We start from the raw sequence: 55,696 nt of genomic DNA, 5'->3' as shown, positions 1-55,696 counted from the left end.
GCTGAGTGAGTCGGCTCTGGCATTGCGCCCTGGCGTTGGCTGGTGCGCTGTACATGGACGTGGCGCTGGCCGCGGCTACGGTGCAGCCGGTTGGCGTTGCGGCGCCCGCGCCAAGCAGTGGTGGCAGCGCTGTAGGGCAATTGACCCAGTTGGTGTTGGGGTTGTTGCTGGTACTGGGGCTGATTTTCCTGCTGGCCTGGCTGCTGCGCCGGGTGCAGAACGCCGCGCCAACGGGCGGCCAGGTCATCGAGATTCTCGGTAGTCGTACCTTGGGTCCTCGGGACCGGCTGTTGCTCATTCAGGTGGGCAAGGAGCAGATCCTGATTGGGCACTCACCCGGCAGCATCGAGGCGTTACATGTCATGGCCGAACCAGTCGAAGTGCCTGCCAGTGCACGTCAGGCAACACCAGAATTCGCCCAGCGCCTGTTGGAGTTGATGGGCAAGGATCAGAAGGGTAAGTCGTAATGGGCGCATTGCGCATGATGTTGACGCTGCTGTTGCTGTTGGCAGCGCCACTGGCCCTGGCCGCCGATCCGTTGTCGATCCCGGCCATCACCTTGTCCAGTGGGGCGGACGGGCAGCAGGAGTATTCGGTCAGTCTGCAGATCCTGCTGATCATGACGGCGCTGAGTTTCATCCCGGCGTTCGTCATTCTGATGACCAGTTTCACCCGCATCATCATTGTCTTCTCCATTCTGCGTCAGGCCCTTGGCCTGCAGCAGACGCCGTCGAACCAGATCCTCACCGGCATGGCGCTGTTTCTGACCATGTTCATCATGGCGCCGGTGTTTGATCGGGTGAACAAAGATGCCCTGCAGCCGTACCTGAACGAGCAGATGGTGGCGCAGGAAGCAATTGCCAAGGCCCAGGTGCCGCTCAAGGACTTCATGCTGGCGCAGACCCGCCAGAGTGACCTGGACCTGTTCATGCGTCTATCCAAGCGGACTGATATCGCCAGCCCCGATCAGGCGCCGTTGACCATTCTGGTGCCGGCGTTTGTGACCTCCGAGCTGAAAACCGCGTTCCAGATCGGCTTCATGATATTCATCCCGTTCCTGATCATCGACCTGGTAGTGGCCAGTGTGTTGATGGCCATGGGTATGATGATGCTCTCGCCGCTGATCATCTCGCTGCCGTTCAAGATCATGCTGTTCGTGTTGGTCGATGGCTGGGCGCTGATCATGGGCACCCTGGCTGGCAGTTTCGGCGGCGTTTGAAGCCGCGAGGAGAAGATCATGACCCCTGAAGTTGCCGTCGATCTGTTTCGTGATGCGCTGTGGCTGACCACGCTGATGGTTGCGGTGCTGGTGGTGCCAAGCCTGCTGGTGGGGTTGATGGTGGCGATGTTCCAGGCTGCTACGCAGATCAACGAACAAACATTGAGCTTCCTGCCGCGCCTATTGGTGATGTTGGTAACGCTGATCGTGGTCGGGCCTTGGCTGGTGCAGAAATTCATGGAATACATGCTGTCGCTGTACGGCAGTATCCCGCAGCTCATCGGCTGACGTGTCGATGCTCGAGCTGACCGATACGCAGATAGGCACCTGGGTCGCCAGTTTCATCCTGCCGCTGTTTCGTGTGGCGGCGGTGCTGATGACGATGCCGGTGATCGGTACCACCCTGGTATCAACGCGTATTCGTCTGTACATGGCTGTGGCCATCACCGTGGTGATCGTACCGGGCTTGCCGCCTATGCCTGAAGTGCACGCGCTGGATCTGAGTGCGCTGCTGCTGATCGCCGAGCAGATCATCATTGGCGCGCTATTTGGCATGTCGCTGCAGCTGTTTTTCCAGATATTCGTTATTGCCGGACAGATCGTCGCAATTCAGATGGGCATGGCGTTCGCTTCCATGGTCGACCCCGCCAACGGGGTCAACGTCGCGGTCATCAGCCAGTTCCTGACCATGTTGGTGACCTTGCTGTTCCTGGGTATCAATGGCCACCTGGTGGTGTTCGAGGTGCTGACCGAAAGCTTCACCACCTTGCCGGTGGGCGGCGGATTGCTGGTCAACCACTTCTGGGACCTGGCCCTGCGCCTGAGTTGGGTGCTGGGGGCTGCGTTGCTGCTGGTGCTGCCGGCGATCACCGCGTTGCTGGTGGTCAACATTGCTTTTGGCGTGATGACTCGGGCAGCCCCACAGCTGAACATCTTCTCGATCGGTTTCCCCCTGACGCTGGTGCTTGGATTGGGCATCTTCTGGGTCACCCTGGCTGACATTCTTCCGCATTATCAGGCACTGGCTTCCGAGGCCTTGCAGTGGATGCGTGAACTGGCAAGGGCGCGCTGAGCATGGCAGAAAGTGAAAGCGGGCAAGATAAAACAGAAGACCCCACCGACAAGCGCAAAAAAGACGCACGAGAAAAGGGTGAGATCGCGCGTTCCAAGGAGCTCAATACGGTAGCGGTAACCCTTGCTGGTGCCGGGGCGTTGCTGGCTTTCGGTGGAGGCATGGCGCAGGCCTTGATGGAGCTGATGCGTAGCAACTTCATCCTGCCTCGCGAGGTAATTACCGATGAACGATTCATGGGGATTTTCCTCATGGCTGCTGGCAAGACCGCCTTGCTCACCATCCAGCCCGTGCTGCTGGTGTTGCTGGTGGCATCGATCATTGGTCCGGTAGCGTTGGGTGGGTTCCTGTTCTCCGGCAGTCTGCTGCAGCCCAAATTCAGCCGGATGAATCCGCTCGCCGGTATCAAGCGGATGTTCTCGGTCAACGCCTTGTCCGAGCTGCTCAAGGCACTGGCCAAATTCTTCATGATTCTGATCGTCGCGTTGGTAGTGCTATCGGCAGACCGTGACGACCTGCTGGCGATTGCCAATGAGCCGTTGGAACAGGCGATCATTCATGGTGTGCAGGTTGTGGGGTGGAGTGCGTTATGGATGGCTGCGGGGTTGCTGCTGATTGCTGCGGCGGACGTTCCGATTCAGCTTTGGCAGACGCACAAGAAAATGCTCATGACCAAGCAAGAGATTCGCGACGAATACAAGGACAGCGAAGGTAAACCCGAGGTCAAGCAGCGTATACGCCAGCTCCAGCGCGATGCATCGCAGCGGCGGATGATGGCTGCAGTTCCCGATGCCGATGTCATCATCACCAACCCGACGCACTATGCCGTGGCACTCAAGTACGACCCCGAGCAGGGCGCCGCGCCAGTGTTGCTGGCCAAGGGTGCTGACTTCATTGCCTTGAAAATTCGCGAAATCGCCAACGAACACAAAATCCAGGTGCTCGAGTCTCCGGCCCTGGCGCGTTCGATCTACTACTCCACCGAGCTTGAGCAGGAAATCCCGGCGGGCTTGTACCTTGCTGTGGCTCAGGTACTGGCCTATGTGTTTCAGATTCGTCAGTACCGCGCCGGCAAAGGCAAACCGCCGGAGCCGCTCAAGGACCTGCCTATTCCACCGGACCTGCAGCACGACTAAGTGTCTGCACAGGCCGAAAATCCGGTCGCTTTCGGTCGGTTCGGGCATGCCCCGGGGGTGCGACGCATCTGACCGCCACGCTTTGCCGAGCATGCTCGGCGCTCACAAAGCCCCCTGACACCTCAAAGTTGGAAGGCTTCTTGCAAAGGCAGCGCTGCGCGCGACATTCGCGTCAAAGTTTTGCTTGAGCTAGACGAGGAATACAGGTGGACCGCTCTCAGTTAATCAGCAATGCCCGTAACAACCTGGCCGGGTTAGGCCGGGGGAATCTGGGTGTGCCGCTGTTGCTGCTGGTGATGCTGGCAATGATGATGTTGCCGATTCCGCCGTTCTTGCTCGACGTGTTCTTCACCTTCAACATCGCCTTGTCGATCGTGGTCCTGCTGGTCTGTGTCTACGCCCTGCGCCCGCTCGATTTTGCAGCCTTTCCGACCATTCTGCTGGTAGCGACGTTGCTGCGCCTGGCCCTGAACGTGGCGTCCACGCGGGTGGTCATGCTTCATGGTCAAGATGGTCATGCCGCCGCCGGTAAGGTGATCCAGGCCTTCGGTGAGGTGGTGATCGGCGGTAACTACGTGGTCGGTATCGTGGTGTTCGCGATTCTGATGATCATCAACTTTGTGGTGGTAACCAAAGGTGCCGGGCGGATTTCCGAGGTGAGCGCACGTTTCACCCTCGATGCCATGCCGGGCAAGCAGATGGCCATCGATGCCGACCTCAATGCCGGCCTGATCGATCAGGCGCAGGCCAAGGCGCGACGCTCCGAGGTGGCCCAGGAGGCCGAGTTCTACGGTTCCATGGATGGCGCCAGCAAGTTCGTTCGCGGTGACGCCATCGCCGGGTTGCTGATCCTCTTCATCAACCTGATCGGCGGCATGCTGGTCGGTATGTTCCAGCACGGCATGACCTTCGGCGATGCCGGTAAGGTCTACGCCTTGCTGACCATCGGTGACGGTTTGGTGGCGCAATTGCCATCACTGTTGTTGTCCACGGCTGCGGCGATCATGGTGACGCGAGCTTCCGGTTCCGAGGAAATGGGGCAGCAGATCAACCGGCAGATGTTCACGTCGCCCAAGGCGCTGGGCGTATCGGCAGGCATCATGATCGTCATGGGCCTGGTGCCCGGCATGCCGCATTTCGCCTTTCTCAGTTTGGGGCTTGTGGCCGCCGGTGGTGCCTATTGGCTGTGGCGCAAGCAGAACCAGGCCAAGGTAAAGGCCCTGGAGGAAGTTCAGCGCCAGCAGGACCTGCTGCCATCGCCGCAACGCGCCATCGACACCAAGGAGCTGGGTTGGGACGATGTGACGCCTATCGATATGATTGGCCTCGAAGTGGGTTACCGGCTGATTCCCCTGGTGGACCGTAACCAGGGTGGGCAGTTGCTGGCGCGGATCAAGGGTGTGCGCAAGAAGCTCTCCCAGGACCTGGGCTTTCTCATGCCCACGGTGCATATTCGCGACAACCTCGATCTGGCGCCCAGCGCCTACCGCCTGACCCTGATGGGGGTGATCCTGGCCGAAGCCGAGATCTATCCGGATCGCGAGCTGGCCATCAACCCCGGGCAAGTATTCGGTACCCTCAACGGGATTGCCGCCCGCGATCCGGCGTTTGGCCTGGAAGCGGTGTGGATCGACGTCAGTCAGCGCAGCCAGGCGCAGTCGCTGGGCTACACGGTGGTGGACGCCAGCACCGTAGTTGCCACGCATTTGAATCAGATTCTGCACAAGCATTGCCACGAACTGATCGGCCACGAAGAAGTCCAGCAGTTGCTGCAAGTGCTGGCCAAGGCATCGCCCAAGCTTGCTGAAGAGCTGGTACCGGGTGTCATTACTTTGTCGGGGTTGCTCAAAGTCCTGCAGGCACTGCTTGCCGAGCAAGTGCCGGTGCGTGATATTCGTAGTATTGCCGAGGCTATCGCCAACAACCCGGCCAAGAGTCAAGATACCGCCGCGCTGGTGGCTGTGGTCCGCGTCGGATTGTGTCGCGCCATCGTCCAAAGCATTGTCGGCGTTGAGTCCGAGCTGCCTGTGATTACCTTGGAACCAAGGTTGGAACAGATTTTGCTGAATAGTCTGCAAAGGGCCGGGCAAGGTCAGGAAGACGGTGTTCTTCTTGAACCGAGCATGGCTGAAAAGCTTCAGCGTTCGTTGATCGAGGCTGCCCAGCGTCAAGAGATGCAGGGGCAACCGGCGATCCTGCTGGTCGCAGGACCGGTACGAGCGATGCTGTCGCGATTTGGCCGTCTGGCTGTACCGAATTTGCATGTTTTGGCGTATCAGGAAATACCTGACAACAAGCAAGTTACCATCGTTGCCACAGTAGGCCCCAACGGCTGAGGTAGTGGGTTATGCAAGTTAAGCGTTTTTTCGCCGCCGATATGCGTCAGGCCATGAAGCTGGTTCGAGATGAGCTGGGGGCTGAAGCCGCCATCATCGGCAACCGACGGATTGCTGGCGGTGTCGAGCTGACGGCTGCGCTGGACTACAAGCTGTCCGCCCTGGCGCCGCGGGTTCCGAATGTGGAGCTCGAAGATGAACTGCGCAAGACCCAGTCGCGCATCGTCACTGCCCAGGCCGAGCTTAGTAGCCGTAGCGAAAGCGAAGAGGGTAACCGCCAGTTGTTTGCCGGCTTGCCGCTGACCGCGTCCGAGCCGTTGGTCGAACCGCAGGTCGATGAGCCAGTCGCGCCGGTTGCAGCCGCTGCTGCGCCGGTTGACCCACGCCTGTTCGACGCCATGCGTTCGGAGCTCACTGGCCTGCGTGAGCTGCTTGAAGTTCAGCTCGGCTCGCTGGCCTGGAGCCAGTTGCAGGGCAACCAACCACAACAGGCCAATCTCTGGCGTCGCCTGCAGCGTATCGGTCTGTCCGGGCCGCTGGCGCGTGAGCTGCTGGATCAGATCAGCAGCATCGATGAGCCGCGCCGCGCCTGGCGCATGTTGCTGGCGCACCTGGCACGCCGTATCGATGTGCCCGAAATCGAACCGATCGAAGAAGGTGGTGTGATTGCCATGGTCGGGCCGGCCGGAATGGGCAAGACCACTACACTGGCCAAATTGGCAGCGCGCTATGTGCTCAAGTACGGCGCGCAGAACCTGGCCCTGGTGAGCATGGACAGTTTTCGAATTGGCGCCCAGGAGCAGCTCAAGACATTGGGTCGCATCCTCAACGTGTCAGTGACCCACGTCGATCCGGGGCAGTCCCTGGCCCAGGCGCTTGAGCCACTGCTGCGCAAGCGCGTGGTGCTGATCGATACCGCAGGCCTGCAAGCCAGTGATCCTGCCTTGCGCATGCAACTGGAAACGCTTGCCGGGCGCGGTATTGCGTCAAAAAATTATCTGGTGTTGGCAACGACCAGCCAGAAGCAGGTGCTGACTGCCGCTTATCACAGCTACAAGCGCTGTGGGCTGGCAGGCTGCATCCTGACCAAGCTTGATGAAACAGCCAGCCTCGGGGAAGTTCTGAGCCTGGCCATCAGTCATGAATTGCCAGTGGCCTATCTAACCGATGGTCCACGCATTCCTGACGATCTGCACCTGCCGCGCAGACACCAGTTGGTCAGCCGCGCGGTGAGTGTGCAGATGCAGGAGGAGCCCAGCGAAGAGGCGATGGCCGATATGTTCGCTGATCTCTACCACAGCCCCGGCAAGCGTGTTGGCTGAGGTGATTGTGAAGACGTTGCAAAGTATCTGCATTGATGGACTGCCAGGCATTTTTCAGGTGTTGAAAGCGCAGCCGGTCATGTGGCCTCAGTCTAAGCAAGACAAGGTAATGAACAAACATGGGTAGCATGCATCCCGTACAGGTGATCGCCGTAACTGGCGGCAAAGGTGGCGTCGGCAAGACTAACGTGTCAGTGAACCTTTCATTGGCATTGGCAGAGCTTGGCCGTCGGGTCATGCTGCTCGATGCCGACCTCGGCCTGGCCAACGTCGACGTATTGCTCGGCCTTGCGCCCAAGCGCACTTTGGCCGATGTGATCGAAGGTCGTTGTGAGCTGCGCGATGTGCTGTTGCAAGGGCCGGGGGGCGTGCGCATTGTGCCGGCCGCTTCCGGCACGCAGAGCATGGTGCACCTGGCGCCTGCCCAGCACGCAGGCCTGATCCAGGCATTCAGCGAGATCGGCGACAATCTCGATGTACTGGTGATCGATACCGCTGCGGGTATTGGTGACTCGGTAGTCAGTTTCGTGCGCGCGGCGCAAGAAGTGTTGCTGGTGGTGTGCGACGAGCCCACTTCCATCACCGACGCCTATGCCTTGATCAAATTGCTCAACCGCGATTACGGCATGAATCGCTTCCGCGTCCTGGCCAACATGGCACAAAGCCCTCAAGAGGGCCGCAACCTGTTCGCCAAGTTGACCAAGGTCACAGATCGCTTCCTTGACGTAGCCCTACAATACGTCGGCGCGGTGCCTTACGACGAGTGCGTGCGCAAGGCTGTGCAGAAGCAGCGAGCGGTCTATGAAGCCTTCCCGCGTTCCAAGTGCGCGCTGGCATTCAAGGCCATTGCTCAGAAGGTCGATACCTGGCCGCTGCCGGCAAACCCGCGTGGACACCTGGAGTTTTTTGTCGAGCGCCTGGTGCAACCGACGAGTGCGGGACCTGTGCTATGAACGCCAGCGGTTATCGGATGTACAGCAAGGCTTCTCGCGATGGACAGTACGAGTTGATCGAGCGCTATGCGCCGCTGGTCAAGCGTATCGCCTATCACTTGCTGGCACGTTTGCCAGCCAGTGTGCAGGTGGAGGATTTGATCCAGGCCGGCATGATCGGCCTGCTTGAAGTCTCCAACAAGTACGACGCGAGCAAGGGTGCCAGTTTCGAGACCTACGCCGGTATCCGTATCCGCGGGGCAATGCTTGACGAAGTACGTAAAGGTGATTGGGCGCCGCGCTCGGTCCACCGCAATACCCGCATGGTCAGTGACGCGATACGTGCAATTGAAGCAAAAACCGGCCGTGACGCTAAAGATCACGAGGTTGCTGCCGAACTTCAATTGAGTCTCGATGATTATTACGGGATTTTGAATGACACCCTGGGCAGTCGCCTGTTCAGTTTCGACGACCTGTTGCAGGACGGCGAACATGAAGGCCTGCACGAGGACGGCGCCACCGCCCAGCTCGAGCCTTCGCGCGATCTGGAAGACGAGCGCTTCCAGGCAGCCTTGGCCGACGCGATCGCCAATCTGCCGGAACGCGAGCGTCTGGTGCTGGCGCTGTACTACGACGAGGAACTGAACCTCAAGGAAATCGGTGAGGTCCTGGGTGTCAGTGAGTCGCGCGTCAGCCAGTTGCACAGCCAGTGTGCGGCGCGTTTGCGTAGTCGCCTGGGAGAATGGCGGGCGCGTTGAACGCAGGTTCAATGCAGTCGTGAAACGAAGTACCCGAATTGATTGAATGCGCGTTCAGCGCTGAGCGCGTTAAAGACTGCTTGGAGGTCTAATTGAACAAAGACATGAAAATCCTCATCGTCGACGACTTTTCGACGATGCGGCGGATCATCAAGAACCTGTTGCGTGACCTGGGCTTTACCAACACCCAGGAAGCCGACGACGGCAACACGGCGCTGCCGATGCTCGAAAGCGGTCACTTCGATTTTCTCGTAACCGACTGGAACATGCCTGGCATGTCCGGCATCGACCTGCTGCGCAAAGTGCGCGCCGATGAGCGTCTCAAGCACCTGCCGGTGCTGATGGTCACCGCCGAAGCCAAGCGCGAGCAGATCATCGAAGCGGCACAGGCCGGCGTCAACGGTTATGTGGTCAAGCCGTTCACTGCCCAGGTGCTGAAAGAAAAGATCGAGAAGATCTTCGAGCGCGTCAATAGCTGAGACACGCCACGGGGGCGCTATGGAGCAAACACAATCATCGTTGGACGGCTTTGAGTCGACACTCAAAAAGCACGCCCACGAACTGGTCGACAGCCTCGAACGAGGGAAATTTGGCGACGCGGTGCAACTCATCCATCAGCTGAACCAGACCCGTGACCTCGGCTTGTACCAGGAAGTGGGCAAGCTCACTCGTGAGTTGCACAGCGCGATCGTCAGTTTCCAGATCGATCCGCACATGCCTCAGGCCGAGGAAGTTTCGCAGATTACCGATGCCACCGAGCGCTTGTCCTATGTGGTCAAGCTGACCGAGGGTGCCGCGAATCGCACCATGGACCTGGTCGAGGAGAGCACCCCGGTACTGCACGAACTCAGTGATGAAGCACGTGACCTGCGTGCCGATTGGCAGCGCTTCTTGCGCCGCGAAGTGGCTGCGCCGGAGTTTCGCGAGCTGATGCACCGCGTCGATCGGTTTCTGGAGCGCAGCGAGGAAGGCAGTCGCAAGGTCGCCGGCCACCTCAACGATATTTTGCTGGCTCAGGACTATCAGGACCTGACCGGTCAGGTGATCAAACGTGTTACGGCACTGGTCACCGAAGTAGAAAGCAATCTGCTCAAGCTCGTGCTGATGGCCAGTCAGGTCGACCGTTTTGCCGGTATCGAACATGACCACCAGCAGTTGCGTGCTGAAAAAGATCAAGAAAAACATCCGACTCGGGGTGAAGGTCCGCAGATTCATGCCGATAAGCGTGAAGACGTTGTGTCCGGTCAGGACGATGTCGACGATCTGCTGTCCAGTCTGGGTTTTTAGGGAGCACGTTTAATGAGCTTCGGCGCCGATGAAGAAATCCTCCAGGATTTTCTGGTAGAAGCCGGCGAGATTCTTGAGCAACTGTCCGAGCAATTGGTCGAGCTGGAAAGCCGTCCCGATGATGCCGACCTGCTCAATGCAATCTTTCGCGGTTTTCACACTGTAAAAGGGGGCGCCGGCTTCCTCCAGCTCAACGAGCTGGTGGAGTGCTGCCACATCGCCGAAAACGTCTTCGACATCCTGCGCAAGGGTGAGCGACGCGTCGATTCCGAGCTGATGGACGTGGTCCTGGAAGCGCTGGATACGGTCAACCGCATGTTCGGCCAGGTGCGTGAACGCAGTGATGTCACTGCCGCTACACCTGAGTTGTTGGCGGCACTGGCTCGCCTGGCCGAGCCTGCAGGGGCCGAGCCGGTAGCGGAGCCCGAGCCGGCACCGGTGCTTGAGCAAGCGCCTGAGCCCGTGGCCGAAGCAGACATCACCGATACCGAATTCGAGCAACTGCTTGATTCGCTTAATGCCGTCAAGGCTGAGGCACAAGCGCAAGAACAGGCACCTGTCGCAGCCAGCGACGAGATTACCGACGCCGAGTTCGAATCGCTGCTCGACCAGTTGCATGGCAAGGGGCAGTTCGCACCCGACAGCGTCAGCACGTCTGCACCTGTGGAGCCATCGGCCCAGGGTGCAAGCGATGAAATCACCGATGACGAGTTCGAAGCGCTGCTTGACCAGTTGCATGGCAAGGGCAGCTTTGCCGTCGAGGCCCTGACCGCCACGTCTGCACCGGCACCGCAAGCAGATGCGGCAGCAGCCGGCGATCATATTTCCGAGCATGAGTTCGAAGCCCTGCTCGATGAGTTGCATGGCAAAGGCAAGTTTGCACCCGACAGCGTTGCGACCGCCGCTGCTCCCGCTGCCGCCGTGGCCGCCAAACCTGCAACCGCTCCAGCCCAGGCGCCTGCGCCGGCACCGGTAGCCAAAGCTGCTGCCGCACCGGCCAAGGCCGCGGCACCTGCGTCTGCACGTCAAGCTGCACCGGCTGCAGAGAAACACCCCGCCAGCGAGACGGAAACAACCGTACGCGTCGATACCGCACGCCTGGACGAGATCATGAACATGGTCGGCGAACTGGTGCTGGTACGTAATCGGCTGGTACGCCTGGGCCTGAACAGTGGTGATGAAGCCATGTCCAAGGCGGTGTCGAACCTGGACGTGGTGACGGCCGACCTGCAGACCGCCGTCATGAAGACGCGCATGCAGCCGATCAAGAAAGTCTTCGGGCGTTTCCCACGCCTGGTTCGCGACCTTGCCCGGCAGTTGAAGAAAGAAATCAACCTGGAGTTGGTTGGCGAAGAAACCGACCTCGACAAGAACCTTGTCGAGGCCCTGGCCGACCCGTTGGTGCACTTGGTGCGCAACGCCGTGGACCACGGCGTCGAAACGCCCGAAGAACGCGAAGCGGCGGGCAAGTCCCGCGGTGGCAAGGTGGTGCTCTCGGCCGAGCAGGAAGGCGATCACATCCTGCTGTCGATCTCCGATGATGGCAAGGGTATGGATGCCAATGTCCTGCGCGCCATTGCGGTAAAACGCGGCGTGATGGACAAGGATGCCGCCGACCGCCTGAGCGACACCGAATGCTACAACCTGATTTTCGCCCCGGGCTTCTCGACCAAGACCGAGATCTCCGACGTGTCGGGGCGCGGCGTGGGCATGGACGTGGTGAAAACCAAGATCGCTCAGCTCAATGGCTCGATCAACATCTACTCGACCAAGGGCCTGGGCTCGAAGATCGTCATCAAGGTGCCGCTGACCCTGGCGATCATGCCGACCCTGATGGTCATGCTCGGCAATCAGGCGTTTGCCTTCCCGCTGGTCAACGTCAACGAGATTTTCCACCTCGACTTGTCACGCACCAACGTGGTCGATGGACAGGAAGTGGTCATTGTTCGTGACAAAGCCTTGCCGCTGTTCTACCTCAAGCGCTGGCTGGTCAGTTCCGCCGCTCATGAAGAGCAACGCGAAGGGCACGTGGTGATCCTTTCGGTAGGCACTCAGCGAATCGGCTTTGTCGTCGATCAGCTCGTGGGCCAGGAAGAAGTGGTCATCAAACCGCTGGGCAAGATGCTCCAGGGTACGCCAGGCATGTCGGGCGCCACCATTACCGGTGACGGGCGCATTGCGCTGATCCTCGACGTTCCGAGCATGCTCAAGCGTTACGCCGCCCGGCGTATTTGATTCTGGTGGCGCGGCCTGCACGCCGCGCCACCTAATGGAGTGTTTATGGCAGTCAAGGTCCTGGTGGTGGATGATTCCGGTTTCTTCCGCCGCCGAGTCTCGGAAATTCTTTCAGCGGACCCGACTATCCAGGTCGTCGGTACCGCGACCAACGGCAAAGAAGCGATCGACCAGGCGCTGTCGCTCAAGCCCGATGTCATCACCATGGACTACGAAATGCCCATGATGGATGGCATCACCGCTGTGCGTCACATCATGCAGCGTTGCCCAACTCCGGTATTGATGTTCTCTTCCCTGACCCACGAAGGCGCGCGAGTGACCCTCGACGCCCTGGATGCCGGTGCGGTCGATTATCTACCGAAGAACTTCGAAGACATCTCGCGCAACCCGGAGAAGGTCAAGCAAATGCTGTGCGAAAAGGTCCATACCCTTTCTCGCAGCAATCGCAGGCTGGGCAGCTACGCCAGTCCTGCGCCAGCCCCGCTGCCAGCCGCTCACAGCCAGCCTGTCAGCAGCCTGGGGGCAAGCCCGGCATCGCGTCCTGCGCCAGCGGCCCGCGCGCCGGCAGCGCCTGCTGCGCCTGCGCCAAAGCGCAAGCCGTACAAATTGGTTGCCATTGGTACCTCCACGGGTGGGCCGGTGGCGTTGCAGCGGGTGCTGACGCAGTTGCCCGGCAACTTCCCGGCACCGATCGTGCTGGTGCAACACATGCCTGCAGCCTTTACCAAGGCGTTTGCCGAACGCCTGGACAAACTGTGCAAGATCAGTGTCAAGGAAGCAGAAGATGGCGACATCCTGCGCCCTGGCCTGGCGCTGCTGGCGCCGGGTGGCAAGCAGATGATGGTCGATGCTCGCGGCGCAGTGAAAATCCTGCCGGGCGATGAGCGCCTCAACTACAAACCCTGTGTCGATATCACCTTCGGTTCAGCAGCCAAGTCGTATGGCGACAAAGTGCTGTCGGTCGTGCTTACTGGCATGGGCGCCGATGGCCGTGAGGGGGCACGCTTACTCAAGCAATGCGGCAGCACCGTGTGGGCTCAGGATGAAGCCAGTTGCGTGATTTATGGTATGCCCATGGCCATCGTCAAGGCCAACCTGGCTGATGCCGTCTACAGCCTGGACGAGATTGGCAGGCACCTGGTCGAGGCCTGCGTCTGATGGATGTCTTGAGCCTGATCGGGATCATTCTGGCATTCGTTGCGATCATTGGTGGCAACTACCTGGAAGGCGGTCATCTGTCGGCACTGATCAACGGTCCTGCGGCCCTGATCGTGCTTGGCGGTACGTTGGCTGCGGCATTGCTGCAATCGCCCATGAGCGCGTTCAAACGTGCGTTACAGATTGTGCGCTGGATTCTCTTCCCGCCGCGCGTGGACCTGGCCGGTGGCATTGACCGGGTCGTCAACTGGAGCCTGACTGCGCGCAAGGAGGGGCTGCTGGGCCTGGAAGGCGTGGCCGACGCGGAGCCCGACCCCTATGCGCGCAAAGGCTTGCAATTGCTCGTCGATGGCGCCGAGCCCGAAGCTATTCGCAGCGTCCTGGAGGTGGATTTCTATACCCAGGAGAGCCGTGATATCCAGGCGGCGAAGGTATTCGAGTGCATGGGCGGCTATGCGCCAACCATCGGTATCATCGGTGCGGTGATGGGGCTGATTCATGTCATGGGCAATCTGGCCGATCCTTCGCAGTTGGGCAACGGGATTGCCGTGGCGTTCGTTGCCACCATCTACGGTGTGGCGAGCGCCAACCTGATTCTGTTGCCGATTGCCAACAAGCTCAAGGCTTTGGCCCTGCGCCAGTCGCGCTACCGGGAAATGCTCCTCGAAGGTTTGCTGTCGATTGCCGAAGGTGAAAACCCACGCTCGATCGAGCTGAAGCTTCAGGGCTTCATGGAGTAATACATGGCGCGCCGTCGACAAACTGAGGAACATGAAAATCACGAACGCTGGCTGGTGTCCTACGCCGATTTCATTACCTTGCTGTTCGCGTTTTTCGTGGTCATGTATTCAATTTCCTCGATCAACGAGGGTAAGTACAAGATCCTCTCCCAGGCGCTGATCGGGGTGTTCAACGACCCGGACAAAAGCATGCGGCCGATCCCCATCGGCGAGGAGCGGCCGCTGTCGGTGAGGCCCGCAGAGCCCTTGATCAAGGACAGTGAGCAGGTCGATGCCGGGCTTGCCCAAGCCAGTAGCGATCCGCTGAAAACCATCACCGATGATGTGCGCGATGCCTTTGGCGATCTGATCAAGTCCGACCAGATGACGGTGCGCGGCAATGAGCTTTGGGTCGAGATCGAACTCAACTCCGCCTTGCTGTTCGGCAGCGGCGATGCCATGCCCAGCGACGTTGCCTTCAGCATCATCGAGAAGGTGGCGAACATCCTCAAGCCGTTCGCCAACCCGGTGCATGTCGAAGGCTTCACCGATGATCTGCCGATCCGCACCGCACAGTACCCCACCAACTGGGAGCTGTCGTCGGCACGTGCTGCCAGCATTGTCCGCTTGCTGGCGATGGAAGGGGTCAACCCTGCGCGCATGGCCTCGGTGGGTTATGGCGAGTTCCAGCCTATAGCAGGCAACGACACCGCCGAGGGGCGCGCGCGTAATCGTCGGGTGGTGTTGGTTATTTCGCGCAACCTTGAAGTGCGCCGCAGCCTGACCGGCACTGGCAGCGCCAATGCAACACCGGATGCAGCAATGAAGCGGGCTGGCACACAAACTGCACCGCCAGCGGTATCACCGACGGCGGGGGGCAATCGCGTCAATCCACCGTCACCGACCCTATAACCATTCCCGGTCAGGCCTTTTGCCGGTCGGGAGGAAGCAACGCAATGAGAGTCTGGGCAGTAGCCAATCAAAAAGGTGGCGTCGGTAAGACCACCACGTCCATCGCCCTTGCCGGCTTGCTGGCCGAGGCGGGCAAGCGCGTGGTTGTAGTCGACCTTGATCCACACGGGTCCATGACCAGCTACTTCGGACACAACCCGGACCTGCTGGAGCACAGTTGCTACGACCTGTTCCTGCACAAGGGCACGGTCCCGGAGGGCCTGCCAGGTCAATTGCTGCTGCCGACCAGTGACGAGAAAATATCGCTGCTGCCTTCGAGCACTGCGCTGGCTGTACTTGAGCGTCAGTCGCCAGGGCAGAGCGGCCTGGGCCTAGTGATCGCCAAGTCTCTGGCGCAGTTATGGCAGGATTTCGACTACGCCATCATCGACAGCCCACCGCTGCTCGGGGTGCTGATGGTCAACGCGCTGGCAGCCAGCCAGCAGTTGGTGATCCCGGTTCAAACCGAGTACCTGGCGGTCAAGGGCCTGGAGCGTATGGTCAGTACCCTGGCCATGGTCAATCGCTCACGCAAGCAGGCCTTGCCCTATCACATCATTCCAACGCTGTTCGACCGGCGCACCCAGGCCTCGATGGGCACCTTGCGTGTGCTGCGCGATGCCTATCCACAGAACATCTGGCAAGGGTATATCCCGGTCGATACGCGCCTGCGTGATGCCAGCCGGGCAGGGCTCACGCCGTCGCAGTTCGATGGCAAGAGCCGCGGCGTGGTGGCTTACCGCGCCCTGCTCAAACATTTGTTGACGCATAACGTCGCCCAGCAGGTGGCCTGATGAATCGTCCGCAAAAACTTGCTACTGGCCCACAACTGGCGCTGCAGTCCTACCTCGATGGCTTGCTCCACGAAGCCACCGAAGTGCTCGAGTCATTGGAACCTTCGGTGGCGAACGATGATTTCGAGCTGGCCGTGCGTGAAGAGCAGGCACGTGACGCACTGGTCGCGCAGCGGCCCAAGCCGGTAGCGGTGCAATTGGCGCCGTTGCCATACGCCGATCCTGCTGACGTGCTCCTGCCGACGGTGATGCCAGCAGTAGCACCAGCACCTGTGATCAAACCTGAACCGCTGGAAGCTGCGTGTGAGCAGCTTGCCCCGGTCGAGCCGCTGGTTGAGGTCCATCTGCCTCCAGCGTCTGATCAACCCGTGCCGCCAGCAAGCGTTGACGGGCGTCCGGCGTGGGCAGCCGAGCCGTTCGAATGCCTGTTATTCGACGTGGCCGGGTTGACCCTTGCAGTGCCATTGGTGTGCCTGGGCTCGATCTATTCGCTGGCCGGTCATGAGCTGACGCCGTTGTTTGGCCAGCCCGACTGGTTTCTCGGCATTCTGCCGAGCCAGAGTGGCAACCTCAAAGTGCTGGACACCGCTCGCTGGGTCATGCCGGATCGCTACCGCGAGGACTTTCGTCAGGGCCTGCAGTATGTGATTTCGGTCCAGGGCTATGAGTGGGGATTGGCTGTGCATCAGGTCAGCCGCTCGCTGCGCCTTGACCCCAACGAGATCAAATGGCGAAGCCAGCGCGGCCAGCGACCCTGGTTGGCTGGAACCGTAATCGAACATATGTGTGCACTGCTGGATGTTGCTGAACTGGCCGAGCTGATCGCCAGTGGCGCCGTCAAGCAGATGCACGCCGCGCATAAATAATTGGTCGCGCCTGCGACCGCACTGAGCACACCGTCGATGGCGGATTTTGAGGGATAGGGGAATGAAAAAATCGTCTGCACAAGGTTCCGAAGATCCGATCCTGCAGTGGGTGACCTTCAAGCTGGACAACGAGTCCTACGGCATCAATGTCATGCAGGTGCAGGAGGTTCTGCGCTACACCGAGATCGCCCCGGTCCCGGGCGCTCCAAGTTATGTGCTGGGCATTATCAACCTGCGCGGCAACGTGGTCACGGTGATCGATACCCGTCAGCGCTTCGGCCTGATGTCGAGCGAGATCACCGACAATAGCCGCATCGTGATCATCGAGGCCGACAAGCAAGTGGTCGGTATTCTGGTCGACAGCGTTGCCGAAGTGGTTTACCTGCGTCAGTCGGAAATCGAAACCGCGCCGAATGTTGGTAACGAGGAATCGGCCAAGTTCATTCAGGGTGTGTGCAACAAGAACAACGAACTGCTGATCCTGGTCGAGCTGGACAAGATGATGACCGAGGAAGAGTGGTCCGAGCTGGAGAACATCTGAGTTGATCCTTGAGGCTGCAGTCATATTTCTGGCGCTACTCTGGGCGCTCAGCCTGTGGTTCTTCCTGAGCTACAGCAAGCGCCAGCGTGAGCTGGCAGCCCAGCAGGCACAGGGTGATGCGTTGCGTGACCAGCGCATCAAGGACCTGGCCAAGCGCCTGGACGATTACCAGAACGGCAGCGTGCGCATGGGTGAAGCGTTGCATGAGCTGCGCGCAACCGTCGCGCCCTTGCCAGACAAACTTCTGCAACTGGAGCAGCGTGACCCCAATAGCCTGTCCTTCGCGCAAGCTGCGCGCTTGGTGGGAATGGGGGCCAGTGTCGATGAGCTGACGCAGTCCTGCGGCTTGACTCAGGCCGAGGCGGAGTTGATGAGCAAGGTGCATCGCAGCGAGTGAGGAAAAAGGCGACCTACACAGGTCGCCTTTTTTATCGCTCAGGTATGTGCCCACGAATGCTGGCCACCCACTTTGGCGAAACGGTCCAGAGGCAGTAGTTGATTTTCGGCCAGTTTCCAGGCCTCCAGGTCCATGTACAACCAGCTTTTGGTGCGCGGTATCATGTACAGATTCCGAAACTGGCGTAGTCGACCCAGGTCCGGCAGCAGGCGATCGACCATGTCGGTCAGCATGCCCGGGCCGGTCAGCCAGCTCAAACGATGGGCGTATTCGGCAAAGCCCTTCGGGTCGTCAACCGGGTTCGGTTTATGGTGGTAGAAATCCATTTTGCTCTGGTAGCGCCCATGCATTTCATCGCAGATGGCGAGTAACGTGGGGTTGCCGGGATGGCTGCCGATCATGCTGTTGTTGAACAGTTGGTTCATGCCAAGTCGTTCATTGGACATGGGTGGGTGTAACAGTAATCCCGTCTTGGTTGTGGTCAGCGCCACCTCGTCTATGGCCTCGGTCAAGCAAGCGGGCTGCGAACCTGCACAAGCCGGATCGGCTGCGCCAGCTTCGAGCAACAGGTCGTCGACGTCCATGTACAGGCCACCCTCGTGATGCAACATCGAAAAACGCAGGACGTCTGAAGCAGAGGCGTAGTTGCTGGCTACCCCACCATTGCCATCGAGCGCCGCCTGATACTGGTCGAAATTCTTACTTTGTTCGAAAGCACTGAAAAACGGCTGCTCCTCCAACGGCAGCACGGTCAGGCCTGGTACCTGGGCGCTTAGCTGACGTACATTTTCGGCGTAGGCGCTCGGGTTTAACTTGGACAGGTATAGACGGTATTGATATGCGCTGTTTTTCAACCGATCCACGTTTTGCGCAAGATTGGCCAGCAGCTCGGAATTGATCACTTTGTCACCCACCCACAGCGAGGTGATGGTTTTTGGAATCGGACGGATGTCTTGTGTAAGTACCGGAAGTTGCGCCGGTAATGGCATATCAATGCCCAGGGCGCGGAGGGTGGCGGTGCGCATCTGATTGGTCACTGCACGTGTTTGCGGATTCGCACATTGCAACGTGTGGCTTTCGGTATTGACGGTGAAGTAGGACGGTTGCACCTCATTCTCGGTTGTTGCATCGAGAAACAAGTCGAACTCCATGTCATAAACTAGCTCCAGATTTATTCCATACCCGGGTTGTGGCTCGTAAACCCCGCTTAGCCTGTCGAGGCTACGGCTGTATCGGGGGCGCCTTTTCACTGCATTGGCGACCGCGATATCACTATTTTCCAACGGCAGGATGCGGTTGGGGGAATGGAAGTAAGGAGCGATATCCAATTGTGGCAGGCGCGGTGGATCAATGGGGCCTAGCGGATAGCCCCATTGTTCGTTGATGCGCAGCGGTGGAACGAAGCCTTCGCTTTGAACGTGGAACAATGCTCCACGTTTGGCCAGTCCTTCCACGGCCAGAGGCGTAGCGTTGAACAGGCCGTAGATGACATTGCCAACGCCATCGGTCTGTTCGTCTGCGTTTTTGCCATTGATCGTCTGGTCCAGACCCAGGCCCATTTGCGCAATACCGCCTAGCGCAAGCAGTACCCCCAGTTCTGGCATTACGAAGGCCAGCGGCGTCAGCAGGTTGAGCGTCGAGGTGAGGTATCCGCGCCATCTGGCCTTGGTCACTTCGCTGTTGCTGGTGATGATGAAATCGGCATCGGCATAGCTCCGCGCACGCTGGCGCTCTGCCAGGGCCTGGAATACATCGCCGGTGAGTTTCGGGTTGTATTTCCTGGGCCGGTAATTGACATAGTCGCGCGGCGCCCAGCGCCCATCGGTGGTGAAGCCAGGGCGTTCAGGTGGCAGGCGGTGCACAGCAGGGTATTCGCCCAGCCCTGCCAGGGCGGTATCAAGGCCGCTGAAATCCAACCCGTCAGGGCCATCGGCCATGTTGAAGTGTTGTTTCAGTGCCTGGCGTTTGCGGGGGTCCTGGCATTGCTGTCCAAACCAATCTTTGAGCTGCGCTTGGCTGGCGAATTCGAGCAAGGGCGAGCTGTTGCCAGGCATGTACAGCACGGTCAGATCGCTACTGGCGTCGTTGATGTACAACAGGTCCGTGGCTGCATAGCCATAGACGCTCAGGGTGCTCAGACGCAGCTTGCGATCGCGCGGGGCCAGTCCTGCCGTGCGCCAGACAAGCTTCCTGGCCGCGTCACTCAATGTGCCCTCGACAACCTGCTTGTTGCAGGCGGCCACAAAGTTGAGTTTGGCCGACACACGATGGCCTTCCAGATGATCGCGCCAATAGCTATCCAAGGTGGCTTTGTAATGTTTTTGAAAGTCCAGCGTTTCGATGAACAGCTGGAAACCTTCGGCCGGAAACTGCACGTGTGTCGAAGCGTCATAGCGCGCGGGTTCAGTACGCCTGAACAGCCCATTGAACACTTGGAAAGAGGCGCCGTAGTGATTCAGTCCCGGGTCGGACAGACGCTCGACGATCCTGGCCGAACCATTCGGAAATGCGCCTGCCCAGGGTGTTGAAAACAGCGTGCCGAACACGTCGTTATTGGATTCACCTTGCCAGTTGGACAGCACTGCTTGAGTCAGGCTCATGCGCTGGGTGATGACGGCTCGATATCCGTTTGGGCCATCAGGTTGGTAGTGCAGAGTTACGATATCGACCTGATCGGCGTCGAGCGTCAGGTTATTGCCAACCAGCCAGCGCTGAATGGCGCGCGCGGCTTCGCGGTCCGGCCGAGGAACGTGTGCCAGGTGGTCGCGGATGTATTGAACGCCAGCGGAGTTGATGCAGGTTGTGGGCATGTCGGTCACCTTCATGTGCGGGACCTACAGCCTCACCCCCGGTATGGGGCTCAAGGTGTTAAATAGTGCTATTGCTCTGGCGGGCTCAATCGCGGCTGGGAGATATCCCGTTCCGACGCGGGGCTGGCGTTGAAGCCCTCCGGCACTTTGCCGCGAAGCTGCCAGGCAAAGGCGATGATTTCGGCGATGGTCAGATACAGTGCTTCCGGAATTTGCTCACCTAATTCCATGCGCGCGAGCAAGCGCACCAACTCGGCATTTTCATAGATGGGAACCTCGTGCTTGCGCGCGATTGCCAGAATCGCCTCGGCCAGTTCGTCATCGCCTTTGGCGGTCAATGTCGGCGCTTGTTGGCCGTCGTAGTTCAGGGCAATGGCCTGGCGCGGATTCTGATTATTCATGCTGTTTCGTCTACCCAGCGTTGCTCCAGGCGCGTACGCGGTCCCTGTGGTGGTGTTCCCTGATGGCAATGCAGCTCGCCGACGCTCAGGCCGCGCGCAAGCAAGCGTTCGCGCAGGCTGCCAAGCTGACTCTCAATCAGTCGAGCGGTATTTGGCAGTTCTGCCCACAGCTGGCTTGAAAGGCTGCCTTGGCTTATCTGCGCTTGAACCTGCAAGGGGCCCAGCGGATGTAAATCGAATGACAATTCCACGCGCCAGAGCATTTCCAGCGGATCGCGGAGTTCACGCTCCGGATCGCTTTGCTGCTCGGGGGTTTCTTCGCGCTGTAATTTCATTTGCACGGGCATGAAGTCTTGCCCGGTGCGTAGCGGAATCTCTAACTGCCAAGTGGTTTGCAGGTTGCCATCGGCGGTGGTGCCGGTCTGCTCCAGGCTTGTCAACTGATGACTCTGCAGCCTGGAGATGGCGGAGGCTGCCAGGCGCAACAAATGTTCCAGGTCTGCTTCACCCTCCTGGCTCTTGAGTAATCGCGAGGGTAGGGGAAAGCCGCCAGGATGTGGGCGGGGGCTGACCTGACCGAGCATGCCGAGGGCAGTACGCACCATGCCAGGCATTACCTGGGCAAGGGTGCTGGCTGCAACGCCTGGGTTGAACGGCATGTTCCCCGGCGAACCCGGCAGCAATTGGGCTACCAGGCGTACCACCTGAGCCTTGAGATCGGGGGCAAGGTTGGAAGGCAGGCCAGCCAGCAACTTGGCCTCGAGGAAAACGCCGCTGTTGTTTATGGCCTGCGCCACGCCTTTGGGGTCGCTAAGTTGGCGTACGTCAGGCAGGCTGGCCAGCAGCTTGTCCACCGTGGCGCGCAGTTCTTCGGGCGCTTCAGTGCTTTGGCGTAGCTGCTGCAGCGCGCCAAGCAAACCTTGCAGCGACGCCTGGCGCGTTTGCTGGGTACTTAGCTGCTGCGAGATTGCCAGTTGGTCCTTGCGCCCGCTCAACGGGATGAAACTCAACGATTGGTTGCCATCGACCCTAGCACTGAGCAGGCTGCCTACCGCCAATGGACGAGGGCTGTCGATGGTCAAGGTGGCGCCGGCCTGGGGGCCGCTGAGCAAGGTTACCAACGAGCGGAACTGCGTCAGTTGCCCGTTGGCCGTGGGAAGCGCCTGACTGGTCAGGACTTTGCCTTGAAGCAGCGTGCCAACAGGCAGTTCCCGGGTGTCGATGCGGGTCAGGCTGGCGATGCTGTTGGCGAGCGCTTGCTGCACGGTAATGGTCAGGTTCGATGCGCTGCTTTGGCTTACCGCCAACAGGCTGCCTTGGGCCAGTGGTTGATTGCTGCTGGTCTGGACGTTGATTTGCTTGCCGTTGTCTTGAGTCAACTTGAGCAACATCTGGAAGTCCTGGCCGACCTGACGCAACGCCAGTACTTCGGCCTTGGCGGTTTCGCCCGGGGCAAGCAGGGCTTGTTGCGGTTGCAACAGGCGTAGTAGTTCGCCGGTCATTGCCGGGCGCAACTGGGTGGACGCTGGAATCTGCGTGCCAAGGTTGTTGATTTCGCCTGTCATCAGCTCGCAACCTATTGAAATAGCCCTCTTTGCAGTAGGACATCGCATGTATAATGCCGCCCGATCTTTCGCGATCCGAGCGGCCGGGCTGTATCTCCACTGCCAGTATAACGGCAGGGCCGGGACCGACTTGAGACAGGCATCCCTAGCATAAGGCGAAACTGTGACCCCTCATCTCCAAGCCGTGGGCCTGGCCTGCGAGCGCGACTGGCGAATGCTGTTCGAAAACCTCGAAGTGCACCTGAGCGCAGGCGACATGCTGCAGATCAGCGGCCCTAATGGCAGCGGCAAAACCAGCCTGTTGCGCCTGCTGGCCGGGCTCATGAGCCCCACTGCCGGAGAGATTCGCCTCGACGGCAAGCCTCTGGCCGAACAACGCAGCGAACTGGCGCGGATTCTGATCTGGATTGGTCACGCAGCAGGGATCAAGGATCTGCTCAGCCCGGAAGAAAATCTTGCCTGGCTCTGCGCCCTGCACACGCCTGCCGAGCCTGCGGCCATCTGGAAGGCGCTTGAGACCGTCGGCCTGCGCGGCTTTGAAGACGTGCCGTGCCATACCTTGTCGGCGGGTCAGCAGCGTCGTGTGGCCTTGGCGCGTCTGTACCTGAACAGTCCGCCTTTGTGGATTCTCGATGAACCTTTCACTGCCCTCGACAAGCAGGGCGTGGCCCAGCTCGAGGCACACCTGGCCGCCCATTGCGAGCAGGGCGGAATGGTCGTGCTGACCACCCACCACACCCTGGCGCGCAAGCCGTCCGGTTACCGTGAACTCAATTTGGGGCAGTGGGCCGCATGAGTGTCTTCGTCTTGTTGTTGCGCCGTGAAGCGCGACTGTTGTTCCGGCGTCCGGCAGAACTTGCCAACCCCTTGGTATTTTTCTCAATTGTTGTCGCATTGTTTCCATTGGCGGTCGGTCCTGAGACTCAATTGTTGCAAACCTTGTCTCCAGGACTGGTCTGGGTAGCGGCACTTTTGTCGGTTTTACTCTCGCTGGACGGGCTTTTTCGCAGTGATTTCGAGGATGGATCACTGGAGCAGTGGGTCCTTTCGTCGCACCCCCTCCCTCTTCTGGTACTGGCGAAAGTACTGGCACACTGGGCCTTTTCCGGGCTGGCACTGGTATTGTTGGCACCCTTGCTGGCGCTGATGCTAGGTTTGCCTTCGGCGTGCCTGCCGGTCCTGTTGGCATCGTTGTTGCTCGGTACTCCGGTGCTGAGCCTGTTGGGCGCTGTAGGTGCGGCCCTGACAGTCGGTTTGAAACGTGGCGGTTTGCTCCTGGCGCTGCTGATTTTGCCGCTATACATCCCGGTATTGATCCTGGGCAGTGGCGCTTTGCAGGCGGCACTGCAAGCTATGCCGGCGACCGGTTATCTGCTCTGGCTTGGCAGCCTGACCGCCTTGGCAGTAACTCTGGCACCCTTTGCAATAGCCGCTGGCCTGAAGATCAGCGTCGGCGAATAATGAGGTCTGGGCCCCGCCCAGCAAAGACCCTGGATGTACCGTGATGAAAAGCAGCGTAATCAGCTGGACGTGGTTTCATAAACTGGGTTCGCCCAAGTGGTTCTATTCCATCAGCGGCCGCATGCTGCCCTGGCTGGCGGTCGCCGCGATCCTGTTGATCGGCATTGGCGCCATCTGGGGATTGGCTTTTGCCCCTCAGGATTATCAGCAGGGCAACAGCTTTCGCATCATCTACATTCACGTACCGGCTGCCATGCTGGCGCAGTCCTGCTACGTGATGCTTGCGGTGGCCGGTGTGGTCGGGCTGGTATGGAAGATGAAGATTGCCGACGTTGCCTTGCAGTGTGCAGCGCCGATTGGCGCTTGGATGACTGCGGTGGCGCTGGTTACCGGTGCCATCTGGGGCAAGCCGACCTGGGGCAGTTGGTGGGTTTGGGATGCCCGACTGACCTCTATGCTGATTTTGCTGTTCCTGTACTTCGGTCTCATCGCCCTGGGGCATGCCATCACCAATCGTGAAAGCGCGGCCAAGGCCTGTGCGGTCTTGGCGATTGTCGGGGTGATCAATATCCCGATCATCAAGTACTCGGTGGAGTGGTGGAACACCTTGCACCAGGGGGCCACCTTCACCCTTACCGAGAAACCGGCCATGCCAGCCGAGATGTGGCTGCCATTGTTGCTGACGGTGGTGGGTTTCTACTGTTTCTTTGGCGCGGTGCTGTTGCTGCGCATGCGCCTTGAAGTACTCAAGCGCGAGGCGCGCACCAGTTGGGTCAGGGAGGAGGTATTGAACAGCCTGGGTCGGGAGATGGCACGATGAGTTTTGCCTCTTTCAGTGATTTTCTCGCCATGGGCCATCACGGCCTGTACGTCTGGTCGGCCTACGGCATTTGCCTGCTGGTACTGGCCTTGAACGTTGCCATGCCTTTGCAGGCCCGGCGCCGTTACCTGCAAGAAGAGGCGCGTCGCTTGCGCCGGGAGAACAAACAGTGAATCCGCAACGCAAGAAGCGCCTGTTCATCATCCTCGGCCTGCTGGCCGGGGTAGGCATCGCTGTAGGCCTGGCCTTGAGCGCCCTGCAGCAGAACATCAACCTGTTCTACACCCCGACCCAGATCGCCAATGGCGAGGCGCCGCTCGATACCCGCATTCGGGCGGGCGGTATGGTCGAGAAAGGCTCGCTGCAACGTTCGGGCGACTCGCTCGACGTACGCTTTGTAGTGACCGACTTCAGCAAGTCGGTACCGATTACCTACCGCGGCATTCTTCCGGACTTGTTCCGTGAAGGGCAGGGCATTGTTGCCTTGGGCAAACTCAATGCCGAAGGCGTAGTGGTGGCCGACGAAGTGCTGGCCAAGCACGATGAAAAGTACATGCCACCGGAAGTGACCAAGGCGCTGCAGGAAAGCGGCCAGGTTGCCAACGATGCCGGAGCCAAACCATGAACGCGGCGCTGATCATTCCCGAACTCGGCCAACTGGCGATGATTCTGGCCATCTGCTTTGCGTGTGTGCAAGCCACCGTGCCGCTGCTCGGCGCCTGGCGTGGCGACAGCTTGTGGATGAGCCTGGGACGGCCGGCGGCCTGGGGGCAATTCGCTTTCCTGGCGTTTGCCTTTGGCTGTTTGACTCATGCGTTCATGACCGACAACTTCTCGGTTGCCTATGTTGCCAATAACTCCAACAGCGCCTTGCCGTGGTATTTCAAGTTCAGCGCGGTATGGGGGGCTCATGAAGGTTCGCTGCTGCTCTGGGCAATGATCCTCGGTGGCTGGACGTTCGCCGTGTCGATCTTTTCCCGGCAGTTGCCACAGGTCATGCTGGCACGGGTGCTGGCGGTAATGGGCATGATCAGCGTCGGCTTCCTGTCGTTTCTGATTGTCACCTCCAACCCGTTTCAGCGCCTGCTGCCGCAGGTGCCGACAGACGGTGCCGACCTCAACCCACTGCTGCAGGACATTGGCCTGATCGTTCACCCGCCGATGCTGTACATGGGCTATGTAGGTTTCTCAGTCGCCTTCGCCTTTGCCATCGCCGCCTTGCTCGGCGGCCGTCTGGACGCCGCCTGGGCCCGCTGGTCACGACCGTGGACGCTGGTCGCCTGGGCCTTCCTGGGTATTGGTATCACCCTGGGCTCGTGGTGGGCCTATTACGAGCTGGGCTGGGGCGGCTGGTGGTTCTGGGACCCGGTGGAAAACGCCTCGTTCATGCCCTGGCTGGTGGGCACGGCACTGATTCATTCCCTGGCCGTCACTGAAAAGCGTGGGGTGTTCAAAAGCTGGACTGTGTTGCTGGCCATCGCGGCGTTCTCGTTGAGCCTGCTTGGCACCTTCCTGGTTCGTTCCGGTGTTCTGACCTCGGTGCATGCTTTCGCCTCCGACCCGGAGCGCGGCGTGTTCATCTTGATCTTCCTGCTGTTTGTCGTCGGCGGTTCGCTGACGCTGTTCGCCATGCGCGCGCCGGTGGTCAAGAGCCAGGTTGGCTTTGCCTTGTGGTCGCGAGAAACATTGCTGCTGGCCAACAACATTGTGTTGGTTGTCGCGGCGTCGATGATTCTGCTTGGCACGCTGTATCCGTTGATTCTTGATGCGCTCACCGGCGCCAAGCTCTCCGTCGGCCCGCCGTACTTCGATGCGTTGTTCATTCCGCTCATGGCGTTGCTCATGGTGGTCATGGCAATCGGTGTGCTGGTGCGCTGGAAAGACACCCCGAGCAAATGGCTGCTGGGCATGCTGACCCCCGTGCTGATTGGCAGCGCCGTACTGGCGCCGGTTGGTGGCCTGCTGGTCGATGACTTTGATTGGCAAGTACTGACCACCTTCGCCCTGGCGGCGTGGATCGTGCTCGCAGGTGCTCGGGACATCCTCGACAAGACCCGTCACAAAGGGTTGTTCAAGGGACTGCGGGGTCTCAATCGCAGCTATTGGGGCATGCACGTTGCGCATCTGGGCCTGGCGGTTTGTGCGCTGGGTGTGGTGTTGTCGAGCAACAACAGTGCCGAGCGCGACCTGCGCCTGGCGCCGGGCGAGTCGGTTGAGTTGGCGGGTTATCAGTTCGTCTTCGAGGGCGCCAAGCACTTTGAAGGGCCGAACTTCACCTCCGACAAGGGCACCGTGCGGGTGATCGAGGATGGCCGCGAGATCAGCGTGCTGCATCCGGAAAAACGCCTGTATACCGTGCAGCAATCGATGATGACTGAAGCGGGCATCGACGCCGGCTTCACTCGTGACCTTTATGTGGCCCTTGGCGAGCCGCTGGACAACGGTGCGTGGGCGGTGCGTGTACACGTCAAGCCATTCGTGCGCTGGATCTGGCTGGGCGGTCTGCTGACCGGCCTCGGTGGCCTGCTGGCGGCCATGGACGGACGTTATCGAGTCAAGGTCAAAGCCCGCGTACGTGAAGTACTGGGCATGTCTGGAGCAACTGCATGAAGCGTTGGATCATGGTGCTGCCGCTGGCAGTGTTTCTGCTGGTGGCGGTGTTCCTCTACCGGGGCTTGTTCCTCGACCCCACCGAGCTGCCATCGGCAATGATCGGCAAGCCATTCCCGGCCTTTGCGCTCAAGTCAGTGCAGGACGGTAAGGCGCTTACCCAGGCAGACCTGATCGGCAAGCCGGCACTGGTCAACGTCTGGGCTACCTGGTGCCCATCGTGCAAGGTCGAGCATCCGTACCTGAATAAACTGGCCGAGCAGGGCGTGGTGATCCATGGGGTCAACTACAAGGACGACAATGCCGCTGCGATCAAGTGGCTGGCCGAGTTCCACAACCCTTATCAGCTCAATATCGAGGATGATCAAGGTTCGCTGGGCTTGAACCTGGGCGTGTACGGTGCGCCGGAAACCTTTCTGATCGACGCCAAGGGCATCATCCGTTACAAACACGTCGGTGTTGTCGACGCGACGGTCTGGCGCGAGCAACTGGCGCCTATGTACCAGGGCCTGGTCGATGAGGCCAAACCATGAAGCGCTGGCTAGCCACAGCAGTGCTGGGCCTGAGCCTGGCTGGAGTGACCCAGGCTGCCATCGACACCTATCAGTTCGCCGATGATGCCGAGCGCGCGCGTTATCACGACCTGACCAAGGAGTTACGTTGCCCCAAGTGTCAGAACCAGGACATCGCTGACTCCAATGCACCGATTGCCGCCGACTTGCGCCGGGAGATTTTCCGCATGCTGGGCGAGGGCAAGAGCAATCAGCAGATCATCGACTTCATGGTCGATCGCTATGGTGATTTCGTACGCTACAAGCCCGAGTTGACCGCGCGTACCTGGCTGCTCTGGTTTGGCCCCGGCGTATTGCTGATTGGCGGCTTTGGTTTGCTGGCACTGATCGTGCGCAAGCGTCGGGCGCAGAGCGCTGGTGGCCCTGTCGACCTTTCCCCCGAGGAGCGTGAGCGCCTCGCCAAATTGCTGGACAAAGAACAGACCCATGACTGATTTCTGGCTTGCTGCAGGCCTGCTGTTGCTGGTGGCCCTGAGCTTTTTGCTGATCCCGGTGTTGCGTGGCCGTCGTGCGCAACTGGAAGAAGACCGCACCGCACTCAACGTTGCGCTGTACCAGGAGCGGGTCGCTGAACTGACCGCGCAACAGGCCGCCGGCGTGCTTGATGACGCACAGTTGGCCAAAGGGCGCGACGAAGCTGCTCGGGAGCTGTTGAGCGATACCGAAAATGCCGAGCCTCAGCGTCTTGGGCGGTTAGGCAAACCGCTGCCCTTGCTGGCCGCAGTGCTGGTGCCCTTGATGGGCCTGGGCCTGTACCTGCATTTTGGCGCCAGCGAGCAGGTCGAACTGACCCAGCAATTTGCCAAAGCGCCGCAGTCGATGGAAGAAATCACCGCACGTCTTGAGCGGGCGGTCGAGATGCAACCCGATTCGGCTGAAGGTCTGTACTTCCTCGGTCGTGCCTATATGGCCCAGGAGCGTCCCGCCGATGCCGCGAAAGTCTTCGAGCGTGCTGCCAACCTTGCAGGTCGCCAGCCGGAGTTGCTCGGGCAGTGGGCCCAGGCGTTGTACTTCGCCAACGGCAAACAGTGGAACGAGCAACTGCAAGCGCTTACCGATGAGGCACTGAAGGCCGATCCAAACGAGGTCACCAGCCTTGGCCTGCTCGGTATCGCAGCATTCGAGAGTGAGCACTTCCAGCAGGCTATCGATTACTGGAACCGGTTGCTGGCGCAGTTGCCCGAAGGCGATGCATCACGTGCCGCCTTGCAAGGCGGTATAGAACGCGCCCAGGACAAGCTCAAGGCGGGTGAAGGCAAAGTTGCCCAAGCACCGGCAACGACTCCGGCAGTAGCGTCTACTGGGGCCCGGCTCAAGGTGCGTGTGGAGCTTGCCGCTGCGCTAAAGGACAAGGTCAAGCCTGACGATACGGTGTTTATCTTTGCCCGCGCCAGCTCCGGCCCACCCATGCCACTGGCGGCCAAGCGTGTGACCGTTGCCCAACTGCCCATCGAGGTGGAACTGGGTGACAGTGACGCAATGATGCCGAGCATGAAACTGTCGAGCTTCCCTGAAGTCCAACTGGTTGCGCGCGTATCTCGCGCTGGCCAGCCGACCCAGGGTGAATGGATCGGTCAAAGCAGCCCGCTGGCCAGCAGCACTACCGCGGCGCAGCACCTGACCATCGACAGCCCGGACCAGTAAGAGAACCACTATGAACAGTATCGCTCGCCTTGCCCTTATTTCACTGGCCGTAGGCCTGAGTGCGTGTACTGTTCATCAGCCCTCGGAGCCGACGACACCGCCGATCGAGCGGTTGCCGTCGGGACCAGGTACCCAACCAACTCCGCGCCCAAGCACGGTGCCGAGCAAACCACCGGTCGTTACCCCGGCGCCCAAGCCCATGCCGCGAACCTCGGCAAGCTTTGCGCCACCCCCAGGTGGTGCCAGCCACTGGGATCCGCGCATGGGCGTCTACGTGCTTGAAGGCCAGACCAACACGTTCTACCGCCAGCGCACCTATTATCGCTGGAACAACGGCTGGAGCTGGTCGACCAACCTCAACGGCCCTTGGCAGGAAACCGACAGCAGTGGTGTTCCGGGTGGTTTGGGACGGGCTTTCGCCCAGTAAGCACAAGCCCGCATAATGCCCCTTCGCATTGATCCGGAGGGTGGCATGAGTAAGACAGTCCTGGTACTGGTAGAAACCGTTGACGATTACCTGCCGTTGCTGGAGCAGGCAGGGTATCGTCTGATTCGAGCCCAGACCCCCCTGTCGCGTGCCGAAGCTGTTATCCGTCATGCCGACGAAATCGACGCGGTACTGACCCGTGGTCCATTGGGGCTGACCGCCGCGGAAATCGGCGCGTTGTCGGGGCTGCAAATCATCTGCGTGATCGGTGCCGGCTATGAACAGGTGGATCTTGCCGCTGCCGCAGCCCGTGGCATTACCGTTACCAATGGTGCGGGCGCCAACGCCACGGCAGTGGCCGACCATGCCATGGCCATGCTGCTTGCGCTGCTGCGAGACATTCCTCGCGCGGATGCCAGTACCCGACGAGGCGAATGGAATCGGGTGATCAGTCCTTCGGTATCGGGCAAGCGTATGGGCATTATCGGTCTTGGCGCGGTGGGTTTGGCCATTGCCAAGCGTGCGGCGCTAGGCTTTGACATGACTGTCAGCTATCACAACCGCCGCCCGCGTGAGACTGCGCCCTACAGCTTTTACGACAGTCCGCTGAGGCTGGCGCAAGCCGTGGATATCCTGGTGGTGGCAACGCCGGGCGGAGCGGGCACTGAGCACCTGGTGGATGCTCAGGTGCTCGCTGCATTGGGCCGCGAGGGCTATCTGCTCAATATCGCTCGCGCCAGTGTGGTCGATTCCAATGCCCTGGTGCAGGCCTTGCAGCAAGGCATTATTGCCGGTGCGGGGTTGGACGTTTTCGATGACGAACCCGATGTGCCAGAGGCACTGAAAGCACTGGGCAACACTGTGCTGACCCCTCATGTTGCGGGTCAATCCCCGGAAGCTGCGCGTGACACGGTAGCGTTGGTGCTGCGCAACCTGAATGCATTCTTTGCTGGAGAAACGGTGTTGACGCCAGTGCCCATGTGATTCGTTCGGGCGCTTTCGAGCAGGAAGAGGCTGGGCTGTGCTGCTGCTAGACTTCAGGTCCAACTCACCTCTGCAAGGAACCTTGACCATGTCCCTGATAAAAAACGGCAGTTGTCTGTGTGGCGCAGTCAAACTGAGTGCCAACCTGGAGAAGGCCAGCGTCAGTACTTGCCATTGCAGCATGTGCCGCACGTGGGGAGGTGGGCCGTTGTTTTCCGTGCACTGTTCGCAGCCGGTAACGTTCACTGCCGGTCAGCCGGTGGTCTATGACTCTTCCGAATGGGCAGAGCGCTGCTTCTGTGGCCGGTGCGGCACACATCTTTTGTATCGACTGAAAAACGGCCAGTTCGATTCTGTCTCGGTCGGTGTTCTGCAAGGTGGCACTGATTGGGTCTTTGACTTGCAGGTGTACATCGATGAGAAGCCGAACTATTACTGCTTCGCCAACGACACACCGACCATGACCCGCGCCGAAGTAGAGGCACTGTTCAACTGAGTGCCAGCAGCCAGTCAGCGAACACCTGTGCGGCGGCCGAGCGGGACACCTGTTTGTCGTGCACCAGATAGTCGGCCTGCCCGGTGTGTACGACAAAGGCCGAAACCTGGCGGATCGCCCCTTGTTCAATTCGCTCACGCGCCATGAACTCCCAGCCCAAACCTACTCCCATGCCTTGCAACACGGCTTCGAAGACCAGGTTGACCTGATTGAACGTCACCGCCTCTGCAGGTGCTTGGTAACGCAGGCCCTGGTGGCTGAACCAGTCCTGCCAGTCCAGGCAATTCCAGGCTGAGGCATCCAGTTGAATGAGCGGCAGGGTTCGCAGTTGTTCGAGCGAATCGACGTCAGGAAGGCTACGTTTGACGCTGGCGATCGGGTAGATGACCTCATCGAATAGCTTGTCGGCCTTGAGTGAACTCCAGTGGCCATGGCCATACAGAATGCCGAAGTCGTAGTCGGCAATATCACGCTCACTGATTTCATTACTGGCATGGATATTCACAGTCAATTCAGGGTGCTGCTCGTTGAAACGCAGCAATAGCGGGAACAGCCAGTACTGGGCCACAGCGTGCGTACAGATGACACTGACGTTGCGGCTGCTGTGACCGGCTTTAAGGCGCAGCACATTGTTCAGCAGGCTCTCCAGCATCGGTTCGACGATCGCGCTGAAACCTTCCCCAGCCGACGTCAGGGCGATACCGCGGGCGCGACGGTCGAACAGGACTGCGCCAAGATGCTCCTCCAGCAGTTTGATCTGCTTGCTGACAGCGCTTTGGGTCAAGTAAAGCTCACCGGCGGCGCGGGTAAAACTGCCGGTGCGCACCACGGCTTCAAAGGCTATCAAAGTATCCAGTGGAGGTAGGTGACGACTGAATCGACTCATGCTGATGGTCCGACTTGAGGAATGGCTACATCATAGAGTCGAAGCCTTGAAGCTTAAAGGTATTCCCCCTGGGAATGTCTGCATGCCCAATGATCTTTTGTTTCGGCGTGTACCTAAGGATAGCCTGCGCTCATATTCGAACAGGAGCAGGCAAGTGAAACAGGGTGTGGCCTATGCCGGGATAGCCGGAGCGATGTGGGGACTGGTGCTGATGGTGCCGCAGTGGTTGCCAGAATTTAGTCCGGTGCTGCTCACTTGCGCGCGTTTTGTGCTGTTTGGTCTGGTGACACTGGTATTGGCGGTGCCAATGCGCAAAGCGGTGGGTCGACTGACTTTCGCCGACCTGTGGATGCTTGGACGCTTGGCGCTGATCGGTAACGTGTTGTATTTCATTTGCCTGGTAGCCGCAATCCAACGGCTCGGGGTGGCACCGGCCTCATTGATTGTCGGTGTCCTGCCGCTGACCATCACCCTGTATGGTCGCCATGACAGCGGCGGCGTTGCGCTCAAGCAGCTGGTTGGGCCATTACTGCTGATTCTGGCCGGCATGCTGTGTATCAATCTGCAGACCTTTGCGGTTGAACCGGGGGAGACAGGCGACAAATTCGTCGGCGTCCTCTATGCCCTGGCGGCACTCGTGTGTTGGACCTGGTACGCGGTTAATAACAGCCGCTATCTCAAGCAGTGCGGCCATTTTGACAGCCACCAGTGGTCCGTATTGTGTGGGGTGATGACGGGGGTGTTCAGTCTGATGTTGGTGGTAATTCTCGCCCTGTGGCAGCCTGCGCAACTGCAGGTCGAAGTGCCCGCTGAGCGCTGGTGGCTGTTCTGGGCGTATAGCCTGGGTTGCGCAATATTCGGTTCGTGGTTGGCCGCATTGCTTTGGAACGCGGCCTCCAAGCGCATGCCATTGACCTTGAGTGGCCAACTGATCGTCTTCGAAACCTTGTTCGCCTTGCTTTATGCCTTTATTTGGCGGCAAAGCGGACCGACACTACTGGAGGCTCTGGCGATTATCCTGGTTATTGGCGGCGTGTGTTGGTCGATGCGCCAGCATGGCAGCCCGGCGACGCTTGCCAAACCGGTTCATTCTTGAGAAAAGGCTGCCACGAAACAGCGTCCACGCGTCAATGAGGTCAAGCATGAGCAGCGAGTTGCAAATCACCGACATCCAACTGGGTGAAGGCAAGGAGGCGGTCAAGGGGGCCCTGATTACCACCCAGTACACCGGTTGGCTGGAGGACGGCAGCAAATTCGATTCTTCCTACGATCGCGGCAAACCGTTCCAATGTGTGATTGGCACCGGACGGGTAATCAAGGGTTGGGATTTGGGCCTCATGGGCATGAGAGTAGGCGGCAAGCGCAAGCTGGAGGTGCCGTCGCACTTGGCCTACGGCGAGCGCAGCATGGGGGCGATAACGCCGCATTCGCACCTGACGTTTGAAATCGAATTGCTGGAAGTACTTACCCGCGACGATTGACCCGCACTTGTCTTTATTCGGTAACAACACGACTTTAAAGTGGTTCTTGCTCAGGGTAGAGCATTCAGGGATCGAACCAAACGGGATTGACGCACTCTTAGTTAGCCCCGCTCCACGGATGGAACAACAGACAGGGATCACCCGCGGCTTCGGCCGCGGCGTGTCACAGGCGGGTCAGCCTGATCTCCTTTTTGCCGTGAAGAGCCCGCTCCATGAAGTTGTTGACCCTGTTCAAACGCCATCGCCGCGCCGTGTGTTCGCTGGCCCTGCTCGGTGGCGTAACCCTGCTGGCCCTGGAGGCCGTCGAAAGCCGTGCCGAACCGGTGGATGGCACCCAGACCTTGGTGTTTCTACGTCATGCCGAGAAACCCGGCGAAGGTCTCGGGCAGCTCAATTGCCAAGGCTTGAACCGCGCGTTGGACTTGGCCTCCTTATTGCCGGAAAAGTTCGGAAAAGCCGATTACGTCTTTGCTGCCAACCCCTCTCGTCATGTTGAAGAGGGTAGCAAGGACGACGCCTACAGTTACATTCGTCCACTGATGACGATCAGTCCCAGCGCAATCAAACTGGGCTTGCCGGTGAACATCGACTTCGGTGCCAATGACACGGGCGAACTGGCTGAGGAACTGCTTCAAGACAAATACCGCAACGCTACGGTGTACACCGCCTGGTCCCATGGCTACCTGCCTGAATTGATCAATACCGTGGCTGGCAAGGCTGTGGGTGAAAAGCAGGTGATCACCGAGGATTGGGATGGCGGTGATTTCGACTCCATGTATGTCCTCACCCTGACCTGGCACGATGGCAAAGCCAGCCTGCTCAGTCGCAACTACAAGCAAGGCCTGAACAACGGCGAGCACAGCTGCCCGAGCTGACTCGCCAACACCTAGGCCATGGGCGGCAGGCGCCGCTTAACCGGCGTCTTTTTCACGATAGCGGTGTTGGTCTCGGCATGACTGTTGAGCTTGTCCAGCAGCGTGTCCAATTGCTCCATCGAGCGCACATGCAGGCGGGCGATAAAGCAGTCGTCACCGGTGACTTTGTCGCACTCGGTGAATTCGGCAATGGCCATGATCTGGCGTTCGACCACCTGCAATTGCCCCGGCAATGGCCGCACCCGGACGATGGCCTGAAGCTGATAGCCAAAACAGCGTGGATCTATCTCCACGGTGTAGCCTTTGAGCACGCCGCGCTCTTCAAGGCGGCGCAAGCGCTCGCTGACACTGGGCGAGGACAGGCCGCTCAATTGCGCCAACGCTTTGAGCGAGCGGCGCGAGTCTTCCATCAACGCCTTGATCAGCAACTGGTCGATATCGTCGGTCATGCTGGCCTCGTTAGGCGATAGTTACGATTTGCCTTGATAGTAAAGGTACATTGGTAGTTTAGCCTGATTTATACCCTGGAGCGGCGCTCATCTGACTCGCATAATTTAGCCATTGTCGAGGAGGTGAGTGATGGACAGTTCAATGCGTCGTGGTTCGCTGGAAATGGTCGCCGCCATGTTGATTTCGGGGACCATCGGCTGGTTCGTCCTGGTGTCCGGGCAGGCGGTGCTGGATGTGGTGTTCTGGCGCTGCGTGTTCGGCGCCGCAACGTTGTTGCTTATTTGCTTGGCCCTGGGTTTTCTCAAACCCGGGATTTTGACGCTGGCGACCTTTGTCCTGGCGGTGCTCAGTGGCGTTGCAATCGTCGGTAACTGGGTGTTGTTGTTTGCCTCCTATTCGCGGGCGTCGATTGCCATTGGTACCGCGGTATACAACGTGCAACCCTTCATGCTGGTAGGGCTGGCTGCGGTGTTTCTCGGCGAAAAAATCACCCTGCAGAAGGTGTTCTGGCTTGCCCTGTCTTTTATCGGAATGCTGGCAATTGTCAGTGCCCACGGTAGTCAGAGTGGCAGCGGCAGTGACTACCTGCTGGGCATCGGCCTGGCCTTGGGGGCAGCGCTGCTCTACGCAATAGCGGCGTTGATCATCAAGCGCCTCAGCGGCACACCACCTCATCTGATTGCCTTGATCCAGGTGTGCACCGGCATCCTGCTGCTGGCGCCTTGGGCCAATACCTCGGGCTTGCCGAGCGACGCTGGCGCGCTGGCCTCGCTGATCACCCTTGGGGTCGTTCACACCGGGGTGATGTACGTGTTGCTGTATGGCGCAATCCAGAAACTGCCAACCGCCTTGACCGGGGCCTTGTCGTTCATTTACCCGATTGCAGCCATCCTGGTTGACTGGTTCGCCTTCGGCCATCGCCTGGACCCCCTGCAGTGGTTGGGCGTGGCGGCGATCCTGTTGGCCGCCGCCGGCATGCAACAAGGCTGGTGGTTCAAGCCTGGGACGAAGGTGGCTGCGGTCAAGCCAGACTGACGGCTGCGCGATCGATCAGCGCTGCCACTTCGGCAGTTCGCTCATGATGGTCGTCCCGCAATGGAAGTAGGGAGTGCCAGTGTAGACCAGCCTGCCGACCTTCGAGATGAGTCACCGACGGCGTGTGGTCAGGGTAGAATAGGGCGCTTTCCCGTATTGAATCTGCCCATGACTTCTGTGATCGACACCCTCGCGCAACATTTGCTACTGGCGCTTGACCCGGCGCCGACCGAAACCCGTCGCTTGTTCCATGGCCGTGGCCGTTGCTGGCCGGGGCTTGAGCAAATCACTGTGGACTGGTTGCAAGGTGTGCTGTTGGTGTCCCTGTTTCGCGAGCCACCCGCAGGCCAGTTACCGGCGTTGGAACAGATGTTGGCGGGTTTGTCCAAGGCGCCATGCTGGAGCGGGCAGGCCATTTTGATTCAGCATCGCTACCTGCCAGACAGCCCGGGTCAGTGGTTGCTGGGCGAGTCCAGCGAGCATTGGCTAATCGATGAGGACGGCTTGCGCTATCAACTCGACCTTGGCTTGAAGCAGAACACAGGCTTGTTCCTCGACATGCGCTATGGGCGGCGCTGGGTACGCGAGCAGGCCGCGGGCAAGCGCGTATTGAATCTGTTCGCCTATACCTGCGGCTTTTCCGTAGCAGCGATTGCTGGTGGCGCCGAGCAGGTCGTCAACCTCGACATGGCGCGTTCGGCCCTGAGTCGTGGGCGCGACAACCATAGGCTCAATGGTCACGACGTGGGACGGGTGAGTTTCCTTGGGCATGAGTTGTTCAAGTCGTGGGGCAAGGTGCGTAAGTCCGGCCCGTACGACCTGATCATCATCGACCCGCCGACCTTCCAGAAAGGCAGCTTTGTGTTGACCCAGGACTACCGCAAGATTCTGCGCCGCCTGCCTGAGCTGTTGAATGAAGGTGGGACGGTACTGGCCTGCGTGAACGACCCCGCCATCGGACCGCAATTTCTCATCGAAGGTATGGCCGAGGAAGCCCCGGCGCTGAAGTTTGTCGAGCGCCTGGCCAACCCGCCGGAGTTTCCCGATAACGATCCGGCAGGTGGGCTCAAGGCGTTGGTGTTCCGTCAGTAGGGGGATGTCCCGGCGGACAACTGCTAGGGCGCGGGCAAGCCCGTTCCTACCGGCGAAGTCGCGTGTTGTTCAATGCTTTCGAGCTCAGTCGCCGCCAGCCCAGCACTACGCCGCTGACGCTCAGTACCATGCCACCGAGGCTGAAAGCGATCATCCATATATCCCAGATCGGGCGTCGTTGCAGCAACGGTAGCCAGTCCCAGCTGTGCAACAAGGCGAAAAGCCAGCGCGACGCCCGTTTGGGTTGATCCAGTACCGCCACTATTTCGCCGGTGTAGGGGTCCAGGTGCAGCCAGGTCCGTTGCGGATCATCAAAGCGCACCCGCAGCATCGGCAGGCGTTTTTCCAGGTGCCCCAGCATGCTGTGTTCAGCTCGGGCGTAGTAGTAAAAGTCATAGGCTTGCAGCTGTTCGCTGTGCACTGCTTCCTGTGGCCGGATTGCTTGCGCTGCGTGTTGCAGTACCTCTACAGGCAAGCGTTCAAGCACTTGCCCATCGGCCATGGAAAGTACGCGGGTGCGACCACTGCGGCCGTGTGCAATGAGGTAGCCTTGGCCGCCAATCAAGCGCCACTCCAATTCCCGCGCGAGCAGTCCTTCATCGGCAAAGCGCGAAAGTGCCTGGGGGGCGGAAATTGCAAAGGCCTGAGCTTGCAACGGGCCACCCTGGTACGCCGCTGTGTCCAGAGGCGTTGAACTGCTGAAGATTCGCCAAGGGTTCATCGACATCAGACCACTGAAAATCCAGGTAATAGCCAGCACACCGAACAGCAAGCCGCCAATATGGTGCCAGCGAGCAAACCCACGATAAGGTGTGCGCGAACCGCTGCGGTAAGGTTTTCTTATACGCCAGCGCAGCACCCCGATCACCGCGCCGAGGACGGCCATCAGCGTGGCGGCCAGCGACAGGTAGATCACCAGGTTGCCCCACAAACCGTCCAGGCCGATGCCGCGCAGTGGATACAGCCAGTGCAGCCAGGCCCCTACCAGGTTCCAGCCACGCTCCAGCGAGCTGGCATCGCGGACCACTTCGCCGGTTTGCCCCGAGATATACAACAGGGTGCCTTCGGCATCATCAAGCTGCACCCGTTGCAACGGTCGGTCTGCGTCCAGGGCACGCGAATGGCTCCACAGGTCTTCCTGTACCGGCCCCTGATAGCTGGGCAATGCCAGTGGGTCATACTGGTAGGCGGCGACCAAGGCCTGCGTGCGCCCGGTAAAGCCAACTCGCACGCCGGTGCGGGCATCCACCGCGACATTGCTGCGTCCTGAGTAACTGAACAGGTAGCGCGGTTCTCCCGCTACCGTACTCAGGCGAATGCTTGCCGGGTTGCGCTGTGGGTCGGCTGCGCGCAAAGCAGTGGCCAGGTCTACGCAGCAATCGGTCTGGCGCAGGACGGGTAAATGCGCCAGGTGCTCCTTTTGCGTCAGTTTGGGATAGCCGACATAGAGCATGACCATGCCCGAGAAAAACCACATGGCCATAAACAGACACAGGCCGATGCCAAGCCAGCGATGCCAGAGATACAGGTAGCGTTTCATCGATCGTGTCCTAGAAACGAGTCTGCAAGGCTACTTCCAGGGTGCGTGGCGCCCCCAGGTAAAGCATGCTCGAACTGGTCCAGCGGGCGTAGACCTCATCGGTGAGGTTACGCACTCGTGCGGTGACACGCGTGTCTTCGTCGACCTTGTAGCCGACAAAGGCGCCAAACACGGTGTAGGCAGGTGCGTGGCGAGTATTGGCGGCATCGGCATATACCGACGACACGTAGCGGCTGTCGGCGCCTACTTGCCAACGGGGGGCGATGTCGTAGGTCAGCCACAGGTTCGCCACGCGCTCGGGGATGTTGGTCGGTGTATTGCCCTTGCGCGAAACGCTGGTGCCACCGACGTTCTCGTTGAATTCATCGTACTGGGCATCGACATAGGCGAAGTTGCCCTCTGCCAGTAGCTTCGGTGTGACGCGCAGCGACGCCGCCAGTTCGATACCGCGTGACGATTGCTTGCCCACTGGCTGGGTGGTTCCAGGGTTGGCAGGGTCGGCAGTGGCCAGGTTCTTGCGCTCGATGTGATAAGCGGCAACCGTGGCAGCCCCGCGTCCTTCGAGAAAACTGAATTTGCTGCCTACCTCGACCTGCTTGCCGGTACTCAGGTCGAAGTCGCGTACCTGGGCGAAGCTGGCGGTCGTGAGTATGCCGGCAGGTGGGTCGGCTGCGGTGCTGTACTGCACGTAGACGTTGGCTGCAGGCGTCAGTTCATAGACCACGCCGACGCGTCCGGTAGTGGGTTCATAGATGCGTTTGAAATCGCGCGGATTATTGGCATCAACGACTCGATAGTTGTGTACCTGAAGGTCAATATGGTCGTAGCGCAGGCCCGTCAGCAGTGACAGTCGGTCAGTGAGTTGCAGGCGGTTTTCGACAAATGCTGCCCAGGTGTCGACGGTGTTCTGGCGGTTTTTCTGATAGCCCGGGACCATACCCTTCAGATCATAGAAATGCCCGGGGTCGAAGTTGTCCGGATCAACGCTGTCGAACACGCCGGTTACCGAACGCGGATAGTTGGTTTGTACGTTGTGGCTGTAGTCAATGCCGCTCGACCATTGGCTGTTCATGCCAAACAGTTGGTTCTGGTGCAGCAGTTCGATGCGATTGCCGTTAAGTTCCTGGTCATGACGCTGCAGCAACGCGTTGGAACGGTTCACCTTGCTGTTGTCGGCGTTGTAGGCGTAGGCCTCGAGGTTTCGGAAGTTGCGCTCGGTGTTGTAGTGATAAAGGGTGTTGCGCAACGAGGTGTCCGAGTTGAAGCGGTATTCAGTGATCGAGCGCAGCCAGCGCACGCGTTGCTCGTAGCGGCCGTCCTCGACATTGTAGTTTTCGAAGCGTCGGCTCTCGTCGACCTTCATCTCCCCGCCAAGCGGGTTGAGCACCGGGCTGCCCCAGTAGGGGCTGTCGACGCTTTCGTTCTGATACTCCAGCGCCAGGGTATGGGAGAGCTGATCGTTGATGTCGGTCAGCAGCGAGAAGGCTACGCTCCAGGCGTCCCGTTCCTCACGGTCGACGTAGCCATTGCTGTGGGTATGGCTGAAGTCCAGGCGTGCGTAATTGCGCATGCCGTCACCCTCATCGAGGGCATGGTTGAAACCAAACGAGGTTTCGCTGCTGTCGTAGGAGCCGTACTTGATACGTCCTTCGTTGAAGTCTTCGTCGCGGTTGGCCAGCTTGGTGATGTAGTTGATCGAGCCGCCCACGGCGCCGGCACCGAAGAGAAAGCTCGAAGGCCCGCCGATGGCTTCGACACGGTCGTAGATCCAGCTGTCCACCGGACGTGCGGCAATAGCGTCGTACTGCACGCTGATGCCGTTGAACAGCTGGGTGATCTGTGCCCCGGAAAAGCCGCGATAGGCAACCGAGCCGGCCGAACCAGGGGGTGAGGCAGCGGTCATACCTGGCACTCCGGCAAGCATGTCCTGGGTGGTCTGGGCGCCACGCTGTTCGATTTGCTGGCGATTGACGATGCTCACCGACGCGGGTGTTTCCCGTGGGGTCAAGCCCAGGCGCGAGCCGGTTTGCGAGGGGGTGTCGAGGAGCACGCCCTCGTCGTTTTCGGCGCGGCCGTCGATGCGCAGGTCGGGCAGGGTCAACGGAACTTGTGCCGAGGTATTGAAGGACAGCGCAAACAGCAGTGTCGCGCAACCGCAAAGGCGATAGGTGTGGGGCATGAGTCGAACTCTGGAATTTGAGCCAACGGCCAGCCGTGCGTGTCAGTCAGGCACGGCAAACAGGCCGATTACAGACAGCTGTATGGATCAAGCCAGAAACGGAGAGGCACGCGGATTGGCGGCAGGCCAGCAGTAGCGCGGCGGTGCTTTGCTACGCAGTTCACGGTGATAGCGGCGGGTGCGTGCAGCCGCCAGGAGCCAGCCAATGACCAGTACCAGCCCTAGGCAGACCACCGCGGCGGCGCACACTGGACAGCTTTGCATGCTGTCCCAGCCCGCAACCGACTGGTCACTGAAATCACTTTTCAGGGTGGGCCCTGCGCTGCCCATGGCCGAGCAGTACGCGCCACCAATGCCGTTGAGTTTCAAACCCATCATTTGCCCGTGGCCGATACCGCAGGCGAACAGATTGAACAGGACACAGAAATACAGGGTCCAGGCAATCAGTGGGCGGTTGGCGGGCGAGGCGTTCATGGGCGCGACTTTAGCACTGATATTTGCGCACAAGAAAGCCGAATCAGGCTGGGCCATCGGCGCCTCGCGCAGGGGGTGGGTTGTATTGTGCAAAGCTGACATCGTCAGTCTGGTCCACCCGTTTTTTCAGACGCTCGTTGAACGCACGGTTGACGGCGTACTGCCCGCCGGATGTGGTGCGAAACTGTGCGGTGAGGGTAATGCCATTGAGGTTCATGCTATCGACCCCGAACACCTGCAGAGGGCCTTGCAGACTGTGGCGCAGCATCGGGTCTTCGCTGATGGAGTGACCGACTTCACGAATCAATTTCAAGGCGCTGTCGATGTCGGTCTCGTAACTGAACTGCACCGAGAAAAACGCGTAGGCGAATTGTCTGGACTGGTTGGTTACCGCCTTGATTTGACCGAACGGCACCGAGTGCACGAAGCCCTTGCCATCGCGCAGGCGCAGGGTGCGGATAGTCAGGCTCTCGACCGTACCGGCATGGCCGGAATCGAGCACCACCCAATCGCCGATGGCGATGGTGTCTTCGATGAGGATGAACAAGCCGGTGATCACGTCCTGTACCAGTTGCTGGGAGCCAAAGCCGATGGCCAGGCCGACCACCCCGGCGCCTGCTAGGAACGGCGAAACGTTGATCCCCAGGTTGGCCATGGTGGTGATGGTGCAGATGACCACCAGAATAATTTTTATCGCATTGCGCAGCATCGGCAGAATGGTCCGCACCCGGGTGCTGGGTTGGCGCGAGGTGCGCCGCCCGGGTGTGGGTTTGAGTGCATCCTGGATTGCGGTGTCGATTACCACCCAGAGCAGCCAGGTGACCAGCAAAATCAGACCGATGCTGCTCAGAGAATCGCTGATAGCGCGTCCCAGGGTGTTGCGCAGGGCGAAGTCGAGCACCGAAAAGCCCCAGATACGTCCCAACAGTTCGATGAACGCTATCGCCATGGCAATACGCAACAGCGCATGGACCAGGTTGCGCAGCAGTTCCTTGTAGGGGCGTAAGCGTTGCCGGTTATCTCCGTGCTCCTCCGGTTTGAACATACGTTGCAGGACAGTGCTGAGAAACACCGTGCCGATCAGCAGGATCGAGGTCAGCAGGGCTTTTTGCAGGGCGCGCTGGCTCTCTTCGCCGGCACCGATCAAGTGAATCGCCGACACCAGGATCATCATCAGGATCGGCAGGAACCACAGCGCCGAGAATATCCTCAGTGTCTCTTGCACGGCACGGTGTTGCAGGCGGTCGGGCAGTGCCCGGTTGCGAATCAGATGAGCCACCGGTCGACGCAGTTTGAGTATCAGTACAGCGAAGGCCAGGGTTGCCAGCAAACCGGTAAAGGCGGCGATGCTGCTGGTGATGTTGCCGCCCAGTTGGCGTGCGATCTGCGGGCTGGTCAGGGCATCGCTCCAGGCGGCGAGAAAGCCGATCAGGAACAACGGCCGTGGCCCCAAGCGACGAATGATGCGCACGGCTGTGCGTTTGTGGCCGGTGTCGAACAGGGTGATCAGGCAAAGGATGATCGAGGTCGAGAAAATCCCGCTGCTGGTCGCGTAGGCCAGGCTCATGCCCAAGGCACGTCCAGGCGATATGGCCAGAAAGTGGCTGACATAGAGGGTTATCACCAGGCTCGCCAGGGCGGGCAAGGTGTAGGCCAGCAAGTCCTTGCAGACGCGGCTGGGGCGCGGTCGGGTCCGAAGCAGGCGGGAGCGGCTGCAGAGACGGGCGAGCATTCGGCCCAGGTTGGTAAGCACCACAAAAGCGATCAGCCAGGTGACCGTGAGGGTGGCAAAATCGCGCCACAGCTCCAGTGAACTGAGCCCTGAAGGTTGACTGACCAATTGATCGACTTCATCGGCGGCACGATCGGCACGCAGGCGCCAGTTGTCGACCAGGTGGTTGTCGACATCCAGTTCCTGACTGACATCATCCAAACCATCGGCAATGGCCCCCAGCAGGCCCCCTTGAACCACAGGCTCAGCGGGCTTTGCGGTTTTATCCGCGGTGGGTAGCAGAGGGGCGGCGGTCGCCAACTGGAGGCTCAGCAGGCAGCCAAGCACAAAGGCGAGGAATGATCGGATCACTGGGTACTCCTTAAACCGTGGACCACGGAAAGGGTAGTCAATGAACGCTGGCAGGTTGGAAATAGCGCAGAACTGAAGGCATTTTCAATGCAGCTAAAGACGCAACCGACAGGGGCGGCCTGCCCCTGCCGGTGCTGTTCAGGCATTACTGCCCGGTGTAAATCTGGTCGAACACGCCACCATCGTTGAAGTGGGTTTTCTGCACAGTGCGCCAGTCACCAAAGGTTTTCTCCACCGACAAAAAGTCGACTTTCGGGAAACGGTCGGTGTACTTGGCCAGCACGGTTGCATCACGCGGACGCAGGTAGTTGTTGGCGGCAATTTCCTGGGCTTCTGGCGACCACAGGTACTTGAGGTATTCCTCGGCAGTGGCACGGGTGCCTTTCTTGTCCACGACCTTGTCGACTACCGTCACGGGTGGCTCTGCTTCGGCGGAAACGCTTGGATAGATAACCTCGAACTGATCACGACCGAACTCGCGGGCGATCATCTCGGCCTCGTTCTCGAAGGTCACCAGCACATCGCCGATCTGGTTGGTCATGAACGTGGTGGTCGCCGCGCGACCGCCTGTGTCGAGTACAGGGGCCTGCTTGAACAGCTTGCCGACAAAGTCCTTGGCCTTGTTCTCGTCACCGCCGTTCTTCAGGACATAGCCCCAGGCAGAGAGGTAGGTGTAACGGCCGTTGCCGGAGGTTTTCGGGTTCGGCACGATGACCTGAACCCCGTCCTTGAGCAGGTCAGGCCAGTCTTTGAGGGCCTTGGGGTTGCCTTTGCGCACGATAAACACGGTGGCCGAAGTGAACGGCGCGCTGTTGTTCGGCAGGCGGGTTACCCAGTTCTCCGGGACCAGTTTGCCGTTGTCAGCCAGGGCATTGATGTCGGTGGCCATATTCATGGTGATGACGTCAGCTGGCAGGCCATCGATCACCGAGCGCGCTTGTTTGCTCGAACCACCAAAGGACATCTGTACGGTGAGCTTCTCTTTGTGCTCGGCTTCCCAGTGCTTCTGGAAGGCGACGTTGTAGTCCTTGTAGAAGTCGCGCATTACGTCATAAGAAACGTTCAGCAGGGGCGGCGCGGCCTGAGCCAGGGCGCTGACAGCAAGACCGGCAGCCAGGAGCGAGGCACTAAAGAGTTTTTTCACTGCGCATTCCTTGTTCGAATTAGCGTTAAAGGCATTATGCCAGCGACTATAGCGGGTGAAGCTTAGGCGCTAAAAGATTAAAAAGTGCTTTGCTTATTCCATTTTCTTGAACAGTGCATTGCCACAGCGCGAGCAGAAGGCCGCGCCATGTTCATGGTGGCCTTTGTGACAGACCGGACAATCGTGCTTGAGTTGCTCACCGCGCATGGCATTGGCCAGTTCAGCGGTAAAAATGCCCGTGGGTACGGCAATGATCGAGTAACCGGTGATCATCACCATCGAGGAAATCACCTGGCCCAGTGGCGTCTTCGGGACGATGTCGCCAAAGCCGACCGTGGTCAGGGTCACGATCGCCCAGTAAATACCCTTGGGGATGCTGCTGAAGCCATGTTCAGGTCCTTCGACCACATACATAAGGGTGCCGAATACGGTCACCAGGGTAGAGACGCTGACCAGAAACACGATGATTTTCTGTTTGCTGCCTTGCAGGGCTGAAAGCAGGTAATGCGCTTGCTTGAGGTAAGGACTGAGCTTGAGCACGCGAAAGATCCGCAGCATTCGAATGACCCGAATGATCAGCAGATACTGTGCGTCGCTGTAGTACAGGGCAATGATCCCCGGGACAATGGCCAACAGGTCAACCAGCCCGTAAAAGCTGAAGGCGTAGCGCAGCGGCTTGGGTGAGCAGTACAAGCGCACCAGATACTCAGCCAGAAAGATGGCGGTGAAACCCCACTCGATCGAGGCCAGAAGTCCGGCGTAGTTCTGGTGGACGTCATCAATGCTGTCGAGGATTACAGTGATCAGGCTGGCCAGGATGATCAGCAACAAGATGCTGTCAAAACGTCGGCCGGCCACGGTGTCGGTTTGAAAAACGATAACGAAGAGCCGCTCGCGCCAGCTCGAAGGGGTGTCCATGCTCAGCTCCATTGCACAATGCAGCTGAGCCTAGGGGCAGCGCTTCAGCTATGCAAGCGGCCGGTCCTGCGGGTGAGCGGCTGACGTGTCAGGCGCTGGCCGATTAGTACCAGCCAACAGGCAAGAATGAAGGGGGCGGTCAGACCTGGCACCGGCAGTTGCGCAACCAGCGGTTGCAGAATGATTGCCAGGATAATTGCCAGCAGCGGCAGCCACGGCTGTTTGCGCGTCTGACTGAAGGCGAGGGCGGCGAGGGCGGCATTGAAACCGTACAGACCGGCATAGGCTGCGTTGGCTTCACCGCCGAGCAGGGCGACACTTCCACCCAGCGCTGCGCCGAGTAATGCCCAGGCAGCGGCGTAGCGGTTGGAGATGAACAAGCCGATGGCGATCAACAGGCCGGCGAAAGGGCTGTCCAGCAAGAAGACCTGACCGAGACCGCATGCCAGGGCATAAAGCGCGTTGTGCTCGATCGGGCTGGAAGCGGCGGCGCTCGGTTCACTGACCAGCAGCACTGCCCAGCCGATCAACACGAACGGTGCCGTGTAGGCGGGCAGCAGTAGGTTGGAGCTGGCGCGCTTGAGCCACTGATGCACGATCATGCTGCTCAGGCCGCCAGCGGCGATGATCAGCGGTGGCAGGATGGCCGACCAGGGGAGTGCGTAGCTGAGCAGAAGGCCGATCAGTACGCCGTTGTAGCTATACAGGCCGGCTTGGCGATCCGTACGATTGTAGCCACGACGTTGGGCGGTGAGCAGGCCGGCGAGGGCGCCGAGCAAGGCACCGCCGATCAGGTCGGGGGCAGTCAGGGTGATAGCCAGCAGGCATGACAGGCCGCACAGCGGGTTGCGCTGCAGCAGCACCTGGCTGAAGCCATTGAGCAAGGCCGTGGCCCAGTCGGGGCACGGATTGACGAAATTCTTGGTGTACATGGGGGCAGTCTGGGTTGATGTGGAGTGGGGCAGCCTCTATCGGGCTGGGTTTTCCCACGTGGATAGTGTGTCGTAGCCATCGCGGGGCTAGCTCGTTCCCGGCAAGGCATCATGTGCCTGTGGGAGCGGGCTTGCCCCGCGATGATTATTACGTCAGACCAAGGTTTCGATCCGCAGCGTGTTAGTCGATCCAGGTTTGCCAAAAGGCACACCTGCAGTAATCAACAGGGTGTCGCCACGGCTCGCCATGCCTTGGGCCTGGGCGATTTCCAGTGCGGTGGAGCAGATTTCATCGACCTGGCGCAGGCGATCATTGACCACTGAGTGCACACCCCAAGCCACGCTCAAGCGTCGGGCGGTGGCCAGGTTCGGCGTCAAGTTGAGGATCGGTGCCCGTGGCCGCTCGCGAGCGGCACGCAGGGTCGATGCGCCCGACTCGCTGTAGTTGACCAGCACCGCCACAGGCAAGATGCCGCTAATGCGACGGATCGCACAGCTGATGGCATCGGAAACCGTTGCTTCTGCCTTGGGCCGCCCCACATCCAGTTGGGCCTGATAATCCGGACCGTTCTCGACCTGACGGATGATCTTGCTCATCATCTGCACGGCTTCAAGCGGGTAATCGCCGGAGGCCGTCTCAGCCGAAAGCATCACCGCATCGGCACCTTCCGCCACGGCATTGGCCACGTCGGTAACTTCAGCGCGGGTCGGGGCTGGGGAAAAACGCATCGATTCGAGCATCTGCGTGGCAACCACTACGGGTTTGCCCAGCTCGCGGCACGTGTTGATGATGCTTTTCTGGATCTGCGGCACGCTTTCGGCCGGCACTTCCACACCCAGGTCACCACGGGCGACCATGATTGCGTCGCTGAGCTCGGCAATGGCACGCAATTGAGTGACGGCCGACGGCTTCTCGATCTTGGCCATCAGGTAGGCGCGATCGCCAATCAACTGACGTGCTTCAACGATGTCTTCCGGGCGCTGCACGAACGACAATGCCACCCAGTCCACACCCAGCTCAAGACCGAAGGTCAGGTCGCGGCGGTCCTTGGCGGTCAGGGGGCTGAGGTCCAGCACGGCTTGCGGTACGTTGACGCCTTTACGGTCGGACAGCTCGCCGCCATTGAGTACTTCGGTCTCGATGGCGTCATCGTGCTTGGCGGTAACCCGCAGACGCAGTTTGCCGTCATCGAGCAGCAGGTCCATGCCAGGTTCCAGGGCCGCGATGATTTCCGGATGCGGCAGGTTGACCCGCTCGAGGGTCCCGGGGGTGCTGTCCAGGTCCAGGCGCAGGGCCTGGCCACGTTGCAACTGGACCTTGCCCTCGGCGAAGCGGCCGACGCGCAGCTTCGGCCCCTGCAGGTCCATGAGAATCCCCAGCGGGTAGTTGAGCTGGCTCTCTACTTCGCGAATCCACTGGAAGCGCAGGGCGTGGTCTTCGTGTTCGCCGTGGCTGAAGTTGAGGCGGAAGATGTTCACTCCCGACTCGACCAGTTGGCGAATGTCATCGATACCCTTGATGGCAGGGCCCAGGGTAGCGAGGATTTTGACTTTTTTGTCAGGCGTCATGGTTTGGCACTCTCAAGGATCAGAATGGCGCGAAAATCGTTGACGTTGGTCCGCGTCGGCTCGGTGACGATCAAGGCGTCGAGCGCGGCGAAGTAGCCATAGCCATTGTTGTTGTCCAGTTCATCGCTGGCCGACAGCCCCAAGGCTGCCGCGCGTGCATAGCTTTGCGGGGTCATCAGGGCACCGGCGTTGTCTTCCGAGCCATCGATACCATCGGTGTCGCCGGCCAGGGCGTAGACACCGGGCAATCCCTTCAGGCTTTCGGTCAGGCTCAGGAGGAACTCGGCGTTGCGTCCGCCACGGCCATTGCCGCGTACGGTGACAGTTGTCTCACCACCGGAAAGGATCACGCAGGGTGGCGACAACGGTTGGCCGTGCAGCACGATCTGACGGGCAATGCCGGCATGAACCTTGGCGACTTCCCGTGATTCGCCTTCCAGGTCGCCGAGAATCAGTGGGCTGAAGCCTGCCTGGCGGGCTTTGACCGCTGCAGCTTCCAGCGACTGCTGGGGGCGGGCGATGAGTTGGAAGTGGCTGCGCGCCAATGCAGGGTCATCCGCCTTGACGGTTTCCGAGGCTGGGTTGTTCAACCAGGCGGTGACTGCAGCGGGAGCTTCAATGTTGTAGCGCTTGAGGATTGCCAACGCTTCGGCTGAAGTGCTCGGGTCGGCCACGGTAGGGCCGGAGGCGATGACCGTGGCCAGGTCGCCAGGTACATCGGAAATTGCATAGGTGTAGACCGTGGCAGGCCAGCAGGCCTTGGCCAGGCGGCCGCCCTTGATCGCCGAGAGGTGCTTGCGCACACAGTTCATCTCGCCGATGGTGGCGCCGGACTTGAGTAGCGCTTTGTTGATCTGCTGCTTATCGGCCAGGGTCAGGCCTTCGGCGGGCAGTGCCAGCAGCGCAGAGCCACCACCGGAGAGCAGGAAAATGACCCGGTCGTCAGCGCTGAGGTTGCTGACCATCTCCAGCACACGCTTGGCGACCGCCAGGCCTGCGGCATCGGGAACCGGGTGCGCCGCTTCGACTACTTCGATCTTCGAGCAACTGGCGCCGTGCCCGTAGCGGGTCACAACCAGGCCGGAAACCGGGCCTTGCCAATTGCGTTCGACCACTTCAGCCATGGCCGCTGCGGCCTTGCCGGCGCCGATGACTATGACGCGACCACTGCGGTCGCTGGGCAGGTGTGCTTCAAGCACCTGGCGAGGGTGTGCGGCATCGATGGCCGTGGCGAACAACTCGCGCAGAAAGTGTTGCGGATCGACCGACATGGCAGGCTCCAATCTTATTATTCTTCAAAACCGAAAACGCCCCTGGGCAGACCTCCGTGCAGGCATACCCAGGGGCGGTGGTGCGCTTTAGCGTCAAGTTCCAAGCTGCAAGAGCGGCAGATCGATGCGCGGCCTGCCTCTTCTTGCCGCTTGAAGCTTGCTACTTACTGCTTTTACTTACTCTTCGCCGCGAATGGAGAAGTTCGCCATGTGCTCGAGGCCTTTGATCAGCGCCGAGTGGTCCCAGTTGGCGCCACCGATAGCTGCGCAGGTGCTGAACACTTGCTGGGCGTTGGCGGTGTTGGGCAGGTTGATGTTCAGCTCTTTGGCGCCTTGCAGGGCCAGGTTCAGGTCCTTCTGGTGCAGGCTGATGCGGAAACCTGGATCGAAGGTGCCCTTGATCATGCGCTCGCCGTGTACTTCGAGGATCTTCGAAGAAGCGAAGCCACCCATCAGTGCTTCACGAACCTTGGCAGGGTCTGCGCCGTTCTTGGCGGCAAACAGCAGAGCTTCGGCTACGGCCTGAATGTTAAGGGCGACGATGATCTGGTTGGCAACCTTGGCGGTCTGGCCGTCGCCGCTACCACCCACGCGGGTGATGTTCTTGCCCATGACCTGGAACAGCGGCAGTGCGCGCTCGAAGGCATTCGGGCAACCACCGACCATGATGCTCAGGGTCGCGGCTTTGGCACCGACTTCACCACCGGAAACAGGGGCGTCCAGGTAGGTAGCGCCGGTAGCCTTGATCTTCTCGGCAAAGGCTTTGGTGGCGGTAGGGGAGATCGAGCTCATGTCGATCACGACCTTGTTCGGGCCCACGCCCTGGGCAACACCGTTGTCACCAAACAGTACCGCTTCAACCTGTGGGGTATCGGGCACCATGACGATGATGAATTCGGCTTCCTGAGCCACTTCCTTCGGGTTGGCCAGGGCGACGGCGCCTGCGGCGACCAGGTCAGCCGGGGCTGCATCGTGATGGGTGGACAGGAACAGGCTGTGACCGGCTTTCTGCAGGTTCTGCGCCATTGGGCGGCCCATGATGCCGGTGCCGATAAATCCGATTTTAGCCATGAGAGATGCCTCTTGTAATTGTTCGATAGGGTGACCCGATGCGAGCGGGTACTTAGATCGCGTTGTGCGTTTTCAACCAGCCCAGGCCTGCTTCGGTGGTGGTCAGCGGCTTGTATTCACAGCCCACCCAGCCCTGGTAGCCAATGCGGTCCAGGTGTTCGAAGAGGAAGCGGTAGTTGATTTCGCCAGTACCCGGCTCGTTACGGCCTGGGTTGTCAGCAAGCTGGATGTGGTTGATCTTGGCCAGGTTGCCTTCCATGGTGCGAGCCAGATCCCCTTCCATGATTTGCATGTGGTAGATGTCGTACTGCAGGAACAGGTTGCTGCTGCCAACTTCGGCCTGGATCTCCAGGGCCTGCTTGGTGGTGTTCAGGTAGAAGCCTGGGATGTCACGGGTGTTGATCATTTCCATGACCAGCTTGATCCCGGCGGCTTGCAGTTTGTCGGCAGCGTACTTGAGGTTGTCGACGAAGGTCTTGCGTACGGTGGCGCAATCCGGGCCTTGAGGACGAATACCCGCCAGGCAGTTGACCTGGGTGTTGCCCAGCACCTGGGCGTAGGCAATGGCCAGGTCGACGCCAGCACGGAACTGCTCGACGCGAGCCGGATCGCACGCGATGCCGCGATCACCGTTGGCCCAGTCACCGGCAGGCAGGTTGAACAGCACCTGGGTCAGGCCGTGGGCATCGAGCTGCTGCTTGATTTCAGCCGAGCTGAAGTCGTACGGGAACAGGTATTCGACACCGCTGAAGCCGGCGTCGGCTGCAGCCTTGAAACGGGCGAGAAAGTCCTGCTCGGTGAACAGCATGGACAGGTTAGCGGCGAAACGTGGCATGGTTGTCTCCTTGCAAAAGTGGGCCCTGTGCATGTCGCGACAGGGCCTTTGCTGCGATCAGTCGAGCATGGAAATTGCGGTTGGCGCGTCATTGCCGACCAGAGCGAGGTCTTCGAATTCATTGACCGCGTTGATTTCAGTGCCCATGGAAATGTTGGTCACGCGCTCGAGGATAACCTCGACCACCACCGGAACCTTGAACTCTTCGGCCAGCTTCTGCGCCTTGAGCAGGGCGGGGGCGATTTCGCTTGGTTCGGTCACGCGCAGGGCCTTGCAACCCAGGCCTTCGACGACAGCAACGTGGTCGACACCATAACCGTTGAGTTCCGGTGCGTTGACGTTCTCGAACGCCAGTTGCACACAGTAGTCCATCTCGAAGCCACGTTGAGCCTGGCGGATCAGCCCCAGGTACGAGTTGTTCACCAGTACGTGGATGTACGGCAGATTGAACTGCGCGCCTACGGCCAGCTCTTCGATCATGAACTGGAAGTCATAGTCGCCCGACAGCGCCACGACTTTGCGGCTTGGGTCGGCCTTGACCACGCCCAGGGCAGCAGGGATGGTCCAGCCCAGCGGGCCAGCCTGGCCACAGTTGATCCAGTGGCGCGGCTTGTACACGTGCAGGAACTGGGCGCCGGCAATCTGCGACAGACCGATGGTGCTGACGTAGCAGGTGTCCTTGCCGAATACCTGGTTCATTTCTTCGTAAACGCGCTGTGGCTTGACTGGCACGTTGTCGAAGTGGGTCTTACGTTGCAGGCTGGACTTGCGCTGTTGGCAATCTTCCAACCAGGCGCCGCGATCCTTGAGCTTGCCAGCGGCTTTCCACTCGCGCGCCACTTCCAGGAACACATCCAGCGCCGCACCGGCATCGGAAACGATACCCAGGTCAGGGGTGAATACCCGGCCGATCTGGGTTGGTTCGATGTCGACGTGAATGAAGCGACGGCCTTCGGTGTAGACATCGACAGAACCGGTGTGGCGGTTGGCCCAACGGTTACCGATACCCAGGACCACGTCCGACTTGAGCATGGTGGCGTTGCCGTAGCGGTGCGAAGTCTGCAGACCGACCATACCGACCATCAGGGGGTGATCGTCAGGAATGATGCCCCAGCCCATCAGGGTAGGGATGACTGGAATACCGGTCAGTTCGGCGAACTCGACCAGCTTGTCGCAAGCGTCGGCGTTGATGATGCCGCCACCGGCGACCAGCAGTGGACGCTCGGCGGTGTCGAGCATGGCCAGGGCCTTCTCGACCTGCACACGGTTGGCCGCAGGCTTTTGCACGGGCAGCGGCTGGTAGGCATCGATGTCGAATTCGATCTCGGCCATCTGTACGTCGAACGGCAGGTCGATCAATACAGGGCCTGGACGACCGGAGCGCATTTCATAGAACGCTTTCTGGAAGGCGTAAGGCACTTGGCCTGGTTCCAGAACGGTGGTCGCCCACTTGGTCACCGGCTTGACAATGCTGGTGATGTCGACGGCCTGGAAATCTTCCTTGTGCATACGGGCACGCGGCGCTTGGCCGGTGATGCACAGGATTGGGATGGAGTCGGCGCTAGCACTGTACAGGCCGGTGACCATGTCAGTGCCGGCAGGGCCGGAAGTGCCGATGCACACGCCGATGTTGCCGGCCTTGGTGCGGGTGTAGCCCTCGGCCATGTGCGAGGCGCCTTCAACGTGACGAGCGAGGACGTGATCGATACCGCCGACTTTCTTCAGTGCCGAGTACAGCGGGTTGATTGCAGCACCCGGAATACCAAACGCGGTTTCAACACCTTCGCGGCGCATCACCAGAACGGCTGCATCAATTGCTCTCATTTTGCTCATGGTTTTGTGCCTCATTGATTTTGTAATTGTATACAAGTGGCTTTTCGTCAGAGTGTATTCACGCCAAGCGACTCTGGTCAATCCATTTTCATCAGCGGCAGGTGCTTTCGTCGGGAACGCCTTAAAAAAGGCATTTCGTCAGAATTGGTTTGTCGCGATGTAAATATTGTATACAAAAATATTCGCCATTGTGTTCTATTTGTTCTATTGCTTTCACACCTGCCCTCAGGGCTTCTAACAATAAGAGGACCTTTCCATGAACGCATTGACCCTGAAAGTTGCTGTCAGCCTGGTGAACACCGCGCTGGCAGCGGGTCGCAAGATCTCCGCCGCACCGTTGACGGTGGCGGTGCTCGACAACGGTGGCCACCTGTTGGCGCTGCAACGCGAAGACGGCGCCAGCCTATTGCGTCCGCAAGTGGCAATGGGCAAAGCCTGGGGTGCTATCGCCCTGGGCAAGGGCTCACGCCTGCTGGCGCTGGACGCACAGCAGCGCCCAGCGTTTTTCGCTGCGCTCAATGGCCTGGGTCAGAGCCCGGTAGTGCCGGCGCCCGGTGGCGTGCTGATTCGCAATCAACAGGGCGTGGTGTTGGGGGCGATTGGTATCAGTGGCGACACATCGGATATCGATGAGCAGTGCGCGATCAGTGCGATCGAAGAGGCGGGGTTGACGGCGGATGCCGGTGTAGCGGCTTAAAACCCATCACCAGGCAAGCCCACCGCCAGCATGGGAGTGGGTTTGCCTCGCGATAAAACACTACAAATCCGGCTCACACCCCTTGAGCACCAGACGAATAATGGTCTGCGTAGCAGCCTCATAGTCGCTGTCCTCAAGCTTGGCCTTGCCCGTGACCACCGATATCTGCCAATCGAAATCAGCGTAGGTCTGGGTCGCCGCCCAGATGCTGAACATCAGGTGGTGCGGGTCGACTGAGGCAATCTGTCCACGGTCGATCCAGGCCTGGATACAGTCGATGTTGTGCCGAGCCTGCACGTTGAGCTGTTCCACCTGACTAGGGCTCAGGTGCGGGGCGCCGTGCATGATCTCGCTGGCGAACACTTTCGAGGCGAAGGGCAAGTCGCGGGAGATACGCACTTTCGAGCGGATGTAGGAACTCAAGACTTCTTTCGGATCGCCGGCGGCATTGAACGGCGTGGACGCCTGCATGATCGGTTCGATGATGCTCTCGAGCACCTCGCGATAGAGGTTTTCCTTGGATTTGAAGTAGTAGTACACGTTTGGCTTGGGCAGCCCGGCCTTGGCCGCGATATCGCTGGTCTTGGTGGCGGCGAAGCCCTTGTCGGCGAACTCTTCACTGGCCGCACGCAGGATCAGTTCTTTATTGCGCTCGCGAATGCTGCTCATGGTTGACGCTGTTCCTCGTGTCGGGCCGTAGGCGGCGCCGGGCCTGTAAGGCGGTTGCGCATGGTAGCACCGCGTTTGTGAAGGGCTCAAGGTGGCGACTTTGAGCTAGACTGACCCCTTCTCAACCCGCTGGAATCAAGCAAACATGGCAGGAAGCAGTCTTTTGGTGTTGATCGATGACATCGCCACGGTACTCGATGATGTTTCGGTGATGACCAAGGTCGCAGCGAAAAAGACCGCAGGTGTACTGGGCGACGACCTGGCCCTGAACGCCCAGCAAGTGACCGGGGTGCGCGCCGAGCGGGAAATTCCGGTGGTCTGGGCGGTGGCCAAGGGATCATTCCTGAACAAGCTGATTCTGGTGCCGGCAGCGCTGCTGATCAGTGCCTTCATTCCCTGGGCGGTCACGCCGCTGTTGATGGTCGGTGGCGCCTTCCTGTGTTTTGAAGGCTTTGAAAAACTGGCGCACAAGTTTCTTCACAGCAAGGAACAGGATCAGGCCGAACACACCGCTTTGGTCGAGGCAGTGGCTGATCCTACGGTCGATCTTGTGGCGTTCGAGCAGAGCAAGATCAAAGGCGCCATTCGCACCGATTTCATCCTCTCGGCAGAAATCATCGCAATTACTCTGGGAACCGTGGCTGACGCGCCGTTGACACAGCAGATCATCGTGCTGTCGGGCATTGCCATAGTCATGACCATAGGTGTCTATGGCCTGGTCGCCGGTATCGTCAAGCTCGATGACCTGGGCTTGTGGCTGACCCGGAAAACTTCCGTTGCGGCCAAGGCATTGGGCAACGGCATCCTGCGCGCGGCACCGTACATGATGAAAAGTCTGTCAGTGATTGGTACTGCAGCGATGTTTCTGGTCGGCGGTGGGATTCTGGTGCACGGCGTTGCACCCTTGCATCATGCCATCGAAGCATTCAGTGAAGGGCGGGGCGGGGCGTTGACCGGGGCCTTGCTCAATGCCGGCATAGGGATCGTCGCGGGTGCCGCGGTGCTGGCGGTGGTCGCTGTTGTCGGCAAGATCTGGCGAGCGCTGAAGGGCTGATCGCCTATCGCGGGGCAAGCCCGCTCTCACACAGAACGGTTGGTTTAGTGTGGGAGCGGGGCTAGCCCCGCGATTACAACTATCAGAAATGCACT

Annotated in this window: 57 protein-coding genes and 1 pseudogene (2 of these 58 running past the window's edge); 39 read left to right on the top strand and 19 right to left on the bottom strand. The window is 59.7% G+C overall.

Annotated features, from left to right (window positions below):
- The 20 genes and pseudogenes from fliN to D3Z90_RS19090 form a co-directional block, all read left to right on the top strand.
- A protein-coding gene (gene fliN / locus D3Z90_RS19185) for a flagellar motor switch protein FliN (RefSeq protein ID WP_136477511.1) crosses the window boundary here: on the top strand, positions 1-5 show its 3' end. It extends 463 nt beyond the left edge of the window; only the last 5 of its 468 coding nucleotides appear in the window; its start codon lies off the left edge, out of view; the stop codon is at positions 3-5.
- 48 nt (positions 6-53) lie between these two features.
- Positions 54-467 carry a flagellar biosynthetic protein FliO gene (gene fliO / locus D3Z90_RS19180; RefSeq protein ID WP_136479000.1) on the top strand — a complete coding sequence of 138 codons (414 nt, stop codon included), beginning with the start codon at positions 54-56 and terminating at the stop codon, positions 465-467.
- Positions 467-1,219: a flagellar type III secretion system pore protein FliP gene (gene fliP, locus D3Z90_RS19175; RefSeq protein WP_136477510.1), complete on the top strand. Its 753-nt coding sequence runs from the start codon at positions 467-469 to the stop codon at positions 1,217-1,219. Before fliO ends, fliP begins: the two co-directional genes overlap by 1 nt.
- Positions 1,220-1,237: 18 nt before the next feature.
- Entirely contained in the window at positions 1,238-1,507 is a 270-nt protein-coding gene (gene fliQ / locus D3Z90_RS19170; protein WP_136477509.1) for a flagellar biosynthesis protein FliQ, read from the top strand.
- Positions 1,508-1,514: 7 nt separating this feature from the next.
- Positions 1,515-2,291: a flagellar biosynthetic protein FliR gene (gene fliR, locus D3Z90_RS19165; protein ID WP_136477508.1), complete on the top strand. Its 777-nt coding sequence runs from the start codon at positions 1,515-1,517 to the stop codon at positions 2,289-2,291.
- A 2-nt stretch (positions 2,292-2,293) separates the two neighbouring features.
- The gene (flhB, locus tag D3Z90_RS19160; protein ID WP_136477507.1) at positions 2,294-3,427 is read left to right on the top strand and encodes a flagellar biosynthesis protein FlhB; all 1,134 of its coding nucleotides are present in this window, start codon (positions 2,294-2,296) and stop codon (positions 3,425-3,427) included.
- 206 nt (positions 3,428-3,633) lie between these two features.
- Positions 3,634-5,763, top strand: a complete 2,130-nt coding sequence (gene flhA, locus D3Z90_RS19155; RefSeq protein WP_136477506.1) for a flagellar biosynthesis protein FlhA — start codon at positions 3,634-3,636, stop codon at positions 5,761-5,763.
- Positions 5,764-5,774: 11 nt separating this feature from the next.
- Complete coding sequence (gene flhF, locus D3Z90_RS19150; protein ID WP_136477505.1) at positions 5,775-7,085, top strand: flagellar biosynthesis protein FlhF; 1,311 nt, start codon at positions 5,775-5,777, stop codon at positions 7,083-7,085.
- Positions 7,086-7,204: 119 nt separating this feature from the next.
- Positions 7,205-8,038, top strand: a complete 834-nt coding sequence (gene fleN / locus D3Z90_RS19145; protein ID WP_136477504.1) for a flagellar synthesis regulator FleN — start codon at positions 7,205-7,207, stop codon at positions 8,036-8,038.
- Positions 8,035-8,775 carry an RNA polymerase sigma factor FliA gene (gene fliA, locus D3Z90_RS19140; RefSeq protein WP_136477503.1) on the top strand — a complete coding sequence of 247 codons (741 nt, stop codon included), beginning with the start codon at positions 8,035-8,037 and terminating at the stop codon, positions 8,773-8,775. The genes fleN and fliA overlap by 4 nt, the downstream gene beginning before the upstream one ends.
- Before the next feature lie 104 nt (positions 8,776-8,879).
- A complete protein-coding gene (locus D3Z90_RS19135; RefSeq protein ID WP_036990294.1) occupies positions 8,880-9,254 on the top strand; it encodes a chemotaxis response regulator CheY in 375 nt (124 codons plus the stop codon).
- A gap of 19 nt (positions 9,255-9,273) precedes the next feature.
- Positions 9,274-10,062 carry a protein phosphatase CheZ gene (locus tag D3Z90_RS19130; protein ID WP_136477502.1) on the top strand — a complete coding sequence of 263 codons (789 nt, stop codon included), beginning with the start codon at positions 9,274-9,276 and terminating at the stop codon, positions 10,060-10,062.
- Between the two features lie 12 nt (positions 10,063-10,074).
- A complete protein-coding gene (locus tag D3Z90_RS19125) occupies positions 10,075-12,297 on the top strand; it encodes a chemotaxis protein CheA (protein WP_136477501.1) in 2,223 nt (740 codons plus the stop codon).
- 45 nt (positions 12,298-12,342) lie between these two features.
- Positions 12,343-13,455 (top strand): chemotaxis response regulator protein-glutamate methylesterase, encoded by a 1,113-nt coding sequence (locus D3Z90_RS19120; protein WP_136477500.1) that lies wholly within the window; start codon positions 12,343-12,345, stop codon positions 13,453-13,455.
- On the top strand, positions 13,455-14,195 hold the full coding sequence (locus D3Z90_RS19115; RefSeq protein WP_136477499.1) for a flagellar motor protein: 741 nt from the start codon (positions 13,455-13,457) through the stop codon (positions 14,193-14,195). Before D3Z90_RS19120 ends, D3Z90_RS19115 begins: the two co-directional genes overlap by 1 nt.
- A gap of 3 nt (positions 14,196-14,198) precedes the next feature.
- On the top strand, positions 14,199-15,086 hold the full coding sequence (motD, locus tag D3Z90_RS19110) for a flagellar motor protein MotD (RefSeq protein ID WP_136477498.1): 888 nt from the start codon (positions 14,199-14,201) through the stop codon (positions 15,084-15,086).
- A gap of 44 nt (positions 15,087-15,130) precedes the next feature.
- Positions 15,131-15,919, top strand: a complete 789-nt coding sequence (locus D3Z90_RS19105) for a ParA family protein (RefSeq protein WP_136477497.1) — start codon at positions 15,131-15,133, stop codon at positions 15,917-15,919.
- Positions 15,920-16,236: 317 nt separating this feature from the next.
- Positions 16,237-16,785 (top strand): annotated as a pseudogene (locus tag D3Z90_RS27415) (CheW domain-containing protein); the annotation flags it as partial.
- 61 nt (positions 16,786-16,846) lie between these two features.
- Positions 16,847-17,326, top strand: coding sequence for a chemotaxis protein CheW (locus tag D3Z90_RS19095; protein ID WP_028945467.1), 480 nt, complete (start codon positions 16,847-16,849; stop codon positions 17,324-17,326).
- Between the two features lies 1 nt (position 17,327).
- The gene (locus D3Z90_RS19090) at positions 17,328-17,723 is read left to right on the top strand and encodes a DUF2802 domain-containing protein (protein ID WP_136477495.1); all 396 of its coding nucleotides are present in this window, start codon (positions 17,328-17,330) and stop codon (positions 17,721-17,723) included.
- 38 nt (positions 17,724-17,761) lie between these two features.
- On the opposite strand, the gene D3Z90_RS19085 is transcribed toward D3Z90_RS19090, so the two are convergent.
- The 3 genes from D3Z90_RS19085 to D3Z90_RS19075 all read right to left on the bottom strand — a co-directional run bounded on the left by D3Z90_RS19085 (position 17,762) and on the right by D3Z90_RS19075 (position 22,499).
- On the bottom strand, positions 17,762-20,533 hold the full coding sequence (locus D3Z90_RS19085) for a dermonecrotic toxin domain-containing protein (protein ID WP_136477494.1): 2,772 nt from the start codon (positions 20,531-20,533) through the stop codon (positions 17,762-17,764).
- A 68-nt stretch (positions 20,534-20,601) separates the two neighbouring features.
- Positions 20,602-20,934 (bottom strand): EscU/YscU/HrcU family type III secretion system export apparatus switch protein, encoded by a 333-nt coding sequence (locus tag D3Z90_RS19080; protein ID WP_136477493.1) that lies wholly within the window; start codon positions 20,932-20,934, stop codon positions 20,602-20,604.
- Entirely contained in the window at positions 20,931-22,499 is a 1,569-nt protein-coding gene (locus tag D3Z90_RS19075) for a flagellar hook-length control protein FliK (RefSeq protein WP_136477492.1), read from the bottom strand. Before D3Z90_RS19075 ends, D3Z90_RS19080 begins: the two co-directional genes overlap by 4 nt.
- Positions 22,500-22,662: 163 nt before the next feature.
- On the opposite strand from D3Z90_RS19075, the gene ccmA reads away from it, so the two are divergent.
- The 12 genes from ccmA to D3Z90_RS19015 all read left to right on the top strand — a co-directional run bounded on the left by ccmA (position 22,663) and on the right by D3Z90_RS19015 (position 31,513).
- A complete protein-coding gene (gene ccmA, locus D3Z90_RS19070; RefSeq protein ID WP_136477491.1) occupies positions 22,663-23,295 on the top strand; it encodes a cytochrome c biogenesis heme-transporting ATPase CcmA in 633 nt (210 codons plus the stop codon).
- Positions 23,292-23,960 carry a heme exporter protein CcmB gene (gene ccmB / locus D3Z90_RS19065; RefSeq protein WP_136477490.1) on the top strand — a complete coding sequence of 223 codons (669 nt, stop codon included), beginning with the start codon at positions 23,292-23,294 and terminating at the stop codon, positions 23,958-23,960. Before ccmA ends, ccmB begins: the two co-directional genes overlap by 4 nt.
- Positions 23,961-24,003: 43 nt before the next feature.
- Positions 24,004-24,780 (top strand): heme ABC transporter permease, encoded by a 777-nt coding sequence (locus D3Z90_RS19060; RefSeq protein ID WP_136477489.1) that lies wholly within the window; start codon positions 24,004-24,006, stop codon positions 24,778-24,780.
- Positions 24,777-24,953, top strand: coding sequence for a heme exporter protein CcmD (ccmD, locus tag D3Z90_RS19055; protein ID WP_136477488.1), 177 nt, complete (start codon positions 24,777-24,779; stop codon positions 24,951-24,953). The genes D3Z90_RS19060 and ccmD overlap by 4 nt, the downstream gene beginning before the upstream one ends.
- Positions 24,950-25,405, top strand: coding sequence for a cytochrome c maturation protein CcmE (gene ccmE / locus D3Z90_RS19050; RefSeq protein WP_136477487.1), 456 nt, complete (start codon positions 24,950-24,952; stop codon positions 25,403-25,405). The genes ccmD and ccmE overlap by 4 nt, the downstream gene beginning before the upstream one ends.
- 11 nt (positions 25,406-25,416) lie before the next feature.
- Positions 25,417-27,390, top strand: a complete 1,974-nt coding sequence (locus tag D3Z90_RS19045; protein WP_178084219.1) for a heme lyase CcmF/NrfE family subunit — start codon at positions 25,417-25,419, stop codon at positions 27,388-27,390.
- The gene (locus tag D3Z90_RS19040; RefSeq protein WP_136477485.1) at positions 27,387-27,923 is read left to right on the top strand and encodes a DsbE family thiol:disulfide interchange protein; all 537 of its coding nucleotides are present in this window, start codon (positions 27,387-27,389) and stop codon (positions 27,921-27,923) included. The genes D3Z90_RS19045 and D3Z90_RS19040 overlap by 4 nt, the downstream gene beginning before the upstream one ends.
- A complete protein-coding gene (locus D3Z90_RS19035; protein ID WP_136477484.1) occupies positions 27,920-28,396 on the top strand; it encodes a cytochrome c-type biogenesis protein in 477 nt (158 codons plus the stop codon). The genes D3Z90_RS19040 and D3Z90_RS19035 overlap by 4 nt, the downstream gene beginning before the upstream one ends.
- Positions 28,389-29,606, top strand: coding sequence for a c-type cytochrome biogenesis protein CcmI (gene ccmI / locus D3Z90_RS19030; protein ID WP_136477483.1), 1,218 nt, complete (start codon positions 28,389-28,391; stop codon positions 29,604-29,606). The genes D3Z90_RS19035 and ccmI overlap by 8 nt, the downstream gene beginning before the upstream one ends.
- Before the next feature lie 10 nt (positions 29,607-29,616).
- On the top strand, positions 29,617-30,033 hold the full coding sequence (locus D3Z90_RS19025) for a hypothetical protein (protein WP_136477482.1): 417 nt from the start codon (positions 29,617-29,619) through the stop codon (positions 30,031-30,033).
- 45 nt (positions 30,034-30,078) lie between these two features.
- Positions 30,079-31,017 carry a 2-hydroxyacid dehydrogenase gene (locus D3Z90_RS19020; RefSeq protein WP_136477481.1) on the top strand — a complete coding sequence of 313 codons (939 nt, stop codon included), beginning with the start codon at positions 30,079-30,081 and terminating at the stop codon, positions 31,015-31,017.
- Between the two features lie 88 nt (positions 31,018-31,105).
- Complete coding sequence (locus tag D3Z90_RS19015) at positions 31,106-31,513, top strand: GFA family protein (RefSeq protein ID WP_136477480.1); 408 nt, start codon at positions 31,106-31,108, stop codon at positions 31,511-31,513.
- On the opposite strand, the gene D3Z90_RS19010 is transcribed toward D3Z90_RS19015, so the two are convergent.
- Positions 31,506-32,399 carry a LysR substrate-binding domain-containing protein gene (locus tag D3Z90_RS19010; RefSeq protein WP_136477479.1) on the bottom strand — a complete coding sequence of 298 codons (894 nt, stop codon included), beginning with the start codon at positions 32,397-32,399 and terminating at the stop codon, positions 31,506-31,508. The genes D3Z90_RS19015 and D3Z90_RS19010 overlap by 8 nt on opposite strands.
- 154 nt (positions 32,400-32,553) lie before the next feature.
- On the opposite strand from D3Z90_RS19010, the gene D3Z90_RS19005 reads away from it, so the two are divergent.
- From D3Z90_RS19005 to D3Z90_RS18995, 3 genes are all read left to right on the top strand, one after another.
- Positions 32,554-33,495: a DMT family transporter gene (locus tag D3Z90_RS19005; RefSeq protein ID WP_136477478.1), complete on the top strand. Its 942-nt coding sequence runs from the start codon at positions 32,554-32,556 to the stop codon at positions 33,493-33,495.
- A gap of 46 nt (positions 33,496-33,541) precedes the next feature.
- On the top strand, positions 33,542-33,880 hold the full coding sequence (locus D3Z90_RS19000; protein WP_136477477.1) for an FKBP-type peptidyl-prolyl cis-trans isomerase: 339 nt from the start codon (positions 33,542-33,544) through the stop codon (positions 33,878-33,880).
- Positions 33,881-34,092: 212 nt separating this feature from the next.
- Positions 34,093-34,755: a histidine phosphatase family protein gene (locus D3Z90_RS18995; protein ID WP_136477476.1), complete on the top strand. Its 663-nt coding sequence runs from the start codon at positions 34,093-34,095 to the stop codon at positions 34,753-34,755.
- Positions 34,756-34,766: 11 nt separating this feature from the next.
- Here the strand turns inward: D3Z90_RS18995 and D3Z90_RS18990 are convergent, their stop codons facing one another.
- Positions 34,767-35,204 (bottom strand): Lrp/AsnC family transcriptional regulator, encoded by a 438-nt coding sequence (locus tag D3Z90_RS18990; protein WP_136477475.1) that lies wholly within the window; start codon positions 35,202-35,204, stop codon positions 34,767-34,769.
- Positions 35,205-35,334: 130 nt separating this feature from the next.
- Here D3Z90_RS18990 and D3Z90_RS18985 point away from each other — a divergent pair, with 130 nt between their 5' ends.
- Together D3Z90_RS18985 and D3Z90_RS18980 are read left to right on the top strand one after the other, a co-directional pair.
- Positions 35,335-36,240 (top strand): DMT family transporter, encoded by a 906-nt coding sequence (locus D3Z90_RS18985; RefSeq protein ID WP_136477474.1) that lies wholly within the window; start codon positions 35,335-35,337, stop codon positions 36,238-36,240.
- A 168-nt stretch (positions 36,241-36,408) separates the two neighbouring features.
- Positions 36,409-37,332: a class I SAM-dependent methyltransferase gene (locus D3Z90_RS18980; RefSeq protein ID WP_136477473.1), complete on the top strand. Its 924-nt coding sequence runs from the start codon at positions 36,409-36,411 to the stop codon at positions 37,330-37,332.
- Positions 37,333-37,378: 46 nt separating this feature from the next.
- Here the strand turns inward: D3Z90_RS18980 and D3Z90_RS18975 are convergent, their stop codons facing one another.
- From D3Z90_RS18975 to gcl, 12 genes are all read right to left on the bottom strand, one after another.
- The gene (locus tag D3Z90_RS18975) at positions 37,379-38,872 is read right to left on the bottom strand and encodes a PepSY-associated TM helix domain-containing protein (protein ID WP_136477472.1); all 1,494 of its coding nucleotides are present in this window, start codon (positions 38,870-38,872) and stop codon (positions 37,379-37,381) included.
- 10 nt (positions 38,873-38,882) lie between these two features.
- On the bottom strand, positions 38,883-41,051 hold the full coding sequence (locus D3Z90_RS18970; protein WP_136477471.1) for a TonB-dependent siderophore receptor: 2,169 nt from the start codon (positions 41,049-41,051) through the stop codon (positions 38,883-38,885).
- A gap of 87 nt (positions 41,052-41,138) precedes the next feature.
- Entirely contained in the window at positions 41,139-41,525 is a 387-nt protein-coding gene (locus D3Z90_RS18965) for a DUF2946 domain-containing protein (RefSeq protein ID WP_136477470.1), read from the bottom strand.
- Positions 41,526-41,568: 43 nt separating this feature from the next.
- Positions 41,569-43,608 (bottom strand): mechanosensitive ion channel family protein, encoded by a 2,040-nt coding sequence (locus D3Z90_RS18960; RefSeq protein ID WP_136477469.1) that lies wholly within the window; start codon positions 43,606-43,608, stop codon positions 41,569-41,571.
- Between the two features lie 145 nt (positions 43,609-43,753).
- Entirely contained in the window at positions 43,754-44,752 is a 999-nt protein-coding gene (locus D3Z90_RS18955) for a sulfate ABC transporter substrate-binding protein (RefSeq protein WP_136477468.1), read from the bottom strand.
- Positions 44,753-44,845: 93 nt separating this feature from the next.
- Entirely contained in the window at positions 44,846-45,670 is an 825-nt protein-coding gene (locus tag D3Z90_RS18950; RefSeq protein ID WP_136477467.1) for an ion transporter, read from the bottom strand.
- Between the two features lie 44 nt (positions 45,671-45,714).
- Entirely contained in the window at positions 45,715-46,602 is an 888-nt protein-coding gene (locus D3Z90_RS18945; RefSeq protein WP_136477466.1) for an urea transporter, read from the bottom strand.
- A gap of 153 nt (positions 46,603-46,755) precedes the next feature.
- The gene (pyk, locus tag D3Z90_RS18940; RefSeq protein WP_136477465.1) at positions 46,756-48,171 is read right to left on the bottom strand and encodes a pyruvate kinase; all 1,416 of its coding nucleotides are present in this window, start codon (positions 48,169-48,171) and stop codon (positions 46,756-46,758) included.
- Positions 48,168-49,442, bottom strand: coding sequence for a glycerate kinase (locus D3Z90_RS18935; protein WP_136477464.1), 1,275 nt, complete (start codon positions 49,440-49,442; stop codon positions 48,168-48,170). Before D3Z90_RS18935 ends, pyk begins: the two co-directional genes overlap by 4 nt.
- A 177-nt stretch (positions 49,443-49,619) precedes the next feature.
- The gene (locus D3Z90_RS18930; protein WP_045200397.1) at positions 49,620-50,513 is read right to left on the bottom strand and encodes a 2-hydroxy-3-oxopropionate reductase; all 894 of its coding nucleotides are present in this window, start codon (positions 50,511-50,513) and stop codon (positions 49,620-49,622) included.
- 52 nt (positions 50,514-50,565) lie between these two features.
- A complete protein-coding gene (hyi, locus tag D3Z90_RS18925) occupies positions 50,566-51,348 on the bottom strand; it encodes a hydroxypyruvate isomerase (RefSeq protein WP_136477463.1) in 783 nt (260 codons plus the stop codon).
- A gap of 57 nt (positions 51,349-51,405) precedes the next feature.
- Complete coding sequence (gcl, locus tag D3Z90_RS18920; RefSeq protein WP_136477462.1) at positions 51,406-53,181, bottom strand: glyoxylate carboligase; 1,776 nt, start codon at positions 53,179-53,181, stop codon at positions 51,406-51,408.
- A 256-nt stretch (positions 53,182-53,437) separates the two neighbouring features.
- On the opposite strand from gcl, the gene D3Z90_RS18915 reads away from it, so the two are divergent.
- A complete protein-coding gene (locus tag D3Z90_RS18915) occupies positions 53,438-53,878 on the top strand; it encodes a heme-binding protein (RefSeq protein WP_136477461.1) in 441 nt (146 codons plus the stop codon).
- 60 nt (positions 53,879-53,938) lie between these two features.
- Here D3Z90_RS18915 and D3Z90_RS18910 read toward each other — a convergent pair whose 3' ends face one another.
- Entirely contained in the window at positions 53,939-54,547 is a 609-nt protein-coding gene (locus D3Z90_RS18910; protein ID WP_136477460.1) for a TetR/AcrR family transcriptional regulator, read from the bottom strand.
- Positions 54,548-54,692: 145 nt separating this feature from the next.
- Here D3Z90_RS18910 and D3Z90_RS18905 point away from each other — a divergent pair, with 145 nt between their 5' ends.
- The gene (locus D3Z90_RS18905; RefSeq protein ID WP_136477459.1) at positions 54,693-55,601 is read left to right on the top strand and encodes a DUF808 domain-containing protein; all 909 of its coding nucleotides are present in this window, start codon (positions 54,693-54,695) and stop codon (positions 55,599-55,601) included.
- A gap of 82 nt (positions 55,602-55,683) precedes the next feature.
- Here D3Z90_RS18905 and D3Z90_RS18900 read toward each other — a convergent pair whose 3' ends face one another.
- Positions 55,684-55,696, bottom strand: the 3' portion of a protein-coding gene (locus tag D3Z90_RS18900; RefSeq protein ID WP_136477458.1) for an outer membrane protein OmpK. Its footprint extends 776 nt past the window's final position; 13 of the gene's 789 nt are visible here — the last part of the coding sequence; its start codon lies off the right edge, out of view; the stop codon is at positions 55,684-55,686.

It is taken from the genome of Pseudomonas sp. DG56-2 (assembly GCF_004803755.1).
GTDB lineage: Bacteria > Pseudomonadota > Gammaproteobacteria > Pseudomonadales > Pseudomonadaceae > Aquipseudomonas > Aquipseudomonas auratipiscis.
This window is presented reverse-complemented; position numbering and strand designations above follow the sequence as displayed.

Bases quoted from the DNA above. Each gene is read 5' to 3' on its own strand.
- fliO (WP_136479000.1), top strand. From the start codon at position 54: ATGGACGTGGCGCTGGCCGCGGCTACGGTGCAGCCGGTTGGCGTTGCG.
- fliP (WP_136477510.1), top strand. From the start codon at position 467: ATGGGCGCATTGCGCATGATGTTGACGCTGCTGTTGCTGTTGGCAGCG.
- fliQ (WP_136477509.1), top strand. From the start codon at position 1,238: ATGACCCCTGAAGTTGCCGTCGATCTGTTTCGTGATGCGCTGTGGCTG.
- fliR (WP_136477508.1), top strand. From the start codon at position 1,515: ATGCTCGAGCTGACCGATACGCAGATAGGCACCTGGGTCGCCAGTTTC.
- flhB (WP_136477507.1), top strand. From the start codon at position 2,294: ATGGCAGAAAGTGAAAGCGGGCAAGATAAAACAGAAGACCCCACCGAC.
- flhF (WP_136477505.1), top strand. From the start codon at position 5,775: ATGCAAGTTAAGCGTTTTTTCGCCGCCGATATGCGTCAGGCCATGAAG.
- fleN (WP_136477504.1), top strand. From the start codon at position 7,205: ATGGGTAGCATGCATCCCGTACAGGTGATCGCCGTAACTGGCGGCAAA.
- fliA (WP_136477503.1), top strand. From the start codon at position 8,035: ATGAACGCCAGCGGTTATCGGATGTACAGCAAGGCTTCTCGCGATGGA.
- D3Z90_RS19135 (WP_036990294.1), top strand. From the start codon at position 8,880: ATGAAAATCCTCATCGTCGACGACTTTTCGACGATGCGGCGGATCATC.
- D3Z90_RS19130 (WP_136477502.1), top strand. From the start codon at position 9,274: ATGGAGCAAACACAATCATCGTTGGACGGCTTTGAGTCGACACTCAAA.
- D3Z90_RS19125 (WP_136477501.1), top strand. From the start codon at position 10,075: ATGAGCTTCGGCGCCGATGAAGAAATCCTCCAGGATTTTCTGGTAGAA.
- D3Z90_RS19120 (WP_136477500.1), top strand. From the start codon at position 12,343: ATGGCAGTCAAGGTCCTGGTGGTGGATGATTCCGGTTTCTTCCGCCGC.
- D3Z90_RS19115 (WP_136477499.1), top strand. From the start codon at position 13,455: ATGGATGTCTTGAGCCTGATCGGGATCATTCTGGCATTCGTTGCGATC.
- motD (WP_136477498.1), top strand. From the start codon at position 14,199: ATGGCGCGCCGTCGACAAACTGAGGAACATGAAAATCACGAACGCTGG.
- D3Z90_RS19105 (WP_136477497.1), top strand. From the start codon at position 15,131: ATGAGAGTCTGGGCAGTAGCCAATCAAAAAGGTGGCGTCGGTAAGACC.
- D3Z90_RS19095 (WP_028945467.1), top strand. From the start codon at position 16,847: ATGAAAAAATCGTCTGCACAAGGTTCCGAAGATCCGATCCTGCAGTGG.
- D3Z90_RS19085 (WP_136477494.1), bottom strand. From the start codon at position 20,533: ATGCCCACAACCTGCATCAACTCCGCTGGCGTTCAATACATCCGCGAC.
- D3Z90_RS19080 (WP_136477493.1), bottom strand. From the start codon at position 20,934: ATGAATAATCAGAATCCGCGCCAGGCCATTGCCCTGAACTACGACGGC.
- D3Z90_RS19075 (WP_136477492.1), bottom strand. From the start codon at position 22,499: ATGACAGGCGAAATCAACAACCTTGGCACGCAGATTCCAGCGTCCACC.
- ccmB (WP_136477490.1), top strand. From the start codon at position 23,292: ATGAGTGTCTTCGTCTTGTTGTTGCGCCGTGAAGCGCGACTGTTGTTC.
- D3Z90_RS19060 (WP_136477489.1), top strand. From the start codon at position 24,004: ATGAAAAGCAGCGTAATCAGCTGGACGTGGTTTCATAAACTGGGTTCG.
- ccmD (WP_136477488.1), top strand. From the start codon at position 24,777: ATGAGTTTTGCCTCTTTCAGTGATTTTCTCGCCATGGGCCATCACGGC.
- D3Z90_RS19040 (WP_136477485.1), top strand. From the start codon at position 27,387: ATGAAGCGTTGGATCATGGTGCTGCCGCTGGCAGTGTTTCTGCTGGTG.
- D3Z90_RS19035 (WP_136477484.1), top strand. From the start codon at position 27,920: ATGAAGCGCTGGCTAGCCACAGCAGTGCTGGGCCTGAGCCTGGCTGGA.
- ccmI (WP_136477483.1), top strand. From the start codon at position 28,389: ATGACTGATTTCTGGCTTGCTGCAGGCCTGCTGTTGCTGGTGGCCCTG.
- D3Z90_RS19025 (WP_136477482.1), top strand. From the start codon at position 29,617: ATGAACAGTATCGCTCGCCTTGCCCTTATTTCACTGGCCGTAGGCCTG.
- D3Z90_RS19020 (WP_136477481.1), top strand. From the start codon at position 30,079: ATGAGTAAGACAGTCCTGGTACTGGTAGAAACCGTTGACGATTACCTG.
- D3Z90_RS19015 (WP_136477480.1), top strand. From the start codon at position 31,106: ATGTCCCTGATAAAAAACGGCAGTTGTCTGTGTGGCGCAGTCAAACTG.
- D3Z90_RS19010 (WP_136477479.1), bottom strand. From the start codon at position 32,399: ATGAGTCGATTCAGTCGTCACCTACCTCCACTGGATACTTTGATAGCC.
- D3Z90_RS19000 (WP_136477477.1), top strand. From the start codon at position 33,542: ATGAGCAGCGAGTTGCAAATCACCGACATCCAACTGGGTGAAGGCAAG.
- D3Z90_RS18995 (WP_136477476.1), top strand. From the start codon at position 34,093: ATGAAGTTGTTGACCCTGTTCAAACGCCATCGCCGCGCCGTGTGTTCG.
- D3Z90_RS18990 (WP_136477475.1), bottom strand. From the start codon at position 35,204: ATGACCGACGATATCGACCAGTTGCTGATCAAGGCGTTGATGGAAGAC.
- D3Z90_RS18985 (WP_136477474.1), top strand. From the start codon at position 35,335: ATGGACAGTTCAATGCGTCGTGGTTCGCTGGAAATGGTCGCCGCCATG.
- D3Z90_RS18980 (WP_136477473.1), top strand. From the start codon at position 36,409: ATGACTTCTGTGATCGACACCCTCGCGCAACATTTGCTACTGGCGCTT.
- D3Z90_RS18975 (WP_136477472.1), bottom strand. From the start codon at position 38,872: ATGAAACGCTACCTGTATCTCTGGCATCGCTGGCTTGGCATCGGCCTG.
- D3Z90_RS18970 (WP_136477471.1), bottom strand. From the start codon at position 41,051: ATGCCCCACACCTATCGCCTTTGCGGTTGCGCGACACTGCTGTTTGCG.
- D3Z90_RS18965 (WP_136477470.1), bottom strand. From the start codon at position 41,525: ATGAACGCCTCGCCCGCCAACCGCCCACTGATTGCCTGGACCCTGTAT.
- D3Z90_RS18950 (WP_136477467.1), bottom strand. From the start codon at position 45,670: ATGGACACCCCTTCGAGCTGGCGCGAGCGGCTCTTCGTTATCGTTTTT.
- D3Z90_RS18945 (WP_136477466.1), bottom strand. From the start codon at position 46,602: ATGTACACCAAGAATTTCGTCAATCCGTGCCCCGACTGGGCCACGGCC.
- pyk (WP_136477465.1), bottom strand. From the start codon at position 48,171: ATGACGCCTGACAAAAAAGTCAAAATCCTCGCTACCCTGGGCCCTGCC.
- D3Z90_RS18935 (WP_136477464.1), bottom strand. From the start codon at position 49,442: ATGTCGGTCGATCCGCAACACTTTCTGCGCGAGTTGTTCGCCACGGCC.
- D3Z90_RS18930 (WP_045200397.1), bottom strand. From the start codon at position 50,513: ATGGCTAAAATCGGATTTATCGGCACCGGCATCATGGGCCGCCCAATG.
- hyi (WP_136477463.1), bottom strand. From the start codon at position 51,348: ATGCCACGTTTCGCCGCTAACCTGTCCATGCTGTTCACCGAGCAGGAC.
- gcl (WP_136477462.1), bottom strand. From the start codon at position 53,181: ATGAGCAAAATGAGAGCAATTGATGCAGCCGTTCTGGTGATGCGCCGC.
- D3Z90_RS18915 (WP_136477461.1), top strand. From the start codon at position 53,438: ATGAACGCATTGACCCTGAAAGTTGCTGTCAGCCTGGTGAACACCGCG.
- D3Z90_RS18910 (WP_136477460.1), bottom strand. From the start codon at position 54,547: ATGAGCAGCATTCGCGAGCGCAATAAAGAACTGATCCTGCGTGCGGCC.
- D3Z90_RS18905 (WP_136477459.1), top strand. From the start codon at position 54,693: ATGGCAGGAAGCAGTCTTTTGGTGTTGATCGATGACATCGCCACGGTA.